55 protein-coding genes and 1 tRNA gene (2 of these 56 cut by a window edge) are annotated in these 57,671 nt (G+C 32.7%); 21 read left to right on the top strand and 35 right to left on the bottom strand.

Annotated elements, in window-relative coordinates; translation table 11 throughout:
- On the bottom strand, positions 1 to 1,099 hold the 5' portion of the coding sequence (locus A8975_RS11175; RefSeq protein WP_134200552.1) for an alpha/beta fold hydrolase. 1,265 nt of this gene lie to the left of the window's left edge; 1,099 of the gene's 2,364 nt are visible here — the first part of the coding sequence; the start codon lies at positions 1,097 to 1,099; the stop codon falls past the left edge of the window.
- A gap of 245 nt (positions 1,100 to 1,344) precedes the next feature.
- Between A8975_RS11175 and A8975_RS11180 the strand changes: the two genes are divergently transcribed.
- Positions 1,345 to 1,740, top strand: coding sequence for a hypothetical protein (locus A8975_RS11180; RefSeq protein ID WP_129760847.1), 396 nt, complete (start codon positions 1,345 to 1,347; stop codon positions 1,738 to 1,740).
- 35 nt (positions 1,741 to 1,775) lie between these two features.
- On the opposite strand, the gene A8975_RS11185 is transcribed toward A8975_RS11180, so the two are convergent.
- From A8975_RS11185 to A8975_RS11195, 3 genes are all read right to left on the bottom strand, one after another.
- On the bottom strand, positions 1,776 to 2,225 hold the full coding sequence (locus A8975_RS11185) for a hypothetical protein (RefSeq protein ID WP_131508693.1): 450 nt from the start codon (positions 2,223 to 2,225) through the stop codon (positions 1,776 to 1,778).
- 89 nt (positions 2,226 to 2,314) lie between these two features.
- Positions 2,315 to 2,683, bottom strand: coding sequence for a hypothetical protein (locus A8975_RS11190; RefSeq protein ID WP_134200554.1), 369 nt, complete (start codon positions 2,681 to 2,683; stop codon positions 2,315 to 2,317).
- Between the two features lie 51 nt (positions 2,684 to 2,734).
- Positions 2,735 to 3,736 (bottom strand): NAD(P)H-dependent glycerol-3-phosphate dehydrogenase, encoded by a 1,002-nt coding sequence (locus A8975_RS11195; protein WP_134200555.1) that lies wholly within the window; start codon positions 3,734 to 3,736, stop codon positions 2,735 to 2,737.
- Between the two features lie 133 nt (positions 3,737 to 3,869).
- On the opposite strand from A8975_RS11195, the gene A8975_RS11200 reads away from it, so the two are divergent.
- Positions 3,870 to 4,820 (top strand): nicotinic acid mononucleotide adenyltransferase, encoded by a 951-nt coding sequence (locus A8975_RS11200; protein WP_131508697.1) that lies wholly within the window; start codon positions 3,870 to 3,872, stop codon positions 4,818 to 4,820.
- A 212-nt stretch (positions 4,821 to 5,032) separates the two neighbouring features.
- On the top strand, positions 5,033 to 5,530 hold the full coding sequence (lysM, locus tag A8975_RS11205) for a peptidoglycan-binding protein LysM (RefSeq protein ID WP_129760852.1): 498 nt from the start codon (positions 5,033 to 5,035) through the stop codon (positions 5,528 to 5,530).
- A gap of 68 nt (positions 5,531 to 5,598) precedes the next feature.
- Here lysM and A8975_RS11210 read toward each other — a convergent pair whose 3' ends face one another.
- Together A8975_RS11210 and mfd are read right to left on the bottom strand one after the other, a co-directional pair.
- On the bottom strand, positions 5,599 to 6,909 hold the full coding sequence (locus A8975_RS11210; protein WP_134200557.1) for a TlpA family protein disulfide reductase: 1,311 nt from the start codon (positions 6,907 to 6,909) through the stop codon (positions 5,599 to 5,601).
- 32 nt (positions 6,910 to 6,941) lie between these two features.
- Positions 6,942 to 10,316, bottom strand: a complete 3,375-nt coding sequence (mfd, locus tag A8975_RS11215) for a transcription-repair coupling factor (protein ID WP_134200559.1) — start codon at positions 10,314 to 10,316, stop codon at positions 6,942 to 6,944.
- 194 nt (positions 10,317 to 10,510) lie between these two features.
- On the opposite strand from mfd, the gene A8975_RS11220 reads away from it, so the two are divergent.
- Positions 10,511 to 10,942, top strand: a complete 432-nt coding sequence (locus A8975_RS11220) for a TerB family tellurite resistance protein (protein ID WP_129760855.1) — start codon at positions 10,511 to 10,513, stop codon at positions 10,940 to 10,942.
- A 56-nt stretch (positions 10,943 to 10,998) separates the two neighbouring features.
- Here the strand turns inward: A8975_RS11220 and fbp are convergent, their stop codons facing one another.
- The gene (fbp, locus tag A8975_RS11225) at positions 10,999 to 12,009 is read right to left on the bottom strand and encodes a class 1 fructose-bisphosphatase (protein WP_134200561.1); all 1,011 of its coding nucleotides are present in this window, start codon (positions 12,007 to 12,009) and stop codon (positions 10,999 to 11,001) included.
- 122 nt (positions 12,010 to 12,131) lie between these two features.
- Here fbp and A8975_RS11230 point away from each other — a divergent pair, with 122 nt between their 5' ends.
- From A8975_RS11230 to arsB, 8 genes are all read left to right on the top strand, one after another.
- Positions 12,132 to 12,611 carry a GNAT family N-acetyltransferase gene (locus tag A8975_RS11230; protein ID WP_134200563.1) on the top strand — a complete coding sequence of 160 codons (480 nt, stop codon included), beginning with the start codon at positions 12,132 to 12,134 and terminating at the stop codon, positions 12,609 to 12,611.
- Between the two features lies 1 nt (position 12,612).
- A complete protein-coding gene (locus tag A8975_RS11235; RefSeq protein WP_134200565.1) occupies positions 12,613 to 13,863 on the top strand; it encodes an aspartate kinase in 1,251 nt (416 codons plus the stop codon).
- 22 nt (positions 13,864 to 13,885) lie between these two features.
- Positions 13,886 to 15,718: a GNAT family N-acyltransferase gene (locus A8975_RS11240; RefSeq protein ID WP_129760859.1), complete on the top strand. Its 1,833-nt coding sequence runs from the start codon at positions 13,886 to 13,888 to the stop codon at positions 15,716 to 15,718.
- Positions 15,705 to 16,724: a carboxypeptidase-like regulatory domain-containing protein gene (locus A8975_RS11245; protein WP_134200567.1), complete on the top strand. Its 1,020-nt coding sequence runs from the start codon at positions 15,705 to 15,707 to the stop codon at positions 16,722 to 16,724. The genes A8975_RS11240 and A8975_RS11245 overlap by 14 nt, the downstream gene beginning before the upstream one ends.
- A gap of 64 nt (positions 16,725 to 16,788) precedes the next feature.
- Positions 16,789 to 17,121 carry an ArsR/SmtB family transcription factor gene (locus A8975_RS11250; protein WP_129760861.1) on the top strand — a complete coding sequence of 111 codons (333 nt, stop codon included), beginning with the start codon at positions 16,789 to 16,791 and terminating at the stop codon, positions 17,119 to 17,121.
- 48 nt (positions 17,122 to 17,169) lie between these two features.
- Positions 17,170 to 17,637, top strand: coding sequence for a DUF6428 family protein (locus A8975_RS11255; protein ID WP_134200569.1), 468 nt, complete (start codon positions 17,170 to 17,172; stop codon positions 17,635 to 17,637).
- A gap of 216 nt (positions 17,638 to 17,853) precedes the next feature.
- Entirely contained in the window at positions 17,854 to 18,465 is a 612-nt protein-coding gene (locus A8975_RS11260; RefSeq protein ID WP_129760863.1) for a protein-tyrosine-phosphatase, read from the top strand.
- Between the two features lie 2 nt (positions 18,466 to 18,467).
- Complete coding sequence (gene arsB / locus A8975_RS11265; protein ID WP_134200571.1) at positions 18,468 to 19,502, top strand: ACR3 family arsenite efflux transporter; 1,035 nt, start codon at positions 18,468 to 18,470, stop codon at positions 19,500 to 19,502.
- Between the two features lie 52 nt (positions 19,503 to 19,554).
- On the opposite strand, the gene A8975_RS11270 is transcribed toward arsB, so the two are convergent.
- The 15 genes from A8975_RS11270 to A8975_RS11340 form a co-directional block, all read right to left on the bottom strand.
- Positions 19,555 to 20,019 carry a TM2 domain-containing protein gene (locus A8975_RS11270; protein ID WP_129760865.1) on the bottom strand — a complete coding sequence of 155 codons (465 nt, stop codon included), beginning with the start codon at positions 20,017 to 20,019 and terminating at the stop codon, positions 19,555 to 19,557.
- Positions 20,020 to 20,074: 55 nt separating this feature from the next.
- The gene (locus A8975_RS11275; protein ID WP_134200573.1) at positions 20,075 to 20,461 is read right to left on the bottom strand and encodes a VOC family protein; all 387 of its coding nucleotides are present in this window, start codon (positions 20,459 to 20,461) and stop codon (positions 20,075 to 20,077) included.
- A gap of 1 nt (position 20,462) precedes the next feature.
- Positions 20,463 to 20,921, bottom strand: a complete 459-nt coding sequence (locus A8975_RS11280; RefSeq protein WP_134200575.1) for a DUF1801 domain-containing protein — start codon at positions 20,919 to 20,921, stop codon at positions 20,463 to 20,465.
- A 6-nt stretch (positions 20,922 to 20,927) separates the two neighbouring features.
- Positions 20,928 to 21,437, bottom strand: a complete 510-nt coding sequence (locus tag A8975_RS11285) for a DUF4199 domain-containing protein (protein ID WP_131508722.1) — start codon at positions 21,435 to 21,437, stop codon at positions 20,928 to 20,930.
- A gap of 34 nt (positions 21,438 to 21,471) precedes the next feature.
- Complete coding sequence (locus tag A8975_RS11290) at positions 21,472 to 21,843, bottom strand: VOC family protein (RefSeq protein ID WP_134200577.1); 372 nt, start codon at positions 21,841 to 21,843, stop codon at positions 21,472 to 21,474.
- 110 nt (positions 21,844 to 21,953) lie between these two features.
- A complete protein-coding gene (locus A8975_RS14760) occupies positions 21,954 to 22,364 on the bottom strand; it encodes a response regulator transcription factor (protein ID WP_134200579.1) in 411 nt (136 codons plus the stop codon).
- A 9-nt stretch (positions 22,365 to 22,373) separates the two neighbouring features.
- Positions 22,374 to 23,309, bottom strand: a complete 936-nt coding sequence (locus A8975_RS11300) for a 2-hydroxyacid dehydrogenase (RefSeq protein WP_134200582.1) — start codon at positions 23,307 to 23,309, stop codon at positions 22,374 to 22,376.
- 3 nt (positions 23,310 to 23,312) lie between these two features.
- Positions 23,313 to 24,683 (bottom strand): magnesium transporter, encoded by a 1,371-nt coding sequence (mgtE, locus tag A8975_RS11305; protein ID WP_208325372.1) that lies wholly within the window; start codon positions 24,681 to 24,683, stop codon positions 23,313 to 23,315.
- A 42-nt stretch (positions 24,684 to 24,725) separates the two neighbouring features.
- A complete protein-coding gene (rsmA, locus tag A8975_RS11310; RefSeq protein ID WP_134200584.1) occupies positions 24,726 to 25,505 on the bottom strand; it encodes a 16S rRNA (adenine(1518)-N(6)/adenine(1519)-N(6))-dimethyltransferase RsmA in 780 nt (259 codons plus the stop codon).
- Between the two features lie 5 nt (positions 25,506 to 25,510).
- Complete coding sequence (locus A8975_RS11315) at positions 25,511 to 25,834, bottom strand: DUF4286 family protein (RefSeq protein WP_134200586.1); 324 nt, start codon at positions 25,832 to 25,834, stop codon at positions 25,511 to 25,513.
- A gap of 51 nt (positions 25,835 to 25,885) precedes the next feature.
- On the bottom strand, positions 25,886 to 26,395 hold the full coding sequence (locus tag A8975_RS11320; protein WP_134200588.1) for a GNAT family N-acetyltransferase: 510 nt from the start codon (positions 26,393 to 26,395) through the stop codon (positions 25,886 to 25,888).
- Between the two features lie 5 nt (positions 26,396 to 26,400).
- On the bottom strand, positions 26,401 to 28,176 hold the full coding sequence (locus A8975_RS11325) for a tetratricopeptide repeat protein (protein ID WP_134200590.1): 1,776 nt from the start codon (positions 28,174 to 28,176) through the stop codon (positions 26,401 to 26,403).
- Between the two features lie 433 nt (positions 28,177 to 28,609).
- Positions 28,610 to 29,878: a serine--tRNA ligase gene (gene serS, locus A8975_RS11330; protein ID WP_134200592.1), complete on the bottom strand. Its 1,269-nt coding sequence runs from the start codon at positions 29,876 to 29,878 to the stop codon at positions 28,610 to 28,612.
- 45 nt (positions 29,879 to 29,923) lie between these two features.
- A complete protein-coding gene (locus A8975_RS11335; RefSeq protein WP_134200594.1) occupies positions 29,924 to 31,237 on the bottom strand; it encodes an HTTM domain-containing protein in 1,314 nt (437 codons plus the stop codon).
- Positions 31,238 to 32,158 (bottom strand): bifunctional riboflavin kinase/FAD synthetase, encoded by a 921-nt coding sequence (locus tag A8975_RS11340; protein ID WP_134200596.1) that lies wholly within the window; start codon positions 32,156 to 32,158, stop codon positions 31,238 to 31,240.
- Positions 32,159 to 32,360: 202 nt separating this feature from the next.
- Between A8975_RS11340 and A8975_RS11345 the strand changes: the two genes are divergently transcribed.
- Both A8975_RS11345 and A8975_RS11350 read left to right on the top strand, forming a co-directional pair.
- Complete coding sequence (locus A8975_RS11345; RefSeq protein WP_161566755.1) at positions 32,361 to 34,403, top strand: T9SS type A sorting domain-containing protein; 2,043 nt, start codon at positions 32,361 to 32,363, stop codon at positions 34,401 to 34,403.
- 86 nt (positions 34,404 to 34,489) lie between these two features.
- Positions 34,490 to 37,843 carry a reprolysin-like metallopeptidase gene (locus A8975_RS11350; RefSeq protein WP_134200598.1) on the top strand — a complete coding sequence of 1,118 codons (3,354 nt, stop codon included), beginning with the start codon at positions 34,490 to 34,492 and terminating at the stop codon, positions 37,841 to 37,843.
- Positions 37,844 to 37,892: 49 nt separating this feature from the next.
- On the opposite strand, the gene pth is transcribed toward A8975_RS11350, so the two are convergent.
- The 3 genes from pth to A8975_RS11365 form a co-directional block, all read right to left on the bottom strand.
- Positions 37,893 to 38,525, bottom strand: coding sequence for an aminoacyl-tRNA hydrolase (gene pth, locus A8975_RS11355; RefSeq protein WP_131508746.1), 633 nt, complete (start codon positions 38,523 to 38,525; stop codon positions 37,893 to 37,895).
- 77 nt (positions 38,526 to 38,602) lie between these two features.
- Entirely contained in the window at positions 38,603 to 39,238 is a 636-nt protein-coding gene (locus A8975_RS11360; protein WP_131508748.1) for a 50S ribosomal protein L25/general stress protein Ctc, read from the bottom strand.
- Between the two features lie 90 nt (positions 39,239 to 39,328).
- Entirely contained in the window at positions 39,329 to 40,270 is a 942-nt protein-coding gene (locus tag A8975_RS11365; RefSeq protein ID WP_129760882.1) for a ribose-phosphate pyrophosphokinase, read from the bottom strand.
- A 145-nt stretch (positions 40,271 to 40,415) separates the two neighbouring features.
- Between A8975_RS11365 and A8975_RS11370 the strand changes: the two genes are divergently transcribed.
- Positions 40,416 to 40,497, top strand: a tRNA-Leu gene (locus tag A8975_RS11370).
- A 395-nt stretch (positions 40,498 to 40,892) separates the two neighbouring features.
- Here the strand turns inward: A8975_RS11370 and A8975_RS11375 are convergent.
- Positions 40,893 to 41,345, bottom strand: coding sequence for a LexA family protein (locus tag A8975_RS11375; protein ID WP_134200601.1), 453 nt, complete (start codon positions 41,343 to 41,345; stop codon positions 40,893 to 40,895).
- Positions 41,336 to 42,598 (bottom strand): Y-family DNA polymerase, encoded by a 1,263-nt coding sequence (locus A8975_RS11380; protein ID WP_134200603.1) that lies wholly within the window; start codon positions 42,596 to 42,598, stop codon positions 41,336 to 41,338. The genes A8975_RS11375 and A8975_RS11380 overlap by 10 nt, the downstream gene beginning before the upstream one ends.
- A gap of 121 nt (positions 42,599 to 42,719) precedes the next feature.
- On the opposite strand from A8975_RS11380, the gene A8975_RS11385 reads away from it, so the two are divergent.
- From A8975_RS11385 to A8975_RS11395, 3 genes are all read left to right on the top strand, one after another.
- Positions 42,720 to 43,310: a HupE/UreJ family protein gene (locus A8975_RS11385; RefSeq protein WP_129760885.1), complete on the top strand. Its 591-nt coding sequence runs from the start codon at positions 42,720 to 42,722 to the stop codon at positions 43,308 to 43,310.
- Between the two features lie 110 nt (positions 43,311 to 43,420).
- Positions 43,421 to 43,852: a deoxycytidylate deaminase gene (locus tag A8975_RS11390; RefSeq protein WP_129760886.1), complete on the top strand. Its 432-nt coding sequence runs from the start codon at positions 43,421 to 43,423 to the stop codon at positions 43,850 to 43,852.
- On the top strand, positions 43,852 to 45,450 hold the full coding sequence (locus A8975_RS11395) for a S41 family peptidase (RefSeq protein ID WP_134200605.1): 1,599 nt from the start codon (positions 43,852 to 43,854) through the stop codon (positions 45,448 to 45,450). Before A8975_RS11390 ends, A8975_RS11395 begins: the two co-directional genes overlap by 1 nt.
- On the opposite strand, the gene A8975_RS11400 is transcribed toward A8975_RS11395, so the two are convergent.
- The 3 genes from A8975_RS11400 to A8975_RS11410 are packed head-to-tail and all read right to left on the bottom strand — an operon-like array spanning position 45,447 to position 46,852.
- Positions 45,447 to 46,049, bottom strand: coding sequence for an NAD(P)/FAD-dependent oxidoreductase (locus tag A8975_RS11400; protein ID WP_134200607.1), 603 nt, complete (start codon positions 46,047 to 46,049; stop codon positions 45,447 to 45,449). The genes A8975_RS11395 and A8975_RS11400 overlap by 4 nt on opposite strands.
- Positions 46,049 to 46,252 carry a hypothetical protein gene (locus A8975_RS11405; protein ID WP_131508760.1) on the bottom strand — a complete coding sequence of 68 codons (204 nt, stop codon included), beginning with the start codon at positions 46,250 to 46,252 and terminating at the stop codon, positions 46,049 to 46,051. The genes A8975_RS11400 and A8975_RS11405 overlap by 1 nt, the downstream gene beginning before the upstream one ends.
- Before the next feature lie 12 nt (positions 46,253 to 46,264).
- Positions 46,265 to 46,852 (bottom strand): MarC family protein, encoded by a 588-nt coding sequence (locus A8975_RS11410; protein ID WP_134200609.1) that lies wholly within the window; start codon positions 46,850 to 46,852, stop codon positions 46,265 to 46,267.
- 115 nt (positions 46,853 to 46,967) lie between these two features.
- On the opposite strand from A8975_RS11410, the gene A8975_RS11415 reads away from it, so the two are divergent.
- Positions 46,968 to 47,537 carry a DUF3109 family protein gene (locus A8975_RS11415; RefSeq protein WP_134200739.1) on the top strand — a complete coding sequence of 190 codons (570 nt, stop codon included), beginning with the start codon at positions 46,968 to 46,970 and terminating at the stop codon, positions 47,535 to 47,537.
- Between the two features lie 2 nt (positions 47,538 to 47,539).
- Here A8975_RS11415 and A8975_RS11420 read toward each other — a convergent pair whose 3' ends face one another.
- The gene (locus A8975_RS11420) at positions 47,540 to 49,528 is read right to left on the bottom strand and encodes a tetratricopeptide repeat protein (RefSeq protein WP_134200611.1); all 1,989 of its coding nucleotides are present in this window, start codon (positions 49,526 to 49,528) and stop codon (positions 47,540 to 47,542) included.
- 1 nt (position 49,529) lies between these two features.
- Positions 49,530 to 50,264, bottom strand: a complete 735-nt coding sequence (locus tag A8975_RS11425) for a LytR/AlgR family response regulator transcription factor (protein ID WP_131508762.1) — start codon at positions 50,262 to 50,264, stop codon at positions 49,530 to 49,532.
- A gap of 495 nt (positions 50,265 to 50,759) precedes the next feature.
- Between A8975_RS11425 and A8975_RS11430 the strand changes: the two genes are divergently transcribed.
- Complete coding sequence (locus tag A8975_RS11430) at positions 50,760 to 51,251, top strand: RDD family protein (protein WP_134200613.1); 492 nt, start codon at positions 50,760 to 50,762, stop codon at positions 51,249 to 51,251.
- A gap of 4 nt (positions 51,252 to 51,255) precedes the next feature.
- Here A8975_RS11430 and A8975_RS11435 read toward each other — a convergent pair whose 3' ends face one another.
- Positions 51,256 to 53,556: an inorganic phosphate transporter gene (locus A8975_RS11435; RefSeq protein WP_134200615.1), complete on the bottom strand. Its 2,301-nt coding sequence runs from the start codon at positions 53,554 to 53,556 to the stop codon at positions 51,256 to 51,258.
- Positions 53,557 to 53,856: 300 nt separating this feature from the next.
- On the opposite strand from A8975_RS11435, the gene A8975_RS11440 reads away from it, so the two are divergent.
- Positions 53,857 to 54,207, top strand: coding sequence for a toxin-antitoxin system YwqK family antitoxin (locus A8975_RS11440; protein ID WP_131508765.1), 351 nt, complete (start codon positions 53,857 to 53,859; stop codon positions 54,205 to 54,207).
- A gap of 75 nt (positions 54,208 to 54,282) precedes the next feature.
- On the opposite strand, the gene A8975_RS11445 is transcribed toward A8975_RS11440, so the two are convergent.
- Entirely contained in the window at positions 54,283 to 57,120 is a 2,838-nt protein-coding gene (locus tag A8975_RS11445) for a TonB-dependent receptor (RefSeq protein ID WP_131508766.1), read from the bottom strand.
- 93 nt (positions 57,121 to 57,213) lie between these two features.
- Positions 57,214 to 57,671 carry the 3' portion of a hypothetical protein gene (locus A8975_RS11450; RefSeq protein WP_131508767.1) on the bottom strand. The gene runs 814 nt beyond the window's last position, so only the last 458 of its 1,272 coding nucleotides appear in the window; its start codon lies beyond the right edge, outside the window; it ends in the stop codon at positions 57,214 to 57,216.

Here is a 57,671-nt window from a genome sequence, read left to right on the forward strand (position 1 = left end):
TTCCGTTGCTAAGGTCTACTAGCATAATCCAACGGTCTTTATAATCTTGCGAAGTAATGTTTACTACAGCTTTCCCATCTTGCGAAAATACAGGAGAATCTACATAAACAGGTCTTGGGTTTTCGTATTCAGGATTGTAATCTTCAGTAGTTTCGGCATAGTCTTTTAAAAATGCAGGTTTGTTTTTAATGCCTTCAATAGTTTCGGTTTTTAGTTGGTGTGTTTCTCCTGTTTTTAAGTTTAAAACCCAAGCTTCGGTAGTGTATTGAGGTCCGCCAACTTTTGCGCGAGCGTTAAGATCTGTAGTGTAACCACTATCAGTAACATAATCAGGTACTATAGTGTTTTTATCGTTTGCAGGACTGTAAAGCCTGTAAATAGCATAGTCTAAATTTGGAGAAAGGTCAATATCAAAAAGGCTTTTATCACCTATGTAAACTGCTTCAGGACGATTAAACTGTCTTTGCTCTCTACGGTAACTGCTGGCATCACTTTCGTTTTTACGTTTTTGCAGAATGTCAAAATGCGCCAATTGGTCATCGTAAAGCCATTGGTCTTGCGCGTTGCGTTTACTTTCAGGACGCTCGTTTCCGCTTTTAAAATTAGTAAGTTGGGTAATGCTTCCATCTGCAATTGTCCATTGGAAAAGATTATTGTCTTGTTGGTAAACAATGTGTTTTTGGTCTCCCGAAAACATTGGGTTAGACTCTCTGTTTATAGTATTGGTAATTTGTCGTTTACTAAAATTTGACATGTTAAGTAAAAAGAGGTCTCCTCCTTTTTCGTAAACGCTCCATTTACCATCTTTTGAGAGCGCTCCAGCATTACTGCGTTGTTTTTCGTCTTCAAAAGAAAGTGCTTCTATTTTTTGGGTGTTGATATTTACTTTATAGTTAGAACGAATGGTGTCGTTATTAGGATTCCAACTGAAATAAATGTCTTTGCTATTGTCTGACCAACTAATATTTGTTGGTAAATAACCTACAAAGTCTTCGCCTTGCATAATCTGGTCAATAGTAAGAGGAGAATTGTTGTTGGTTTGTGCTGTAGAAAAGGAAGAAACAAATAGAATAATTAGGGCAGAGAAAACGTGTTTCATTGTATTTTTTTAAAGTAATTTATCTATTCACATTTTAGACTTAATTCGTCAATTCGAGTAAATTTCAGGATTGAAATGAGTGAAATTTGTATCGAGAATAAGAAATAGTTCTCGATACTATTTTTCGTTTCTCAAAATCACTCGAACTGACAACCTTGTCTTTTTTTAATAAAAAATGCACAATAGATAGTATTGTGTTAATTTTGCGTCTAATTTAAAGGTTTTCTGTAGAAGCAAGAAATAAGATGAAAAAAGATATTGAAATCCCAGAGGTGGAAGGTGTTTATATAGCAGTAGTAAACGAGTTTAATGATGTTTACAAAACCCAAGACTGGAATGCATATATTATTAATGATAAAGACCAAGACCTAGATGTGGTTTTAATTGTTACTAATGGATATTCTGACCAAAAAATAACATCTACATTTAGAAAAAAGATAGATAAGCTACCTGCAAAAAGCTATGCTAAAATTGAATTGTTACAAGAGGAACTTTTTGCACTTAACAATCAGTTTAAAGTTACTTTTTTTGAAGGCAATACTATGTTTGAAAAAACCTATGTGTTTAGAAAAAACACTATTAATGAACGTGCCTTACAAGCTATTCCGTTAATGAAAGTAAAAGGGGTTTTAAAAAAATAAGCCTCGTTTTAAACAAGGCTTATTTTTAAAGGTAATTATGCAGCTTTAATATGCTGATTAATGGTGTTTACCCATGTATTGGAAAATTGAATTTCTCCATCTAGCATAAAACCATCTTCATTATCAAAAACGGTTAGTTTTTGATGTTCTTTATTAGAGAGATTAAAACAAATATCAATAGTACTTATTGATTGGGTTTTGCTTTTTTCTTCATTAATATAACAATAGTTAGCTTGTTTTAAGTCTACAATTGTTGTTTCGTTGTTTTTAACAAATAATACCTTTCGGTTTGTTTTATCAATACCAATGGTATTTGTATTTAAAGTTTCAAATTCATCAATTTGAATGTTGTGTTCTAACGCAATAGTTTTAAATGTTGCTATTGTTTGCTTTTGCTTCTTTTTTCTAGAAAAGTATATAAACGCATAAGGCATACAACATAATAGAGCTATTGCAACTCCTATTATAGTGCTGTTTGTATTCATTGTTATTTTAAAATAAGTGTGTAATAAATTACTGCTGCTTAGCTTTAAAAGCTCGCAGTGTTTAAATTTTTAAATGCAGTAAAATGTGTTTACCAATGCGTATGGAAAGGGAAAATAATATCAATAGCTCTAAAGGGAACTATGGTTTTATTATGGTGTTTAAACTGAACAGTACTTGTTAAGGCATAGTGTAAACTAAACGCCTTGTTTTGAATATATGTAGAGTTTTTAAACCCTAAAGGTGAAGGTCCAGTTCTTGAGTCTGAAAGAAAAACAACATTGGTTTCAATGCTGCTTGCTAAAAGTGCAGGTTTTGAAGGTGAAGTAACTGTTTCTTTTTCAGCTTTAGAAAAAAGCAATACCGAATCGGTTATAGTTTTTTCAGGGACAGCAGTCGATGAAAAACTATAACTAAATAAGGAGCAAGCTAATAAAAGAAAAGATACTAACTTTTTCATGGCACAAATGTAACTTAAAGAATTGAGGTGTAAAGATTAAATACGTTAATATTAATCTAATTTTTCAGTAAGTTTTTTAAATACTTTTTTAGGGTTTTTACCTTCATATAGTATTTCGTAAACCGAGTTTACAATAGGTAAACGTGTTTTCTTTTTATTTTTTTCGTTCAATAAATGTGCACTTTTTGTGGCATAGTAACCTTCGGCAACCATGTTCATTTCCATTTGAGCCGATTTTACAGTGTAGCCTTTACCAATCATGTTACCAAACATTCGGTTTCTAGAAAATGTAGAATATCCTGTAACCAACAAGTCTCCTAAATAGGCAGAGTTGTTGATGTTGCGTTTCATTTTGTGCATTTTTTTAATAAAACGCTTCATTTCTCTTATGGCATTACTCATCAATACACTTTGGAAATTATCACCATAACCTAAACCATGTGCAATACCAGCAGCAATAGCGTAAATGTTTTTAAGCATTACAGCATATTCGGTACCAATAACGTCATCGCTAATTTTGGTTTGTATGTAATCGCTAGAGAGTTTATCGGCAATGTCCTGTGCTTTTTTACTATCAGCACAAGAAATGGTTAGGTACGATAATCGTTCTAAAGCGACTTCTTCTGCATGACAAGGACCAGCAATTACAGCAATGTTTTCAAAAGGAATATGGTAAATATCATGAAAATGTTCACCTACCAATAAACCAGATTCAGGAATAATACCTTTTACAGCCGAAACAATGGTTTTTTTAGTAATATCTACAGTGAGTTTCTCTAATTCAGAATGCATAAAAGCCGAAGGCACTACAAAAATAAGTACATCAGCATAATTAGCCATTTCATTAATGTCGTTGCTTAGCTTTAATTGGTTTATATCAAACTCAACCGAACTTAAATAACTTGGGTTGTGTTCTTCTTTAAGCAAATGCTCTTTTATGTAAACACTACGCATGTACCATCCAACTTCATCAAGGTTTTCGCATAACATTTTTACAATAGCAGTGGCCCAACTTCCTGAACCAAAAACAGCATATTTTAAAGGGTTGTTCATATAATTATTTTCAAATTCTATATTCAAAAATACACAAAATATAAGTCTTTAAGGTTAACATTGTATAAAGCACAACTAATTTTTGGCACGCGTTTTGAAACCTTAAAATTATTAACCCTAAAATTGTTGGATTATGAAGACTATAAAATTATTCTTAACACTTGCTTTTACAGCAACTTTATTGACGTCTTGTTACAGAGAAGAAGTTATTGTTGATAACTATAATAACACACCAACAATTTCATTACATCAATTATTGAGCTCGTATGAATTGTGGTATGTAGATATTAACCAAACTATAGGTTATGGCGAAACACCATTTTTACAAATAGCATTTACAGTTTCGTTTAGAAATGGAGTAATGTATGCTAACAACAACCTAGTTGGTTTTGGTAACCAAGGTAACGGTTTTGGAATTCCAGTAGCAGATTATGATGCTTATAACATGATATTGGATGTGTACCACGATATTGATGGTTACGAAACTTTTGATGTGTACCAAATAGATAATAATACCATTGAGCTTTACAATCCGTTTAATGATACTTCATATTTTTTACATGGTTACCAACGTAGCACGTTTGATTATGACTATGTGTTTTATGACAATATCCACTATTTTCTTCAAGAGTATGAAGCTTGGGAAAAGACCTATACAAGTCAACAAGGAATGCTAAATGAGTTTGATAATGAAAATTATCTTCAGTTTTTAGCTGGTGGAAATGATTCAGAGTTTAGAAGTTCTCAAGACGTAAATGTCTCAAACCCAAACAATATTTATTGGGATTATACAGGTGTTTATGGAGTAGGAGACATCTCAAATAACATGTATCTAAAAACATTAACATTAGATTATGATTATTTTGACAATGAATACTTTGAATTAAGCGTTTTAAATGATGCAACTATAGAGCTGTACCATCCATCTTCTGGAACAATTTATGAATTTACAGGTAATGGATATATACAATTTATGAGAGAAGCAAATGCAGAAGGAAGAATGGTTAAACAAACCAATGAAGCGAAAAAACGTAAACAAAAAACAGATAAAAAAGAGAACCCAAGAGAAAATACAAGGAGCTAAATTTTGGTTGGTTATTTAGTTTCCATAGCGCTCAACTAGATAGTTCTAGTTGAGCGTTTTCTTTTGGATTTTTATGTGACTTTAAGGTGATATTGTGTGTCATATATATGAAGATTTGTTTACATTTTAATTACTAACATTAATTGGATTTAAAACATATTTTTTTAAACTTTACAAGAAACAATAACTATTAACACTTAAACATTATAATTATGGGTTTATTTTCATTCATTAAAAATGCTGGAGCAAAAGTTTTTGGCATAGGAAAAACAGATGCAGAAGAAGCTGCTGAAGCGGCAGAGGCAGCAGCTGAGGCAAAACTAAAAGCAGAAACTGCAGCAGCAGGCAAGCTAGAAGAAACAATTTCTGATTTGCAATTAAAAGTAGAGAATTTAAAAGTACATATTAACGACGATTTAGCTACCATTTCAGGTATGGCTTATGACCAAGCAACAAAAGAAAAAGTAGTATTAGTTGTAGGTAATACTGAAGGTATTGCAACTGTTGATGACCAAATGACTGTTGAGCATGTAGAGCCAGAAGCTCAGTTTCATACAGTTGTAAGTGGAGACACTTTAGGTAAAATTGCTAAAAAATTCTATGGAAATGCTATGAAGTATCCTGTGATTTTTGAAGCTAATAAACCAATGCTTAAAGATCCTGATTTAATTTACCCAGGACAAGTATTGCGTATTCCGCATTTAGACTAAGCATAATACTCATACATAAAAAAAGCCAACGCAATTACGTTGGCTTTTTTATACAGTATATTAAAGTATTATTTCAAAAGCGTTGTTAGTGCTTCAACGTCATAAGGCTTTGCCGTAATGGTTTTGTTTTTATCCAAGACAAAATACGAAGGTGTTGACCCAACACCATAGGCATTAGAAATTGGGTTGTCCCATTTTCCTAAACCAAGCACATGGATAAAATCAGGATAATTAGCAATTTGTTTTTGCCAGTTCGTATTCTCATCTTCTAAACCAACAGCAATGACTTTGTAATCAGGTTTTGAAGCCATTAATTGTTTTAACTTAGGAAGTTCCTCCAAGCAATGACCACAAGTGCTACTCCAAAAAACAACAATGTAATGCTCTGCATTATTTAAATCGTGTAATGAAGTGGTTGTAGTTGTTCCATTTTTAGAAATAGCGATATCAAAATCATGTGCTTTTTTCCCTATTGAATTGTTTTTGTAAACACTAATGTATTCAGCGAGTTGGTCATTGTGAGTTGCTTTTGCCAAATCAAAAAGGTACTTGTCAGTAATTGCATTGGCAACATCGTCATTTTGTAAGGTTGAAAAACGATGCCAAATCAGCTCTAATAACGATATTTTTACAGTAGCATCAACACCATTCATATACGACATTAAAGTGTCAATATCTTTTAAATGAGTTTCGTTACTAGTACTTGCCGACATACCAAAAACATAAGCCAAAACTCTATCAGTTAAAAAATCTGAACTTTGCAACAACACACTTTTAAAATCTACATGTTTTAAATAAGATGCTTTAAGGTTTGCAGAGTAAGTAGAGATGTCTTCATACTCTGTTGGTACGTAAGGCCTATTGGCAACAATAAATACATTTGCCATTGTCCCTTTTGAGGCATCTTCAAAAGCAGTTTGAGTATCTTTTAAGGTTTTAAAAATATCTTTAAACGCTTTTTTGTCGGTACTTTCTTGAGTGTAAAAATTGCTAATTGTCATGTTCACCAATTCCATACTTTTGGTATAAGACGACCACAATTTATTTTCGTTTGAAGCTGTAAACTCTAAGCCTTTGTCATCACTATAGGTAAATGAAATATCTTCTTTTCCGTTGTAGATAAAGTCAAAATTATTTTCTTCAGGTGGTAAAGCATACACTATTTTATAGATTCCTGGACCAGTAGTAGAATCAAAAGAAATACTGAAATCACCTTTTTCATCAAGTTCAGCTCTATCTATATAGTTTGAACCTGTTGGTGTAGAATGGTATAAAAAGGCATAAGTATAATCTGTTACTGGTTGAAAGTTTCCTTCAATTTTATGTTGTGAAACCATTAAAAAAGGACATAAAACTGCAAGTATAAATAGTTTTTTCATGTGTTTTTAGTTTTCAAAATAAGTACCAATTATCAAGCCAAAATAGGCTTTAAAGCAGCTAAAGCTTGATGAACTGATTTTATATTATCAAATGTAAGCAATAATCGTAAACCATTTCTGGTTTGCTTTTCTTTCATCTTACAGGCTTTTGGGTGTGTTTGTGCAAATTGTAACACTTTGGTAAATCCGTTACTTTGATAAAAACCACTTTGTTGATCGTTAATAAAATAACCTACAAGTTTACCGTGTTTCATCACCACTTTTTCTAAACCAATTTTTGTCGCAATCCATTTTATACGAACACTGTTTATTAAATCGATAACTTGGGTTGGTAACTCACCAAAACGGTCTATAATTTCTGATTCAAATTTATCTAACTCAGCTTCGGTTTTAATATCGTTTAACTTGGTATACAGGTTTAAACGTTCGGCAATGTTATTGACATAATCATCAGGGAACAAGAGTTCAAAATCACTATCAATAGTAATGTCTTTTACATAGTCTCGTTCTTTACCTTCGTCTTTGTATAAATCTTTAAACTCGTTTTCTTTTAATTCATCAATAGCTTCGTTTAATATTTTTTGATAGGTATCAAAACCTATATCATTTATAAAACCACTTTGTTCGCCACCTAATAAATCTCCAGCGCCTCTAATTTCGAGGTCTTTCATGGCAATATTAAATCCACTACCTAATTCGGTAAACTGCTCTAAGGCAGTAATACGTTTTCTTGCATCATTAGTCATAGCCGAATATTCTGGAGTAATAAAATAGCAAAATGCTTTTTTGTTGCTTCTTCCTACACGACCACGCATTTGGTGTAAATCACTCAACCCAAAGTTATTTGCATTGTTTATAAAAATGGTGTTAGCGTTTGGTACATCTAATCCACTTTCAACAATGGTTGTACTTACAAGAACATCAAAATCGCCATTCATAAACCCTAACATAAGTTGCTCTAGTTTTTTACCATCCATTTGTCCATGACCAATACCAATTTTAGCATCAGGTACTAAACGCTGAATCATGCCAGCCACTTCTTTAATGTTTTCAATACGATTATGAATGAAGAAAATTTGACCACCACGTTGTATTTCATAAGTTACAGCATCTCTTATGGTTTCTTCGTTAAACCTGATTACGTGACTTTCAATAGGATATCTGTTTGGTGGAGGAGTTGTAATAACCGATAAATCCCTTGCAGCCATTAAACTAAACTGAAGCGTTCTAGGTATAGGTGTTGCTGTGAGTGTGAGCACATCAACATTATCTTTAATGGTTTTTAATTTTTCTTTTACTGCAACACCAAATTTTTGTTCTTCATCAACAATAAGCAATCCTAAATCCTTAAAGCTTACATTTTTATTAACCAATTGATGTGTGCCAATAATGATATCTACACCTCCTTTTGATAGGTTTTCTAAGGTTTCACGTTTTTCCTTTGCAGTTCTAAAACGGTTGAGGTAATCAACAGTTACAGGAAAATCTTTTAAACGCTCTTTAAACGTTCTATAATGCTGATAAGCCAAAATAGTTGTAGGCACTAAAACTGCTACTTGCTTACCGTTGTCTACAGCTTTAAAAGCAGCTCTTATGGCAACTTCGGTTTTACCAAAGCCTACATCACCACAAACCAATCTGTCCATTGGACGCTCGCTTTCCATATCTGCTTTTATATCAGCAGTTGCAGTACTTTGGTCTGGTGTGTCTTCATAAATAAAAGATGCTTCTAGCTCGTGTTGCATATAGCTATCAGGATTGTATTGATAGCCTTTTTCTAGCTTTCGCTTAGCGTACAGGTTTATAAGGTTAAAAGCAATTTCCTTGACTTTAGACTTGGTCTTTTGTTTAAGAGTTTTCCATGCTTTGCTTCCTAGTTTGTAAACTTTTGGAGGTTTCCCGTCTTTACCATTAAACTTGGTAATTTTATGTAGCGAATGAATGCTTAAATACAGCACATCACGTTCGCCATAAATAAGTTTGATGGCTTCTTGTTTTTTTCCTTCGACATCAATTTTTTGTAACCCTCCAAATTTCCCAATACCATGATCAATATGGGTTACATAGTCGCCAATGTCTAAATTGGTCAGTTCTTTTAAGGTAATAGCTTGCTTTTTAGCATAACCATTTTTAAGATGAAACTTATGATAGCGTTCAAAAATTTGATGGTCTGTATAGCAAGTTATTTTAGCAACATGGTCAACAAAACCTTGAAATAAAGACAACACAATGGTTTGATAGTGTACTTCTTGTTCTATACTTCGACTGCGCTCAGCACTAGCATCTTCAAAAATATCGTGAAAACGTTTGGCTTGCTGTTCACTTACGCATGCAATATAGTTGGTGTAACCTTTATTATGATTTGAGTTTAAATCATCAATTAACAGATTAAATTGCTTATTGAATGATGGCTGAGGTGACGTGTTAAACGTAATAGTACTATTACTTTCAGACGCATTACTAAAGAAAGCTTCTGAGCCAAATTCTACTAAAGTAAACTCTAATAATTGTTTTTTAAGCAATGCCGAATTGCAAAACAGCTCTTCAGGTTCAGCATGTTTAATGTCTTTTGAAAGGTTTTGGAAAGCGTCTTCGGCTTTACTAAAAAAGTCATCAATTCTTGAAAACAGAAGGTTAGTGTTTTTAGCAAACACTACTGTTTTTTGAGCAATGTATTTAAAAAAACTTTGTCTAGTTTCTTCTAAAAATTTATTGGCAACATTGGGTATAATGTTGATTTTTTTAACTTGTTCGGTTGAAAGTTGAGTTTCTACATCAAAGGTTCTAATGCTGTCTACTTCATCACCAAAAAACTCAATACGATAAGGCTCGTCGTGCGAAAATGAAAACACATCTACAATTCCACCACGTACCGAAAATTCTCCAGGTTCGGTTACAAAATCAACACGTTTAAATTTATATTCAAAAAGAACTTCGTTTACAAAATCGATAGATAAATTATCATTAACCTTAATTTTTAAGGTGTTTTTTTCTAGCTCTCTTCGGGTAACTACTTTTTCAAATAAAGCATCAGGATAGGTCACAATAACTGCAGGTTTTTTTTGCGAGTTAATGCGGTTTAAAACTTCTGCACGTAAAAGCACATTAGCATTATCGGTTTCTTCAATTTGATAAGGTCTTCTATAGCTTCCTGGATAAAACAAAACGTCTTTATCATTGAGCATCAATTCTAAATCGTTAAGGTAAAAGGCAGCTTCTTCCTTATCATTAAAAACCAGTAAAAAGGGTTTGTCTGCTTGTTTAAAAACTTCTGTAATTACAAAAGATAAAGAGGAACCAATAAGTCCTTTAAGGTGTGTTTTACTTTGGGATTGGGCAATAGCAATCTGCAGATTTTGCGTTTGCAAAGTCTGTGCATAGGTTTGCGAGAGGATGGATTTACTCAAGACAATGTATTTTGTGGTGCAAATATAAAATTTTGTGACTTAGTTTATGTTTAAAAACTATTAATAAATAGTATATTTACTCTAAGTGTATTTTATTTAAAATTAAGGAAGAAGTCAACCTTTTTATTAGTCTTTTATGATTAAAAAAAGAAAAATAATATGTAGGTTTGCACGACTTTAAAAAACAAGAATATATGTCAATTTCAGATTTATTTGATAGTGGTTTTAGAAAACGTAATGAAGACCATTTTGCAGCCATAGTAAGAGTTGCAATGAGTGACGGAATTATCACTGATGGAGAACGTGCTTTTTTAGATAGATTAGCTAGAAATTTAGATATTAGTGATAGCGATTATAAGCAAATATTAAAAGACTATAAAACGCATCCTATTAACCCTCCAACATCTTACGATAGACGTTTAGAGCGTTTGTACGATTTGGCACGTATGGTATGGGTTGACCATATGGAAACAGAAGATCAGGTTATTATGCTTGAAAAACTTTGTGTTGGTCTTGGATTTAGAGCAGACAACGCTAAGTATGTTACTGATAAAGCGTTAAGCTTAGTACATGAAGGTGTTGATATTGATACTTTTATGGATGAAATTAAAACAATGAATAGATAATATTCAGTAGTTATAAAAAAAGAAAAGCGAACAATTTTGTTCGCTTTTTTTATGTTTTAATTTTCAGGATTCCTCATAAATTCTTCGGCTTTTTCAACCATGTTTTTACTACCACATATAAATGGTACACGTTGGTGGAGTTCAGTTGGTTCAATGTCCATAATTCTATTAAAACCATCACTTGCTTTCCCGTTAGCTTGTTCAGCTAAAAAAGCCATTGGGTTACATTCATAGAGTAAGCGTAGTTTTCCGTTTGAGTTTTTAGAACTTTTAGGATACATGTAAATACCACCTTTAATCATGTTTCTATGAAAATCAGAAACTAAAGAACCAATATATCTACTAGTGTAAGGTCTGTCGCCTTCTTCCATTTGGCAGTATTTGATGTAGTTTTTAATCCCTTGAGGGAAGTGAATGTAATTTCCTTCGTTTACAGAGTAAATTCTACCATCAAGTGGAAATTGCATGTTTGGATGCGATAAATAAAATGTACCAATTGCTGGGTTTAAAGTAAAGCCATTAACGCCATCACCTGTAGTGTAAACCAACATGGTTGAGGTACCATAAACCACATATCCAGCTGCAACTTGCTGACTTCCTTTTTGAAGAAAATCGTCAATGGTTACAGGAGTTCCAACAGGAGTAATACGTCTGTAAACCGAAAAAATAGTACCTACAGAAACATTAACATCAATATTTGAAGAACCATCAAGAGGATCGATTAAAACCACATACTTGTTTTGGTTGTTTTCATCCTGACTGTTTATAGATACATAGTCATCTTCCTCTTCACTGGCAATACCACAAACAATATTTCTATTGGTTAAGGTTTGGATAAATTTTTCATTGGCATACACATCTAGTTTTTGTTGATCTTCACCTTGAATATTTGTTTCGCCAGCAGCTCCAATAATATCAACCAAACCAGCTTTGTTTACTTCATGATTTACAACTTTAGCAGCTAATCTTACGGAGTTAATTAATCTTGAAAGTTCTCCTGAAGAGTATTTAAATGAAGCTTGGTTTTCAATAATAAACTCTCCTAAAGTTTGATTTTTTTGAGACATGAAGTGTGTGTTGATTGTTTGTACAAATATCTTATTTTTTACGATAACTACAACGTTTTCGTGTAAGTTTATATAATATAATCCTTAAGTTTAGGTTATCTTTGAGTATCAAAAATTAGGTTATGGAATTTACTATTCGATCTGCAAATAAAACTGATATGCCTCAAGTACTTGAGCTCATAAACGAATTAGCGGTTTATGAAAAAGAACCTGATGCTGTTGAAATAACGGTTAACGATCTTGAAAATCATGGTTTTGGCAATCATCCTTCGTTTCATTGTTTTGTAGCTGAAGCAGAAAAGGATATTGCTGGTATAGCATTGGTTTACACTCGATTTTCAACTTGGAAAGGTAAAGTGTTGCACCTTGAAGATTTAATAGTAAAACAAGATAAAAGAGGTTGTGGCTTAGGAGGAGCGTTGTTGGATGAAGTGGTTAAATATGGTCAAAAGTTAAATGTAAAACGTGTGAGTTGGGAAGTACTAGATTGGAATGAGCCTGCAATTGATTTTTATGAAAAAAAAGGAGCGAATGTAATGAGAGATTGGGACGTAGTACATCTAGATGAACAAGCCATTAAAAATTATATTTCAAAACTATAGCATGCAGGTATTTAAGTTTGGAGGAGCATCAGTAAAAGATGCTGAAGGTGTTAAAAACCTAGTAGAAGTATTACAAAATGTAGGTTATAAAAATACGCTAGTAGTTATATCAGCAATGGGAAAAACCACTAATGCTTTAGAAGTGGTTATTGGCAATTACTTTAATAATCCTAGTGAGTTACAAAGTTCTATTCAAGATGTTCGAAAAATTCACAATGCTATACTTTTAGATTTGTTTGATAATGAACAGCATGTGGTTTTTAAAAAAGTAGCAAACCTATTTGATGAATTATCATTGTTTTTTGACAGAAATAAATCTCCAGATTACAACTTTGTGTACGACCAAACTATAGGTTATGGCGAGTTGGTTTCTACCACAATTGTAAGCGAATACTTAAATACTTCAGGGATTAAAAACACTTGGTTAGATGTTCGCGACTACATAAAAACGGATAACTATTATAGAAGAGCTAATGTTGATTGGGAAGCGACTCAAACCAATATTACAAAACAGTTTCAAAACAATGTCTTAAACATTACACAAGGATTTTTAGGAAGCGATGCCAACAATTTTACGACCACTTTAGGTCGAGAAGGAAGCGATTACACAGCAGCTATTTTTGCCTATTGTTTAAATGCCCAAAGTGTTACCATCTGGAAAGACGTATTAGGAGTTTTAAATGCTGATCCTCGTTATTTTGAAAATGCACAGCTACTCAATACCATTTCCTATAAAGAAGCTATTGAGCTAGCGTTTTATGGAGCTTCAGTAATTCACCCAAAAACCTTACAACCATTACAGCGAAAGGAAATTCCTTTACATGTAAAGTCGTTTTTAAATCCAAATAACAACGGAACCACAGTATGCAAAACCAGTGGTATTGAGCCTAATATTCCGTGTTTTATTGTTAAAAAAGGACAAGTGCTCATTTCGTTATCGTCATTAGATTTTTCTTATATCGTAGAAGAAAATATCAGTGATATATTCAATTTATTGCATCAGTACAAAATGAAAGTAGATGTCATACAAAACTCTGCTATTAGTTTTTCGGTATGTGTAGATGATGGCTATCGCAACCTAGAAAACTTATTGCAGCATTTAAAAGCAAAATTTAAAGTTAATTGTACCGAAAACGTATCTTTATACACCATCAGGCATTATAATGAGGTTGCAATTAACCAATTGGAGCAAGATAAAGAGGTGTTATTAAAGCAATTAACACAAGAAACCGTTCAAATAGTTACTAAATAAACATTTTATTACATTTGTAAGTATGACCAAGCAACCAAAATCTGGATTAGTAACAGCTAAAGAAGTCGCTAAAGCCATACAAATGGATAAGTATGGATTTATAGGAACATTTGTAGGTTGGTTGCTAATGAAGACCTTAAAGATTTCCACGCTCAATAAAATTTACAACCGTAATAAGCACCTTGAAAAACTTGAGTTTTTAGACGGTATTTTAGAAGAGTTTCAAATTAAGTTTGAAATTCCTGAAGAAGACTTAAAACGACTGCCTAAAGATGGAGCTTATATAACGGTTTCTAACCATCCGCTAGGTGGTATTGATGGTATTTTGTTGCTAAAATTAATGCTAGAACAACGTGAGGATTTTAAAATTATAGCCAATTTTTTATTACACAGAATTGAGCCTTTAAAACCTTACATTATGCCTGTAAATCCGTTTGAGGATAGAAAAGATGCCAAGTCTAGTATTACAGGATTTAAAAATGCTATTATGCATTTAAAGGATGGACATCCACTTGGTGTATTTCCTGCTGGAGAAGTATCTACTTACAGAGACGGAAAGTTGGTTGTAGATAGACCTTGGGAAGAAGCAGCAATGAAGTTGATTCAAAAAGCTGAAGTGCCAATTGTACCTATATATTTTCACGCAAAAAACAGTCAGTTGTTTTACAAACTGTCTAAAATAAGCGACACCTTTAGAACCGCTAAGTTACCTTCTGAATTGTTAACCCAAAAGCGAAGAACAATTAAAGTAAGGATTGGTCGTCCTATAACATTAAGCGATCAAAAAGAGCATAAAACACTCGAAGAGTTTTCTGAATTTATACGAAGAAAAACCTATATGCTTTCTAATTCCTTTGATGAAAAAGGAAATTTATTAAGCAACATATCTTCAACGTTAAAAGTGCCAAAACCACCAAAACGTATTGTAACTCCTATTGCTTCGGACGTGATGATAAAAGAGGTGGAAACCTTAAGAGATAACGATTTAAGATTGCTACAAAGTAAAAACTACGAAGTGTTTTTGGCTCAAGCTAAAGATATCCCAAATATACTTAGAGAGATAGGTCGTTTGCGAGAAATTACTTTTAGGGAAGTAGGAGAAGGTACTAATGAAGCTATTGATTTAGATACTTTTGACACTTATTACCACCACATGTTCTTATGGGACGATGAGGCAAAAGTCATTGCTGGAGCGTATCGTATGGGATTAGGCTCTAAAATTTATGAAAGCTATGGTATAGACGGATTTTACCTTCAGGATTTATTTAGATTTGAACCTGAACTTTATAAAATGATGAGCGAATCTATTGAAATGGGAAGAGCGTTCATTATTAAAGAATATCAACAAAAGCCAATGCCTCTCTTTTTACTTTGGAAAGGTATTGTACACACTACGTTAAGGCATCCTGAACATAAGTATTTAATAGGAGGTGTTAGTATTAGTAATCAGTTTTCAAACTTCTCAAAGTCGTTAATGATTGAGTTTATGAAATCGCATTATTACGATCCATATTTAGCGCAATACGTTCACCCTAAAAAAGAGTTTAAGGTAAAACTTAAAGATGCTGATAAGGATTTTGTGTTTGATGAAACCGAAGCCGATTTAAATAAATTTGATAAAATTATTGACGAGGTTGAACCAGGAGCACTTAGGCTACCAGTACTACTTAAAAAGTATATTAAACAAAATGCAAGGTTAATTGCTTTTAATGTGGATCCGTTGTTTAATAACTCGGTTGATGGCTTGATGTACATAAAAATTGCCGATTTACCTGAAAGCACAGTAAAACCTGTAATGGAAGAATTTCAGGCTGAATTAGAGCGTAAACTCACTGAAAACAATGGCGAAGCTTAAACACATTGTCTTAACAGGACTTTTGTTTTTAAGCTATTTTGCTGTTTGTTCTCAAACCATAAGCGGACTTGTTTTAGACCAAGCTACAAACCAACCTATAGAAAGTGCAGCTATATATTTTGACAACACTACAATTGGCACTTCTACTAATGATAAAGGTGAATTTAGTATTGAGTATCAAGAAGGAGTTACCTCGCCTTTAGTTATTTCTTTTTTAGGTTATAAGCGAATGATTATAACCAATTATCAAGTTGGTAAGTTTTACAAAGTGTTGCTTCAAGAAGATATTGATGCTTTAGATGAGGTTGTGATTACTACAGATGATGGAATGCCAAAAGAACTAAAACTACAACAGTTTAGACAGCAATTTTTAGGGTTTTCTGATAATGCCAAATCGTGCACAATACTTAATGAAGAAGACCTTATTTTAAGATATAATAAGAAAACTCAAACCTTAAGCGCAAGTTCTAAAAAACCTATTTTAATTAAGAATGAAAAATTACAATATTTGGTGTCTTTTGAAATTAAGGATTTTGATATAAGTTATCATCATATCAACATTAAGCGAGACCGTTTTTTCATCAATTCAGTAATTTATACTGGGACATCTTTTTATAAAGAGTTGGAAGAATCCAATTCTAAAAAAACTACTAAATCTAGGAATAAAGCTTATAAAGGTTCTGTACTTCACTTTATGAGAGCGCTTTCTAAAAAACAACTTGAAGAAGAAGGTTATCAAATTTTTAGTGGTGGATTTAAAGTCAACCCTTATCGATACATCAATGTAAAACAAATAGATAGCAGTAAAGCTGTAGAAGTTAAATTATTGAATAAACTAAGCATTTTGTATGATAACGAACAGTCTGCAATGGAGTCGAGGGTTGACGAGTTTATTATAGACCAATATGGTAATCACTCTCCAATACATCAAGTGCTTTTTGGAGGTCATATGGGTAACCAACGTATTGGAGACTCTTTACCTTTCGATTTTATGTTATCTGAATAATTTTAATGCAAAAATTTGCTCACAAAAGACATTTATCGTAATATTGCAATGAATAAATAAAACGATGGGTTTAACAAAGTCAGAAATATTTACAGATAAGCAGAACCAAATAGCACAATTAGCTAAGGCTTTTGGGCATCCTGCTCGTGTAGCTATTTTAGAATACCTATTTAAAACCAATAGCTGTGTTTGTGGTGACTTGGTAAACGAAATAGGTTTAGCGCAACCTACCATTTCTCAACATTTAAAAGAACTAAAACAATTAGGTTTAATTAAAGGAACAATTGAAGGCACAAGTGTGTGTTACTGTATTGATACTAATAATTGGAGCCAAATGAAGCAATTACTTGCAGAGTTCTTAGATCAAGATATGGATGATGCATCTAATTGCTGCTAAAAAAATTTATTTCAATTAATCGCAATATCGCAATAAAACAATATTAAAATGAAACTTTCAGAATTAAAAACAAATTTAAAACCATTACAGCAGATTGCATTTCAACTGCCAAATGGTAGTTTAGTACCAAGCCATTTTCATGTGACTGAAGTAGGGCAAATTGATAAAAAATTTATCGATTGTGGAGGCACATTACGTAACGAGAGCGTTATAAGTTTACAGCTTTGGAGTGCAAATGATTATAATCACAGGCTGCGTCCAGAAAAGTTAATCCATATTATAGAACTTTCTGAAGCTAAACTAGGTTTGGAAGATTTAGACATTGAAGTAGAATACCAAGGAGAGTCTATTCAAAAATATGGATTACAGTTTGATGGTACCCACTTTTTATTAACCACAAAACAAACCGATTGTTTAGCAAAAGACAATTGTGGAATTCCTGTAAAAAAACCAAAACTAAAACTAGCCGATTTAAGTAACGAACCATGTTGCTCACCAGATGGTAATTGTTGCTAATACAATAATAATTTTACCTGTTGTGCCTTTTGAGAATTTTTTCAGGAAAATTGTCAGTTCGAGTGAAATTCTAAAAGAATTTTGTATCGAGAACAAGTTTTTAGAAGCTTAAATTCTATTCTCGATACGATTTTTATCACTTTGTTTCAAAAAATCACTCGAATTGACAAATTTATTCTCAAAATGCACAATGATTTAACTTTTTAAAATTTAGTTATGTTTGAAAAACTAACCTCAGTAATTGAAAGTTTAACTACAAATTCAATTTCAGAAGACCGAAAAGAAACACTGCAACCACTTGTAGCGTTTATTCAAAGTAAAATTGATAATGGACAACCTGTTAATATTAATTTTATTTGCACCCATAATTCCCGAAGAAGTCATTTAGCACAAATTTGGTCGCAAGCTATAGCTCAACATTTCGGTTTTCATACAGTAACCTGCTATTCAGGAGGAACAGAAGTTACTGCATTGTTTCCTATGGTAGTAAACGTATTAGAGCAATCAGGTTTTGAAATTCAAAAATTATCTGAAGCAGAAAATCCTGTATATGCCATTAAATATGCTGAAAATGCGCAACCTATTATTGGCTTTTCTAAGCGTATGGATAATACTTTTAACCCAACTTCGGGTTTTGCCGCAATAATGACTTGCTCGCAAGCCGATGAAGGTTGTCCTTTTGTACCAGGAGCTGAGAAACGTATTCCTATTACTTTTGAAGATCCTAAAGCTTTTGATGGTACTCCAGAACAAGAAGCAAAATATAAAGAGCGTAGTTTGCAAATAGCAGCAGAGCTATTTTATGTGTTTTCTAATGTAAATCAATAATTATGAGTGCAAAAAAATCACTTAGCTTTTTAGACAAAAACTTAACCCTTTGGATTTTCTTAGCCATGGCATTAGGTGTTGCTTTAGGATACTTTGTGCCAACAATTCCTGAGCGTATAAATACTATGAGTAGTGGAGCTACTAACATTCCCATAGCTATTGGGTTGATTGTAATGATGTATCCTCCATTAGCAAAAGTTAACTATGCACTGTTACCAAAGGTGTTTAAAAATGTGAAGATTCTATCCATTTCTTTGGTGCTCAATTGGATTATTGGTCCTGTGTTAATGTTTGCCTTAGCCATTATCTTTTTACAAGACTATCCTGAATATATGGTTGGGTTAATACTAATTGGGTTAGCACGTTGTATTGCTATGGTTTTAGTTTGGAATGACCTTGCAGAAGGTAGTAGCGAGTATGGAGCAGGATTAGTAGCCTTAAACAGTATTTTTCAGGTGTTTGCCTATAGTTTTTATGCTTGGATATTTATAACTGTATTACCACCATATTTTGGATTTGAAGGAGCTATTGTAGACATATCAATAGCTACAATTGCTGAAAGTGTAGCTATTTATCTTGGTTTGCCTTTTGTTTTAGGAATATTAAGCAGAGTAATTTTAGTAAAGCTCAAAGGAGAAGATTGGTATAACAATACATTTATCCCTAAAATTTCACCATTAACTTTAATCGCATTATTATTTACAATTATAGTCATGTTTTCTTTAAAAGGAGAATTGATTGTTGAAATTCCAATGGATGTTGTTATTATAGCTATTCCGTTGCTATTGTATTTTACCATAATGTTCATTATTGGCTTTTTTGTAACAAAAGCTATGGGAGCAGATTATAATAAAACCACAGCTGTGGCTTTTACAGCAGCAGGTAATAATTTTGAATTAGCAATTGCTGTTGCTATTGCAGTGTTTGGGCTAAATTCAGGTCAAGCATTTGCAGGTGTTATAGGTCCATTAGTTGAAGTTCCTGCATTAATACTATTAGTTAAAGTAGCCTTTTGGCTCAGAAAAAAATATTTTTAGAATAAAAAAGCCGCAAACATTGTTTGCGGCTTTTTGTTTTTTTAAGGTATGATTAAAACCAAGGTTTTTTACCCACTTGGTATGTGTTGTAGAATTCTTCGTCAGATTTTGTAAGGTAAATAATACCTTCAATTAAACCTATAATTCCAGGAATCCAAACGATTAAAATACCAATACCTACACAAGATAGTATTGCTCCTAATAGCCAAACACCTAAAAGGATTCCTCCTTCTTTGTTGTAACCTAGAATAAATTTATGAACACCTAAGCCTCCAAAAATGATACCTAAAATACCAGCTAGTAGTTTTTTGTTATCTCCTGATGCTTTACCAAAAGCTTCTTTGGCTCCATCAGAAAATTCTTTTGCAGTTTCTTTTGCTTCGCTAGCAAATTCTTTTGCTTTTTCTTTAGCGTCATCAGCAATATCTTCTGCTTTGTCTGCTGCTTTTTTTGCACCATCTTTTGCGTCGTCTAACATATCGTTAAGGTCGTCGCTTAAATTTTTTTCATCTGACATTTGTAAATTTGTTTATATGGTTAGAAGTCTAAAGGTAACAAAAAAATATAATGGTTTACAAAAAAGCTTTATCAATAGGTTCCCAAAGTTCAATTTTGTTGCCATCGTTATCCATAATCCAACCAAATTTTCCGTAGCTGTATTCTTCCATTTCTCCAATAATGGTAACACCTTCGTCTTTTAATGTTTTTAGTAATTCTTCAAGATTTTCTACGCGATAATTAAACATAAAATCTTTTTTTGAAGGCTGATAATACGCTGTGTCTTCAGTAAACGGACTCCATTGTGTTGAGCAATCGTTACCTTCTTTATCTTTCCACCAAAAGGTGCAGCCATAATCATCGGTGTTAAACCCTAAATGCTTTTTGTACCAGTCTTTTGTTGCTTTTGGATCTTTTGTTTTAAAGAATAATCCGCCAATGCCTGTAACGCGTTTTTTCATTTTATTTCTTTTTAAGGTTGGTTTCGTATATGTCTATCCATTGATCTGGAGTTAGTTTTGTGCAGAGTTCAGCAATTAATTCCATTGGAATATCATTAATACGCTTAAAACGAACGCAACTTTTTCCCATGTCTAGCTTGTACTTACTGTATTTTGGGTATTCGTTTACAAACCAATCGTGTATTTCTGGTACAGCATAAATACCACTATGGTAAAGATTTATTGAATTTTTTTGTGAAGCAAAACTCATGAATGGTAATGGTTCTTCTGGTGTGCAATGATAACCATCAGGATATTTGCTATGTGGCACATAATAGCCTATCATACCATATTGAATACCTTCTTCAAAACCTTTTGGTAAGTTGGTCTTAATGGTTTTGCGTAATGTTTTTAAAACATCTTGACGTTCTTCAGGAACTTGACTTATATAATCTTCGGGAGATGATGCTTTGTATTGCATAATGATTTATTTTTTTCGTTGTAAAATTAAAGCAGATATTAAAGATAGTACAAACCCAATTAACACAACGGTTACAAACATTAAGGCAGCCATAAATCCAGAGCCACCATAATCTTGCATTTGTTGTGTGAGTTCAGCTTTTTTAGCTTCTAGTTCTTCACCAGAGTAAGTGCTTTCATAAGTTTTTAAAGTGACTTCTAAATATTCTGAAGCAAAATCAGGATTAATTACGGTTGTATAAATGTAATCTACCATAGCAATTCCAAGTCCAGTTAAAGCTGAAATTAATAAGCCAATGACCAAAGCTTTTCCAAAACTTACAGCACCATTATTTACTTTATCGCGATAGTGTTTTATCCCAAAAAATATAAATGATAATGATGCAATCATTGACGCATAACCAATAACTTCTTGAGCCGAATAGCTTAAGTTTTTACCAAAGGTTAATGCTAAAAAGAATAAAACAGCGGCAGTTATAAGTCCGTAGCCTCCATATTTTAATACAGTTTTTTTCATGTTGTTAGTTAGTTTTAAGAGTTAAAAAAGGGTTTTAAATATGTTGATCAATTAATATGGTATTACCATCAGGATCGGTTACAACCAAACTTGCAGGTCCTGAAGTTGTTTCGTCTGCTTCACTTTGCAACGCTAAGTTTTTACTTTTTAAATGCTGCTGAATTTGCCTAACATCAGTAAACGTATCTAATGTTTTTGCGTTTTCGTCCCAACCAGGATTAAAGGTAAGTATGTTGTTTTCAAACATACCTTGAAACAAGCCTACTAAAGCCTTCCCATTTTTCATGATGAGGTAGTTTTTTTCTAAATCACCAGCAAAAACGGTGAATCCTAAATTTTCATAAAATGCTTTTGAAACAGTAATGTCTTTTACGCTTAAACTAATTGAAAATGCGCCTAATTCCATAATTGTGTGGTATTGATTAATTATTGAGATACAAAACTATGAGAAGCCTTTAAAAATAGACTCATACTAAAGTACCAAACCGTTAGTACTTCGGTCTAAAATACATAATTTTATAGTATTTGAAGTTCTTTTGCAACTTGAAGTGCTTGCGTGCGTCTTTTGGCATTTAGTTTTAACAATAAGTTAGACACATGCGTTTTTATAGTGCTTTCTGATAGGAATAATGTCTCGGCAATTTCTTTGTTTGATAATCCTTGAGCAATATGTTGAAGTACTTCATATTCTCGTGATGTAATATCTAATTCTTTTATTTTATTGTAATCAATTTCGGTCGTATCAACAGTTTCTTTTTGAAGGCTTTTTTTGTTGAGGTAAATACCAACAATTAGGAAAACAATCGCAATAGCAGCAATTATAATTTCTATGTTTACATTTCCAGATATGATAGCGTATTTGCTAACCTGAAAAAGTAGTAACAAGGCAAAAATTAAACCAGCAAAAACAGCTATTGTTTTTTTCATAGTTGAAAGTTAACAAAATCTAGCTTTAATTTTATCAACGATGGTTTGCGCTAGTTTTTCTTTGCTTTCAACTGTCCAACCAGCTACATGAGGTGTTAGTAATACATTTTCGGCTTGAATGATGTATTGAAATGCCTCTGGCATATCAGAAGAAAATAGGCTTTCAAAAGAGGCTTTTTCATATTCTAAAACGTCTAATCCTGCACCTAAAATTTTACCACTTTTTAAAGCTGAAACCAAATCGGTAGTGACAACACTTTTTCCGCGAGCTGTATTAATGAGCCAAAATGGTTTTTGAAACCCGTTAATAAAATCAGCATTAACCATATTGAGCGTTAGTGGTGTCTGTGGTGTGTGTAAACTTAAAATATCTGCGTTTTCTTGTAAAGTTTCAAGAGATACTTGTTTGCAGTTGTCGTCGCCAACATTAGGTTTTATATCATAGCAAAGAACTTCAACATCAAAACCACGAAGTTTTTTAGCAAAGGCTTTTCCCATGTTGCCATAACCAATAAGTCCAACAGTTTTGCCATCTAGCTCAATACCTCTATTGGCTTCACGTAACCATTGACCATGTCGTACTTCGTTATCAGCTTTATTGAGCTTGTTGAATAAGGAAAGCAACATTCCTAAAGCGTGTTCGCCAACAGCATTGCGGTTGCCTTCTGGTGCTGAAATTAAATAAATGCCTTTACTTTCGGCATAATCACAATCTATGTTTTCTAAACCAGCACCAACACGACCTATAAACTTTAAGTTTGTGGCAGCATCAAGAAACTGCTTGTCTATAGTAAAACGACTTCTTATTACAATACCATCATACTCATGAATTTTTGCTTCAACATCAGTTTTTGATGCCGTGTAATCTTCATGATTTGTAAATCCTAATGTATTAAGTTGATTAATGAGAAGCTCGTGATTGGTATCTAGATGTAGGACTTTCATAAGTTAAATCCCTAAAATAAGTTTAGCTATGGTAAAGTAAATTAAGATTCCAAAAATATCATTACTGGTAGTGATAAAAGGTCCAGTTGCAATAGCAGGATCAATACCACGTTTGTCAAGGAATAATGGTACAAAAGTTCCTATTAAACCAGCTACTATGATTACTACAACTAACGAAATTGAAATAGCAAAAGCAGTTGCGGCATCTTGTTGGGTTGCCCAAACAAAAAGAAACAAGAAAATAGCCAAAATAACTCCATTAAGAGCTGCTAAAAGCATTTCTTTCATTAAACGACTGTTAATACTTCCCTTTATATCATCATTTGCTAAACCTTGTACAATAATTGCACTAGATTGTACACCTACATTACCAGCCATTGCTGCAATAAGTGGTGTGAAAAAGAATAGGATTGCATATTTTGAAAACGCTTCGTGAAAACCTTCCATAATTAAAAAGGCTCCAACACCACCAACAAGTCCTAAAAATAACCAAGGTATACGTGCTCTGGTAAGCTTCCAAACGCTATCATCAGAGTCTACATCTTGAGAGATACCTGCTGCCAACTGGTAATCTTTATCGGCTTCTTCTTTTAAAACGTCAACAATATCATCAATAGTAATTCTACCTAAAAGTGTTTGATTGTCATCTACAACAGGAATGGCTTCCAAATCGTATTTTGCCATAACTCTTGCCACATCTTCAACATCGTCTTGCACATGAACCCAATCCACACTGCTGTTAGAGATATCGGCTATTTTTTGATCACTTTTAGCAACAATTAAATCTTTAAGTGAAAGTCTGCCAATAAGCTTGTCTTGTTTGTTTACAACGTATATTGAGTGTACTCTTGTAACCTCTTTGGCTTGTCCACGAATGCGACGTAAGCATCCAGCAACAGTCCAGGTTTCATACACTTTTACAAGCTCTTTTGCCATGAGTCCACCAGCTGTATCTTCGTCATAAGCCAAAAGTTCTTCAATTTCGGCTTTATGCTCTTGGTCTTCAATTTGAGAGATTACCTCGGCTTGACGTTCTTCAGGAAGTTCGGCAATAATATCTGCTGCATCATCAGTATCCAACTCTTCAATTTCGTCGGCAATTTCTTTGGCAGAAAGATTACGGAGTATTTTTTCTCGATTGTCTTCATCGAGCTCCATTAACACATCTGAAGTGGTTTCAGAATCAAGAAGTTTTATAACATAAGTCGCATCTTCAAGATCTAGTTCGTCTAAAACTTCGGCAATATCAGCATAGTGAAACTCACTAAAAAGCGTGTTGAGTTCCTTATCGTTTTTCTCTTCGATAAGAACTTCTACTTGCTCGATGAGTTCATCTGTTAGTTCAAATTGTATGTGCTCTTTTTCCTCTTGCATAAAATTTCTTGTCGTTGCACACTGTTGAAGTGACAAATTGTGTTATTCTTGAGTGTCGTTTTCAATTAATTGCGCGAGAGTTATAAATTCTTCAACGCTTAACTGCTCAGGACGTTTGCCAAATATAACATTTGCTTTTAAATTATCTGACAAATTGAATGTTTTTAAACTGTTACGAAGTGTTTTTCGGCGTTGTTGAAATCCTTGTTTTACGACCTTGAAAAATAAAGTTTCGTCACATGGCAAGGTGTAGTTTTCTTTTCTTGTTAATAAAAGCACACCAGAATCTACTTTTGGTGGTGGATTAAACACCGAAGGTGGAACTGTAAATAAATACTCTGCATCGTAAAATGCTTGGGTTAATACAGATAAAATACCATATACTTTACTGCCTTCTTTAGAGCAAATACGTTGCGCAACTTCTTTTTGAAACATCCCTGAAAATTCAGGAATTTGGTCGCGCATTTCTAAAGTTTTGAATACAATTTGTGATGAAATATTATATGGGTAATTACCTATGATAGCAAAAGGCTGCTCGCCAAAAACTTGTGTGATATCGTACTTTAAAAAGTCTTGTTCTATAACTCTATCAGCAAGATTTAGGTAATTGGCTTTAAGGTATTCAACCGATTCGGTATCAATTTCAATAACGTGGGTTGTGATGTCTTTTTTGAGCAAATATTTAGTGAGTACACCCATTCCTGGACCAATCTCCAAAACGTGTTTATAGTCTTTAAGCGATAAGCTATCAGCAATTTTTTCAGCAATAGATTCGTCGGTTAAAAAATGTTGTCCTAAATGTTTTTTTGCTTTTACAGACATTGTTGTTAGTTAAAAGTTACTGAAAATTCATCAACTATTTCTAGTTCGGTTCTAAAGGCTAGCATTTTGTCAGCAAAACGTTTTAGTCCGTCTTGACGTAAAGCATCAGCATGATTGTTGTAATAATCTTCTAAATCGGTTCTTGATTTTGCACGATACTGAATGGAGTAGGTTGTGCCTCCCATTTCTTCTTCAATAAGTACTTTGGTTAACTTAGCTTCAGTGAAATGACCTGTTGCCAAAACCAATGCAATGTGGTTTTTTATCCAATTGAGCCACTCTTCATGTATGCTTTCGTCAATATTAACGGTTACGTTGTATATTATCATGGTTGTTATTTTAATGGATTCCGAACTGGTTACGGAAAGACAAAACTTGTATTATAGTGTTTTTGCAAATAACAGGAGTTCTTCATCATCTTCAAAAGGTTTTACTCTTTTTTCATAAGATAAGCCTAATTTTTCTAATAGTTTAATTGAATTTGTATTAGTAGGCAATGTGATTGCTGTTATTTTTTTTAGTTTGAATTGGTCTTTGGCAAGTTTTATAATTTCAGAAGACGCTTCAAACCCATAACCTTTACCTTCATAATTAGGAAGTAGCGAAAAACCAATATCTACATATTCTAACTCATCGCGTTTTACCAAACCACAAGTGCCAATTGATTTTAGATTTTCATCTTTTAGTTGAATTTTATAAAACCCAAATCCATGAGTATCATAACTTTTTAGGGTTCGTTCTTTTAAATAGTCTTCAGCTTGAGCAACAGTTCTCACATTTCGGTCACCAATATATTTCAACCAATGAGGGGAATTCATGAGTTCTAAAATAAAAGGAGCATCTTCTAAAGTGATTTTAGAAAGCTGAAGACGGTTGGTTTCAACAAGCATAAAATTTAGTTTATAGTATCACCACGTAGCATCCTGAAGTTTTTCCTGGCTTCAACAAAATAAATACTGTCTTGATGATTGAATATGATTTTTTCGTAAAGTGCTTTAGCTTCTTCGGGTTCGCCTAAAATATTATTGTAAAGTTCAGCTAAAAAATAGTAAGCATCGTCAATTAAAATACTGTCACTAAAGTCTGTTATAATTTTTTGATAGTTAACCGTTGCTTTTTCATACTGTTTCTTTTTTTCGAAAAGTTGTGCTTGCATTAACAAAGCTTGACCTTCAATACTTTCACCTTCATGCTCTGTAAGAATCTTGTCTAAAAGTGTAATGGCTTCATCAGTTTTATTTTGAAATGCCATAAGGTCTGCTTTTGCATAAAGCTTTAACGCTACGTGTAAAGAATCTTCATATTTATTGTCAGAAATAAGTAGTTTTAAATCTAAAGCATCATTAGCAATAAGCTGCGATGTTGATGATTTTAAAATTTTAAGCTGCGATTCAGCCCAATCAAAATCACCTTTATAATAACTAGTTTTGGCAACTTTAAAACGTGCATCTTGCGAAATGGTACTGTTTTTTAAATTGGCTTGTATTTGAGAATAGTAAATAAGCGCTTCATTAAATTTTTCTTGATACACCAAAACATCACCAAGTTTTAGCTTTACAGTAGCTTTTTGAAATTCAGAAACATTAAGGTTTAAAGTTTCTTTTAAAAACTTGCTAGCATCTTCAGGTTTGTGTAAGTGAAACGCCAAAAAATCGCCATAAGCAATTTGTAAAGAAAGGGTTTGCTCATACCTACCATATTGATTAAAAAGCGCTAGATACTTATCGTTTATCGCATTAAAATCTTTTTTAGTAGCATTTATGGTTTCTATCTCCAATAAAAATTGATGTGCTCTTAAAAGACTAGAAATATCTTGTGAATTTTCTAATACAAAATTGAATATTTCGGTTGCTATGCTGTATTGTTTTTCATCTAGAGTTGTAAGTGCAAGTTCAATAATTCGGTCTAGACTTTCAGGGTTTCTTCTATAAAGGGCTTTCTCTTGAGTAAAGGATTTGTTATACTCTTTTTCTTGAACAAACAGCCAGCTCAGTAACTCATACCAATACACATCAGGATTGGTTTGCAACTTTTTAAGTAATAACCGTTTTAAGAAAATGTTGTTTTCGTTTTCGCTGTTTTCTGAGACAAAATCGCTAAAAGCGCGCTTTGAGTTATTTAAAAAGCTAGGGTTGGTTTCTATATAATCTATATAGTTAGAAAACATTTGCTCCACATTACCTTGCTCACCATAAATTCGTGCCAGTTGAATGTTATAGTTTTGTTTAGGATTAAGTTCAGCACCTTTTTTATAGGCAGAAATGGCATAATCTAAAAGGGAATGATTTTCAAATTGTCTAGCAATACTACTTGTATAAATAGGTTTTTCATCGATTTTTAAAAGCGCATCGTTATAATGTTTTTTTGCAATTTCTATACTGTCTTGTAGTTGATAGTTGTAACCCAGTTCTACCATAAGGGTTGGAAAAGTACTTTTCTCTAAACGTTGGAGCAATAGGTTTTGAACTTCGGTATAGCGCTCTAGCTGTTGTAATGTTTCAACTATTTTGTAAAGGTAAGTTGTGCTTGGTTTTTCAGTATATAATTTTTGGTATTCAATAAGGGCTTTTTCAAATTCACCACGTTTAAAATAATCACTTGCCAACTGCTCACTTTGGGCAAGCATTAAAGTGCTAAACAGTATTAGGGCAAAAGTTAATATCCTCTTCATAAAGCTATTTTAAATAAACAACCTAAATACAGGTTTTGGTGCGCTTATTTCGATTATTTAGTAAATATAACAAATGCTAGCTTTGGATATTGTAAATGTTTTGATAAAAAAAATGCCTAAACGCAAGTTTAGGCATTACCAACCAAAATAAATGTGCTATTAACCATTATTTTAAAAAAATGATTCAGTTATTCTGCTCTGGCATTTTTTATTGTTAACCAAAGGTATATTCTAAAAGAAAATTTTACTGACCATAACGACCAGTGAAACCAGTATTATAATGCGTTTGATATTTTTCATAAGTAGGTTAGCTTTTAATACTTTACTAACATCAAAAAATTTTATGAAAAAACAAAAGAAAACGCTAAAAATTCGTTAAACAACGTCTTTTTTTAGCGTTTTATCGAAATTTGTAGAAAAAATACTACAGATTTTAGATTTTATCAAATCCAGTATAAGGAACTAGAACATCAGGGATTTTTATACCATCTTCAGTTTGGTAATTTTCTAAAATTCCTGCAAGCACTCTTGGTAGAGCCAATGAGCTTCCATTTAGGGTATGTGCTAATTCATTTTTACCTTCAGAATTTTTAAAACGTAATTTTAAGCGGTTTGCTTGAAAGGTTTCAAAATTAGATACTGAAGAAATCTCTAACCAACGGTCTTGAGCAGTTGAGAATACTTCAAAATCGTAGGTTAATGCTGATGTAAATCCTAAGTCACCACCACATAAACGTAAAATTCTGTAAGGTAATTTCAGTTCTTTTAAAATGGTTTTTACATGCTCTACCATTTCGTCTAGAGCTGTATAAGAACGCTCAGGATGTTCAACACGTAGAATTTCAACTTTATCAAATTGATGTAGTCGATTTAACCCTCTAACGTGTGCGCCATAACTTCCTGCTTCACGACGAAAGCAAGGTGTGTAGCCTGTAATACCTATTGGTAAATCGCTTTCGTTAAGTAAGGTATCTCTAAATAAATTGGTTCCAGGAACTTCAGCAGTTGGAATTAAATATAAGTTGTCACCAGTAACGTGGTACATTTGCCCTTCTTTATCTGGCAATTGTCCTGTTCCAAAACCAGACGCTTCATTAACTAAATGTGGTAACTGGAACTCCGTATAACCTGCTTCGGTATTTTTATCTAAAAAGTAAGCGATAAGTGCACGTTGTAATCTTGCACCTTTACCTTTATACACAGGAAATCCTGCTCCAGTAATTTTATTACCCAATTCAAAATCGATAATATCATACTTTTTGGCTAATTCCCAATGTGGTAGTGCGCCATCAATTAACTTAGGAATATCACCTTCTCTATACACTTCTTCGTTATCCTCATCGGTATTTCCTTTAGGAACGCTTTGGTGAGGTACGTTTGGAAGTTGGTATAAAAGCGCGTTTAGTGCATCAGCTTTATCATTAAGCTCTTGCTCTAATTGTTTAGTGTCTTCTTTAAGTTGAGTTGTTTTTTCTTTTAAAGCATTGGCTTCTTGTGCTTTTCCAGCTTTAAACAAGTTCCCTATTTCTTTGGAGATACTATTAGATTCAGCTTTTAAGTTATCTAAAGTTGCTTGAAGATTTCTTCGGTCTTCATCTAAAGTAATAACATCGTTTATAGATTGTTCAGCATCAATATTACGTTTTGCTAAACGCTCAATAACCAACTCTTTGTTTTCTCTAATAAAAGGGACTTGTAACATGGTGTGAAAAATTTAAGCGACAAATTTAATGAATTGCCAAAACATTTAATCGAGTTTTGAAGGTAAAATCCACGAGCTGTGTTTAAAAACATCCCATTTTACATTGGCAAGGTCAATATTAGGATCTATAAGCTGTTGTCTTGGTCTTCCATTTACGCTTATGCTACAGTTTACAAAGACTTGCACGTCAAATCCTTTTTTTGCAAAATCTTGTTTTAAATGTTGTGCAAATTGCCAGATGACATCTGGTTTGGTGGTTGCACCTCGTTGTTGTTTTCTGGTTAAATAGTCGTTTAATTTAACAGGTAATACATTGTTAGTGTTTTTGTCAATGACTTTATAAGTGCAAAACCCACTTTTTGAGCGTAGCATCATTCGCCATGACAGTCTGTGACCTTCTTCGGTCCAAAGCACATTATCTTGAATAAAATGATGACGAATAGGTAATAGTACTTGAATGATAAAATACACTGAAAATAATCCTACATAAAATTGATTTCCTTTAGGGATGATAACTTCAGCTTCATTATAAAACGGTTTCTTTTTAAAGAATATATTTTGAATGGTTTTAGGCTCAAAAAAGAACAAAATAAAGGCTAAAGACAAATATGGAAATATACCTACATGGAAAATAAATGAATTGAACAGATGAAAGAAAATAGAAATGATAAACGCAAATTTCCTTGTTCTTTTCCATAGCAATAACGGAATGATAAGTCCGTCAAACAAAATGCCTCCATAAGCCAGCATATAGTGTAACCACTTGTATTGTAAAATATCACCAACTAAAACAAAATGTTGTTTGGCTTTCATCATGAGTTCAATAGTAGTGGTGTTTAACCAATCAGGATATATCTTGGCAATTGAGGCGTATGTGTATACAATAAAGAGCTGAATAACAAATACATATTTGCACCACTGTGGCATTGAGCCTCTTTTTAATTTCGGGTTTTGTTTGGCATCAACCGAAAGGTAAGTGTGCGCAGGTTGAAACACCATTATGGCACTCAATAACATTAATAAGTAGTAGTGATTGTTATAAGACGATTTTTGCATAAAGTAAGTGGCAGACCACATGATGGTAAATGCAAACATGCTCCATCTGTATTTATAACCTATCATTACAAAAAGGCCAAATATTCCCATAATTGCATAATAGAGATACATCCAGTTTCCTGGTAAAGGCTGTAACCATTCAAACCCTATAAATGTAAAAGTAAATTCAGGTTCAATAAGCGTTCGTTTTACCCAACCAGTAAAGATGGCTCCAACACTTTCTAAGAAAATAAGTAGTCCAAAAATAATTCGGAATACAATTAATGCACTGTTGTCAATATGTTTAAATAAAAACCTGTTCATCTAATTAAATAAAGTCAATGCTTTTTCTTTGTCTTTGTTGAGTTGTTCTTTAAGTGATTCAACCGAATCAAATTTTTGCTCGTCTCTAAGTCTGTCAATTAATTCCACTTGTATTGAAGTGTCATAAATATCTTCATTAAAATTGAAAAAGTGTACTTCAATAGATTGCGTTTTTCCATTAACAGTAGGATTGGTTCCAATATTCATCATCCCATAAACTGTAGTGTTGTTAATATTAGATTGCACTACATAAGCACCATTTTTTGGGATGAGTTTATAATCTTCAGGTATTTTAACATTAGCAGTAGGAAATCCTATTTTACTACCAATTTGTTTTCCTTTTACAACGTTACCTGATAAAAAGTAATTGTAACCTAAATACGTATTTGCGGTTTTAACATCACCATTATTTAAGGCATTTCTAATTTTAGTTGAACTAATAGCAACATCTTCAATGTCTTTAACAGAAATTTCTTCTACTTCAAAATCAAATTGAGCACCATAACCTTTTAGGTCTTCAATGTTTGCGCTTCTATTTCTTCCAAACCTATGGTCGTAACCAATGATAACGTGTTTAACGTTTAATTCATCAACTAAAATATGCTTTACATAATCGTTAGCTGATAGTCTAGAAAAATCTTGAGTAAACTTTTTTATAATAAGATTATCAATACCAATTTGAGACAAAATAGTTTTGCGCTCATCAATAGTATTCAACAATTTAATATCAGCATGAGTTTGCAATACCATTCTAGGATGCGGAAAGAATGTTAGCAATGAAGATTCTAGGTTTTTTTCTTTTGCAACAGTTATTAACCTATTAATTATTTTTTGATGTCCTAAATGGACACCATCAAAAGTACCAATAGTAAGTACTGATGGCGCTTTAGAATAGGAAGTTAGGGAATTATATATTTTCAAAAGATTTTTTTGTAAAAATAGCTAATAAGCATTGAAATAAAAAGGAAGGCTTAAAAGGTAATAACTTCACAAATATTAGAGTTTATTTATGTTAAAAAATCACATTTTGTTAAAGAAAACTTAATATAACAATTGATTTTGATTAAATTTGGAGGATGTTTATAGATATTATCCTTTTTTAATTAATACAATTTATATGAAAATGAACTTTACTATTAAATCCCTTTTTGCAATGCTTATGCTAATATGCGTTGCTAATAGCTACTCTCAACAAAGGACTTGTGGAGTGGATGAGTATATGGAAGAAATGCTCAAAAACCCTGAGTTAGCTAAAAAATATGAAGAAAATCAAAAGAAATTTCAAGCAGAGCTTGCTAGAAGAGCTAATGGAGACTATAGTGCTAGAGGAGCTTCAATAGTTATACCTGTAGCTGTTCACTTTCCAACAGGAAATGAGGCAGATAGAGACTGTCTTGTTGCATTGGCTCAAAGTCAGGTAGATGTTTTAAATGCTGACTATACAGCAATGAATGCTGACATTTCTAATTGGACTGCAGCAAGTCCGTTTTATCCAGGATTACAACCTGGAGTGGCAAATATTTCTTTTTGTTTAGCAGTTTCCGATCACCCTGTTGGAGTTGACCCAGAATTACTTGAAGGAGAGCCAGCTGTTACTATTGGTTATAACTTTGCAAATGGTTCTGGATTTCCAGAGTTAGACTCTAATTGGGCTGGATATATGAATTTTCTGATCAAACCATTAGATGGTACAACTCTTGGGTATTCACCATTAGGAGGTAGTATTGAAAATGGAGGAGCTGTTGTAATGAATCTTAGTACTTTTGGAACTGGATCTGGTTGTCCTGGTTCTGGAATTGTACCTGGAGCACCTTTTAATCTTGGTAGAACAGTGACGCATGAGTTAGGGCATTTTTATAATCTAAATCATACATTTGCGGACTTTACATGTACAGGTGATGATGGGCTTGCCGATACGCCAAATATTGACACAGAATCTTATAACTGTCCACCAGCTGGATCAGTGAATGCTTGTACACCAGGTCAATATTCATTAACGATGAATTATATGGATTATGTTAACGATGCTTGTATGTATATGTTTACACCAGATCAAATGAATGTTGTTGATGCATATGTTTCAAGTGTTTTAGCATCTCAAATAAAACCAGGAGTTTGTGAGCCAGCTACACCAGGTTTTAATTTAGCAACAACAGATAATGAAATATTCAGTTGTCCAAATACAGACACAGAAGCTGTATTTACGTTTAATTATTCAACAATTTTAGATTTTAATGAGACTACAACTTTTTCTGCTTCTGGCGTTCCTGCTGGAGCAAGTGTAGCCTTTAGTCCAACGTCATTAAATAGTAATGGAAGTTTTACTATGACTATTGGTAACTTAGGAATGACTGCTCAAGGAGATTATACAATAACTGTTACGGGAACTTCTAGTTCAGTAACTAAGAGTTTTGACGTTGTTTTAAATAATAATTGTACAGAAATACAGTGTAATACATATGAGTCAGCTCCAAACTTGAATTTAACAATAACAGATGGTGCTGGTGGTTCGGCTGGTCAACCAATTTTAGAGCATGTAATTAATATTCCTGATTCAGGATTAATAGAAAGTATGACAGTGAATGTTAATGTTTCTCATACTTATGTTTCTGATGTAAGAGCTGTTTTACTTCACCCTAATCAAACAGATTTTATCTATCTATGGAATTTAAACTGTGGTAATAACGATGACTTTGATGTGACTTTTGACGATGAAGCTAGTGCTATTACTTGTGGTTCTCCTACTGTAGGAACTTTTCAGCCTGCTCAAGCATTAAGTGCTTTTTCTGGGTTAGAATCTCAAGGAGATTGGACATTGATTATGTTAGACTATTTTGCAGGAGATGAGGGCACATTAAATAATTGGTCAATTGAAATTTGTTCAGAACAACAACTTAGCGTAGATGAGTTTTCAGCTAATGAGTTCTCAATTTTCCCTAATCCAAACAATGGTGAGTTTACTATCAAATTAAACTCAAACTCAGGAAACAACATCGCTGTTGATGTTTTTGATATTAGAGGAAGAAAAATATTTAACAACTCTTATTCTAGAAATAATTCAGATTTCTCTCAATCTATTAAGCTTAATAGTGTAGAGGCAGGTATGTACTTAGTAACCGTAAGTGATGGAGCTAAGAAAATAACTAAAAAGATTATTGTAGAATAATAATTTTTAAAATTTATAAAAAGAGAGACACTAACGTCTCTCTTTTTGTTTAATACCTTTACGTAAATAAAAATTTTTTCAATATTATGAGAATTAAATTACTTTCCATCAAAGCCCTTTTCTTCTTATTGTTACCATTAATGTTGTCTGCTCAAAATAACGAGTGGCAGCGATTAAAAGAAGTTAGAAAAGTAGAAGACGTCAGTCTCGAAAATTTAGACAAAGATAATTTTAGCATTTTTCAGCTAGATATAGAATCTTTAAAATCAAAACTTGTTGATGCACCATTAAGAAGTGAATACAGTGGGACATCAAACACAGTGGTTTATTTTCCTGATGTTTTAGGTAATTTGCAACAATTTAGAATTGTTGAAACAGCAATCTTTTCTTCACAAGATAATGCTGGTCTTCATAAAAATATAAAAACTTATTTGGGTTCTAGGCTTGATAATTCAGGAACTCGAATTCGTTTTAGTGTTACACCTTTAGGCTTTAATGCAATGGTTTCTGAACCAGGAAAGGAAACTTACTTTATTCAACCAGTAACTAAGGTTTCTAACGGACAATACCTTGTATATAACAGAAGTGCAAGAAATGAAACAACTGTTAATAATGCATTTGAATGTTTAACAGAAGACCTTCATTTATCTTCTAGAGAGACTATGAATACATTGTTAGCAAGAGATGCTAATGACCAGTTATTAAGAACTTTTAGAATAGCTGTTTCAGTTACTCAAGAGTATACTAGCTTTTGGGATGATGGAAATGACGCCAATGGTATTGATAGAGAAGATGCATTAGCTCAAATGGTATCAACTTTAAATAGAACTAATGAAGTGTTTGAAGTAGATATGGCTATTACATTTCTATTGGTTGATACTGTAGATGATCCTGCATTAGATCTTATTTATTCACCTACTTTCCCTGACCCTTATGGTAGTGACTTAAATGGAGGTTTACAAACAAATTTAACAGCAACAGTTGGTGAGTCTGATTATGATATAGGTCACTTATTAGATTATGGTGGAAATAATGGTAATGCAGGTTGTATTGGCTGTGTTTGTGAAAGTGGAAAAGGTAGTGGGTTTTCTTCGCATTCGTTTTTAGATAATGGTGGAGGTCCATACATGTCTGATTTTTTTGACATTGACTATGTACCACATGAAATTGGTCATCAAATGGGAGCTAACCATACTTTTTCTTATGGATCTGAAGGTACAGGAGTAAATGCCGAACCAGGAAGTGGTACAACAATTATGGGTTACGCTGGTATAACAGGAGCTAATGATGTTCAGGATCATAGCGACCCTTACTTCCATTATTTTTCAATTAATCAAATTTTGACTAATGTTTCGTCTGCTCCAAATAATTGTGCAGTAACAACAAACATTACTAATAATCCACCTGTAGCTAATGCAGGAACTAATTATACAATTCCTCAAGGAACAGCATTTATTTTAAAAGGAAGTGCTACTGACCCTGATGGAGGAGATATATTAACCTATACTTGGGAGCAAATTGATAATGGTGTAACCACATCAAGCAATTTTGGACCTACTAAAACTACTGGAGCACTTTGGAGATCAAGACCTCCTAGTACATCTCCTAATCGTTATATGCCAATTCTTCAAAGAGTTTTAGACGGAGAACTTACCGAGAGCAACCCTGTTGAATCTATAGATAATACAACTTGGGAAACTGTTTCTACTGTAGGAAGAAACTTAAACTTTGCTTTAACTGTTAGAGACCGACAAGAAACTGGAGGAGTTGGGCAGACACCTCAAACAAGTTACGATACCATGACAGTTACAGTTGATGGAAGTTCAGGGCCTTTTACAGTTACATCTCAAGATTCAAATGTTACTTGGGATGCTGGTTCAACTCAAACTGTTACCTGGAATGTTGCAGGAACTGATGCAGGTTCTGTAAATACACCAACAGTAAATATTTTATTATCTGTTGATGGTGGGCAAACGTTTCCTTATACTTTAGCTTCTGATGTGCCAAATGATGGATCACATGATATTACTGTTCCTTTAACAGGAGGAGATACTTCAACTGCAAGAGTAATTGTTGAAGGAAACAATAATATATTTTATGCAGTAAACTCATCAGAGTTTAGTATTCAGGAGTCAGAGTTTGTTATAACGGTTGATGAGGTTTCGTTAGATGTTTGCCAACCGAATGATGCAGTATATTCTTTTACTTACAATACATTTTTAGGGTTTAGTGATACAACAAACTTTAGTGTTACAGGGCTACCTGCTGGTGCAAGTGCAACGATAAACCCAACTTCAGCTATTGCTGACGGAACCACAGGTACAATTACTATTAGTGGTACAGGGTCTCTTGCAACAGGAAATTATCCTTTTACACTTGAAGGAGTTTCAGGAGCTATAACTCAAACTGTAAATTTAGAAATGAATGTCTATAGTGCTACAGTAGCGCCTGCAATACTTACATCACCTTCTGATGGTGCAACAGGTGTAAGTTTAGAAGCAGATTTGATGTGGAATGGAAGTGACAATGCACAAGAATATTTTGTTGAGGTTTCTACCGAAGCAAATTTTGCATCAATAACTGAAAGTGCTACAGTACAAGGCACATCTTATACAGTAAGTAATCTGTCAACTAACACACTGTATTATTGGAGAGTTACAGCATCTAATTTATGTGGAACAGCAAATTCATCGGCTGTGTTTAGTTTTACAACTGCTAATATTGAATGTAACTTTTATAGTGCAACCGATTTACCTATAGATATTCTTGAAACAGGTAATGGAACGGATAATTACACATCAATCATTAACGTAGCAAACGACGCTCCAATTACTGATGTTAACGTAACCATCAATATTCAACACGACTGGAATAATGATTTAGATATATTTTTAATAAGCCCATCAGGAACAACTGTTGAACTTTCAACAGATAATGGTGCAGATGGAGATAATGATTATGTTGATACAGTTTTTGATCAAGAAGCATCTACACCAATAACAAGTGGAACATCACCATTTACTGGAACGTTTATTCCAGAGGGAGATTTATCTACACTTTATGGTGAAATGTCTGGAGGAGATTGGACCTTATCAGTAGATGATGATTTTGGTCTTTTTGATGGAGGTCAAATTACTGAGTTTACTCTAGAGCTTTGTACAGAAGGCTCGTTATCAATTGATGAGTTTACTACAAGTGAATTTACAATTTTCCCTAATCCTAATCAAGGAGAGTTTACAGTGAAGTTAAATTCAAATTCAGGAAGAGATATTACAATTGGTGTTTATGATGTTAGAGGTAGAAGAATTTTTAATAACTCTTATGTTAACGCTTCTGATTTTACACAAACTATTAGGTTAAATAGTGTAGAAGCAGGTATGTATTTAGTTACCGTAAGTGATGGTGTAAATAAAACCACTAAAAAGATTATTGTAGAGTAGTCGTTTTTTAGTTTGAAATAAAAAAAAGAGGAGCTGTAAGCTCCTCTTTTTATTTTCCGTTAAAAGTATTCATAGTATTGTTTACACCTGCTGTAGCAAATGATTTTATAATCTCAACCGATTTTTCTAAGCGTTCTTTTAGTTGAGTCGATTCTTCTTCTGTCCATTCTCCTAAAACATAATCTACTTGCTTGCCTTTGCTAAAACTATCGCTTATTCCAAATCTAAACCTGTTGTATTTGGTGGTTTGTAATTTGTTTTGAGTGTCCTTTAATCCGTTATGGCCACCATCACTACCTTTTGTTTTAAGACGTAGTGTTCCAAAAGGAAGGTTTAAATCATCAGTAATAACTAATAAATTTTCAAGAGGAATTTTTTCCTTGGTCATCCAGTATAGTATGGCTTTTCCGCTTAAATTCATGTAGGTATTAGGCTTTAATAATAGTAACTGTCTGCCCTTAATTTTATAAGTGCATAAATCACCTAACTTTTGAGTTTCAAAAGTAAGCGACTCGTTTTCCGCTAAAAAATCTAAAATCTTAAACCCAATGTTATGGCGTGTGTTTTCATACTCGCTACCAATATTTCCTAATCCAACTATTAAAAATTTCTTCATTACTTGTTCTTCTTCGTTAAAGGAAGTTTGTTTTTTCTTAAATATGTTAAACAGAAATTTACACATTTTTATCAATTTCTGTAAAAGTAAAAAAGCATCCTGAGTTATCAGAATGCTTTTTATAATTTAAACTATTAAGTTTTTTAAGCTTCAGCAGGAGCTTCTCCTTCTGCTGCTGGTGCTTCAGCTCCTTCTTCTAGTTCATCTTCGTCTTCATCATCAGTCATAACTGATGCTCTTGCACGTTTAACTTGACAAACAACAGTGTTGTCTGGGTGCATGATTGTAAAGTCGTCACTAGCTAATGCGGTTACATATAATTTACCACCAATCTTTAAAGGTGTAATATCAGCCTCTAAAAAGTCTGGTAAGTTTGCTGGTAAAGCTTTTACTTTTAACTTACGATTGTTCTTTCTAAGAACACCGCCATTTAATACACCTCTAGAAGTTCCTATAATGTGAACAGGAATTTCCATAGTAATTGGTTTGTCTGGGAATAACTGGTAAAAATCTATGTGTAAGATTTTATCTGTTACTGGGTGAAACTGGATGTCTTGTAACACAGCATCGAAAGTGTCACCATTGTCTAAAGCAATCACAACTGTATGCGCGTTAGGCGTATAAACCAGTTTTGAGAATGCTAATTCATCTGCAGAGAAATGCACTGGTTTATCTCCTCCGTATAATACGCAAGGAACCTGACCAGCATTACGTAAGGCTTTTGTTGCTTTTTTGCCCACGCTTTCTCTTTGAGATCCGTTGATTGTAATTGATTTCATAATTGTTTATTTATTATTACTTATTTGTGTTATGGAAACTTCGTTGATTAAAAATCAACTTGTTTTCATTATTTATATAATTATTAAAAATTACATTACAAATTTTGAACTAATTGATTTGTTGTAATGTACATTTTGCATTACATCAGCAAAAAGTTCAGCACAGCTTAAAATTCTAACTTTTTCACAAGCTTGTTTAGAAGGGATTGAATCGGTAACAATTAATTCTTCTAACTTAGAATTTTCTATTTTTTCATAAGCACTTCCAGATAGAATAGGGTGTGTACAAATAGCTCTTACACTTTTTGCGCCTCTTTCCATCATCAAGTCAGCTGCTTTTGTTAGCGTTCCTGCTGTATCTACCATATCGTCTACAAGAACAACATTTTTACCAGTAACGTCTCCAATTAATTCCATATGTGAAATAACATTGGCCTTAGCACGTTGCTTGTAACAGATAACCACATCACTTTCTAAAGCTTTAGAATAAGCATAAGCTCTTTTTGAACCTCCCATATCAGGAGATGCAATGGTTAGGTTATCTAGGTTTAAGCTTTTTAGATATGGTAAAAATATTGTAGATGCAAATAAATGGTCTACAGGTTTTTCAAAGAATCCTTGAATTTGATCAGCATGCAAGTCCATGGTAATAATACGTGTTGCACCAGCAGCTTCTAACATTTTTGCTACTAATTTTGCAGCAATAGGAACTCTAGGTTTGTCTTTTCTGTCTTGTCTTGCCCAACCAAAGTAAGGTAAAACAGCAGTAATGTGTCTTGCAGATGCGCGTTTTGCTGCATCTATCATTAACAACATTTCCATTAAATTTTCTGGACCAGGATGTGTAGATCCAATAATGAAAATTCGGGTTCCTCTTATTGATTCTTCGTATGATGGTTGAAACTCACCATCGCTGTAAGTTGATGTAATAACATTACCTAATTTCACTCCAAAATTAGCTGCAATTTTCTCAGCAAGTTCTTTACTTTGAGTACATCCAAAAATCTTTGCTTCTGTGCTTACATTTGGCATTTGTAAAATATTGTTTTGTAACGTATTAAATCGCCTTTGTTAAATGAGGTGCAAATTTAGGAATTTATTTGAACTGAAAAAGCATAAAACCCACTATTTTTGATTGTTGGTATAGAATTATTTTATAATTTTGCAATCCAAATTTGCTCAAGTGGCGGAATTGGTAGACGCGCTGGATTCAAAATCCAGTTTCTTCGGAAGTGTGGGTTCGATTCCCACCTTGAGTACAGATAAAAACCTCAACTATTTAATAGCGAATAGATTGAGGTTTTTTCGTTTTAGAGTTTAGTAAATATTTTTTGATTGAATTAAAGTAAAGGCTTAATAATAAATGAATATATCAACCCTAGAATAATACTAACAATTGCTAAGATGAAGCAGTAAATAAACACTCCAAACAAAAAATTATGATATTTACCCTTGTCTGGCTCATCGTCAAACCATGGTTTCCAAAGGTTTAATAAAACGCCTAATCCAACAAGTATTAGATAATAGTAATTCTCCAATTTTTATTAAATTTTTAGTTGCATAAAACTATCAAATATATCTCAGGATATTTCTCCTTAAGTACAGATGAAATCTGTAATACAATTGAAATTAAATTGTTTACGGTTTTTTGTTTTTAAATAGTCTTCTTAATCACATGCGTCACGATACCCCAAATTTGAAAATCGTTATCATTGGTTACTAATAATGGCTCGTAAGCAGGGTTTTCTGGTTGAAGGTAAACCCCTTCTTTAGTCACTCTCAAACGTTTTACAGTAAATTCGCCATCAATAAAACATACTGCAATTTTATTGTGTTGCGGTTCTAAACTTTTGTCTACAACCAGTAAATCGCCATCATCCAATCCTGCACCAATCATGGATTGACCACTTACTCTAGCATAAAATGTAGCTTCTTTGTTTTTAACTAAAGTCTTGTCTAAACTTATTTTAAATTCTTTAAAATCATCAGCAGGTGATGGAAATCCAGCAGAAATACCTGTTTGCGCAAGCACAACTTCTAAATCGTGAGAATCATCAGGAGAGTAGAACTCTAATGCGTTTTTTGGTGTTAAGAATTTTAATGACATTTTACAGTAAGTATTTCGTTAATATTTGTGGTGTATCTTGGAGATAATCGTTCTTGACGCATTTTCCAGGTGCGTTTTAAATCTTGATTACCTATTTTTATTTTGTAGGTTTCATATTTTTGGTTTAATACATCAATAGAGTGCATTAATGAAGAATGTTTTGGGTTTTCATGAATAAATAAATCTAGTTGATGATTGTCAGTTGGTACCAAGCCAGTAACAATAACACCAGCGCGCTTGTACTTAATTCCAGATTTATAAATTTCAGAAACTGCTTTTACAGCACATTGGCTAATAGTTAACGAGGAATCAGTTGGGTAGGGTAATGCAACCATTCTGCTCGCTTTATGTTGTGGTAGTTCTTTTTTATGTCTGTCGCTACTCAGTAATACTATTATTGCATGACAACGCGATTTTTGTTTTCGGAGTTTTTCAGCACAACTAGTAGCAAATGTAGAAATACGCTCTTTTATGTTTTCTAGGTCTGAATAGGTGTATTCAAAACTTCGGGTTGTAGCAATAGAGCGTTTAGGTTCTCTGTATTCTAAAGGTATTTTAGAGATGCCTTCTAAATCTTTTTTTAATCGCCATTCAGTAATTGAAAAATTAGATTTAACCCATTCATCTGAAAGTTGAGTGAAATCAAAAGCGGTATGACATTGCTTTGCTTTTAATCGTTTTTGTAGCCTGTAACCTATTCCCCAAACATCTTCAATCTTTAGCCATTTTAAGGCTTTAATGCGTTTTTCTTCAGAGTCAATAACATAAACGCCTTTGGTTTGCTTAGGAAATTTTCGTGCTATTTTATTGGCTACTTTAGAAAGTGCTTTTGTAGGTGCAATACCAACACAGGTAGGAATTCCTGTCCATTTTAATATGCGTAGCCTAATGTCATTTCCGTAGGAATTAAAGTCATAGTTTTTAAACCCTTTAAATTGTAAAAAGGCTTCGTCTATACTATATACTTCTACATCTGGAGTAAATTGTTCTAATATCTTCATAACACGACTACTCATGTCGCCATACAATGGATAGTTTGAAGAAAACACATGAATATTGTTTGCTTTAAAAAATGCATCATATTTAAACGCAGGAGCTCCCATGGGTAAACCCAATGCTTTGGCTTCATCACTACGCGATATTACACAGCCATCATTGTTTGATAATATTGCAACAGGCTTATGATTTAATTGAGGTTGGAATACGCGTTCGCAAGAGGCATAAAAATTATTACAATCTACAAGTGCAAACATGTGTATAAAATTAATGCAAATGGCTTTATAATTATAATTTTTTGTGGGTCAGTTATGTTAAAATTTGTTTTGCAGATACGTTATTAATTGTAACTTTGAATTAACCCAAATGCAATAAACGATGCTTGACGATTTTCTGTCCAACTTACAACATGGAATTTACCATATCCTAAACGTAAATGCCTACGAACACATTGTTTTTTTAATTGTGTTAGCAGTACCTTATTTGTTTAAGGACTGGAAACGTATATTACTTTTAATAACAGTTTTTACTTTAGGTCATACCGTTTCTTTGCTGTTAGCTACTTACAATGTAATTAGCGTTAACAGTAGTTTAGTTGGTTTTTTAATACCACTTATAATACTTGTTGTAGCACTTTATAATGTATTTACAGCAGGTAAAAAAGCGCATAACGAAAAGGTTGGTATACTATTTTTGTCAACGTTATTTTTTGGTTTAATACATGGCTTAGGTTATGTAGGCACTTTTGAGTCTCTTATAAAAGCATCAGATAATAAATTACTTTCGGCATTAGAGATTTCGTTAGGTATAGAAGTAGGGCAAATTATAGTTGCTTTTATTGTTGTGTTTTTAGGATTCTTATGTCAAACCATTTTTAGGTTTTCTAAACGCGACTGGGTTATGGTTGTTTCTGCTATAGTTGTTGGGTTACTTATACCAATGCTTATTCGAAGTAATATATTTTCGTAGAAATTATATTTTTTTTGATAAAATTTTAACGCATAATTATTATAAATTAAACTGCGAAGCACTTATATTCGTTAAATGTTTGATTTTAAACGCACAATTCAAATTAATTAATGCCAAAAGAAAAACAATTAAGATACGATAAAGCTTATCTTAGAATAGCAAAAGAATGGGGAAAACTGTCACATTGCAAGCGTAAACAAGTAGGCGCTTTAATAGTAAAGGACAGAATGATAATTTCTGATGGTTATAATGGTACACCAACTGGTTTTGAAAATTACTGTGAGGATGATGAAGGCTACACAAAATGGTATGTATTACATGCCGAAGCTAATGCTATTTTAAAAGTAGCAGCATCAACACAGTCTTGCAAAGGAGCAACACTTTACATTACGTTGTCACCATGCAAAGAGTGTAGTAAACTTATTCATCAAGCAGGTATTGTTAGAGTAGTGTATAGTGCTGCATATAAAGATGATTCAGGTTTAAAGTTTTTAGAAAAAGCAGGAATTGAATTACAATTAATAGAAGATGTAAAGGCATAATGTCATTTCAAAAAAAATACATACCACTTATTATAGGTGTTGCTGTTGCAGCAGGTGTTTTTATTGGAGGTAAATTAAACTTTACAGATACTTCAGATAGATTATTTACATCAAACAGTAAAAAAGACAAACTCAATAGGTTGATAGATTATATTGATTATGAGTATGTTGACGAGGTAAATACCGATAGTATTGTTGATGTAACTGTAAATGGGATTTTAGACAATCTCGATCCACATTCTACTTATATTCCAAAAAGCGAATTACAACGTGTTACCGAAAACATGAAAGGTGATTTTATTGGCATAGGTGTGAGTTTTTATACTTATAAAGACACTGTTACAGTAATAAGACCAACCGAAGGAGGTCCGAGTGAGAAAGCAGGAATAAAAGGTGGTGACCGAATTATTATGGCTGATGGCGATTCTATTTTTGGAAGAGAATGGAGTAATGAAGCTATTATTGAAAAACTTAAAGGCGAGAAAAACACTAAAGTTCATTTAAAAGTTTTAAGAAAAGGAGAGGACGAACTTCTAGATTTTACTGTAAAACGAACCGATATTCCTATTAAAAGTGTTGATGCTGCTTATATGCTTACCAACAAATTGGGTTATATAAAAATCAATCGTTTTGCAGAGTCCACTTACAAAGAATTTAAAAAAGCATTAGATAAACTACAAAATCAAGGAGCAACCCAATTGGCATTAGATTTAAGAGATAATCCAGGAGGTTTTCTTGGAGTTGCTGAACAAATTATAGATGAGTTTTTAGAAGACGATAAACTGATTTTATTTACTAAAAACAAATCGGGAAAAATTGAGAAAAGCTACGCTACGCGAAGAGGCGATTTTGAAGAAGGCGAAGTCTATATTCTTATTAATGAAAACTCAGCCTCAGCAAGCGAGATAGTTGCAGGTGCTTTACAAGATAATGACAAAGGAACCATTGTTGGTCGTCGTTCTTATGGAAAAGGACTGGTACAACGCGAAATGGCTTTAGGAGATGGTAGTGCTGTGCGCTTAACGGTTTCAAGGTATTATACACCTACAGGTCGTTCAATACAGCGACCATATCATAATGGTAGTAGTGACGATTACTATAACGATTATTACAAGCGTTTAAGTAGTGGAGAGTTGAGTGAACAAGAAAATATAAAGGTTGCTGATTCTTTAAAATTTACAACACCTAACGGAAAAGTGGTATATGGTGGAGGTGGCATTATTCCTGATATTTTTGTGCCACTAGATACTAGTATTCAAAACGAAACTTTAAACTACATAAGACGTAGAGGTTACATAAGTAATTTTGTGTTTGAAGAATTAGATAGAGATCGAAGTGTCTATGAAAAAGTCACTAGAGACGATTTTATAAAGAATTTTGAAGTAAGTGATGACATTGTTATAAAGTTTCAGGATTATCTAAACCTAAAAGAGCGTACTAAAATCACATTTGTGGCGTATCATGATGCTATGAAGCAACTGATAAAAGCAGACTTAGCAGACCAATTATATGGTGGTAATGCTAGTGAGCAAATTATAAATGAAAAAGACGAAATGATTTTAGAAGTGATTAAGCTTAGTGAAGATGAAAACTTCTAAACCTTATCATGTACATGGCTTTGTTTACCATTATTCCATAACGTAAGAATATCAGTCGCTACTTGTGCGCCACTACCTGATGCTATGGCGAATTGACTTCTCCAACCAGCTAATGTGCCAGCAACATACAAACCTTCTTCTACTAAATGATCATCGTTTTTAAGCCAAATACGGTCTTTTTCTATAGCAGCTCTTGGGTGAGGTTCTACATAGCTTTCCAATCCTTTAATAGATAAAAGATTGGTGTAGCCAACAGCTACAACCACAGTTTTGGATTGGTAACTACCTTTATTGGTAGTAACAGTAAAATAGTTGTCAGTTTTAGAAATCTCTAAAACTTTTTCGTTGTCTATCTGTTCAACATGAGGATAACGAGATGCTAAATGCATTTTACCATTTTCTAGAATAGCTTCTCCTGTAGTGCCTTCGGCTAAACCAAGTACATTATAAAATAAAGCGTTTTGTAAATGAGACGCTTTTTGATGCACAATAATACCTATTTTTTTGTCTTCAGCGTAGGGCTTTAATTTAGCAGAACCTAACACTAATGCACAAGACATACCTGCTGCTCCACCTCCAATAATTAAAGTGTCAAACATTATTTATTCTCTTTAGTTTTTTTCTCAATTAATTTTGAGGTTCTCAATATTTGTAACAAAACAATTGCGCAAAGTGAGGTTAAAATAGTGATAAGAGCAATAACACTTTGTCCTTCAAAAGGAGCATTAACATCTACTTGAGTGATATTAAAAATTATTAATGCAATAGCAATAACAGTTACTATTATGGTGAAAATTTTCATTTAATATAAGTTTTAAACAACTTCAAACAGCGCTTTAATGTTGTGAGCAAAGAGTTTTACAGCGATTGCTAATAATATAACACCAAACACCTTACGGATAATATTAATTCCGTTTTGGCCAATTAAACGCTCAATTTTAGAAGAGGTTTTTAATACTATAAATATAATAATTACATTTAGTACTACAGCAATTATAATATTTTCAATTCTATATTCAGCACGTAAAGAAAGCAGTGTGGTTAAACTTCCTGGTCCTGCAATTAGCGGAAACGCCAAAGGGAACACCGAAGCTGTCATAGCAGTGTTTTCATCTTCTTTGTATAAAGTGATACCCAAAATCATTTCTAAGGCAATAAAAAATAAAATAAAGGCACCAGCTACTGCAAATGAGTTAACACCAACGCCAATTAATGATAGAATTGTTTTTCCTAAAAACAAAAACATAATCATTATAATACCAGCAATTATTGAAGCCTTTTCACTTTGAATATGACCTACTTTTTTACGTAAGTCGATAATGATAGGAATATTACCAATAATATCTATTACAGCAAATAATACCATAAAAGCCGTAAATATTTCTTTAACATCGAATTGCATCAGAATAGGGTTTTAAATTTTTTGCAAATTTCGGTAATTATAAATGAAATATGCTATTAAATAACAGTAAAGTTTATTTGCTTTTTTTATGCTGAATATAACCTATATTTGCTGCATGTTTCAGTTAGGAAAAACCATAGTTTCAGAAGATATTATAGAAAATGACTTTGTTTGTAACCTTTCGGCATGCAAAGGTGCATGTTGTATTGATGGTGATGCAGGAGCTCCATTGGAGGAAGATGAGACAAAAATTTTAGAAGATATTTATCCTAAAGTAAAGCCTTTTTTAAGAAAAGAAGGGATTGCGTCAATAGAAGAACAAGGTACTTTTATTACCACAGAAGATGGTGAGTTTGAAACGCCTTTAATTGATGGCGCTGATTGTGCTTATGTTATTTTTGATAAAAAAGGAACTGCACTTTGTGCTATTGAAGAAGCTTACAACCAAGGAGAAATCAACTGGAAAAAACCAGTGTCTTGTCATTTATATCCTATTAGAGTTAAAGACTACAGCGAGTTTTCAGCAGTTAATTATAATAGATGGCACATTTGTGATGATGCGTGCACGTTGGGAAAAGAACTTCAGGTTCCTATTTATAAATTCGTAAAAGAAGCACTAATACGAAAGTTTGGAGAAGATTGGTATATGGAGCTCGAAAAAGTAGCTCAAAAACAAAACAGATAACTTTAAGCAGTTCTTAAAGCTTGAGTTTGTATAGGGATATCAATAATTACTTTTGTACCAACAGGTTTTTGTTGGTTGTCATAAAGATCATCAATCTTTAATTTGTACTGACTGGTATATCCTTTTGAAAAGTTTGATAATCGTGCTTTTGTTATAGCAATACCTACCGATTTCCGTTTTAATAGTTTACTCTTATTAATTTTTTCAGATTCTTTTCTACCTATTCCATTATCAGAAATAGTAACAGTAACATAATCATTAGAAGATTTTGTAACATGAAGGTCAATTTTTTTATTGTCCTTTTTGGTGGATAACCCATGCCAAAGTGCATTTTCTAAAAAAGGTTGAAAAATCATTGAAGGCACTTTTACACTTGCGGTATTTATCGTGTCGTCAATATGAATTTTAAAATTGATTTCGTTAGAAAAACGAATGTTTTCAATATTCATGTAAAGCCTCATAGTGTCCAACTCGTCTTCTAAAGAAATTTCCTTTTCAGTTGAAGCAATGAGTATTTTTCTAATAAGCTTTGAGAATTTGTTTAGGTAGTAAACAGCGTTTTCTTTTTCGTTGTTTATAATATAGAGCTTTATTGAGTTTAGGGAATTAAAGATAAAATGAGGGTTCATTTGACTCCTTAACATGTCTTGCTCTAAGGTTAAAATTTGTTTTTCTTGCTCTAGTTGTCGTTGTCTGTTAAGTGTAATTATAACTCCAGCAACAAGTATTAGGCCTACTAGTGTGTACCAAAATATTTTTTTGTTTTTCTCAAGCTTGGATTTTACCATTTCATTTTCGCTAGCAAGCGCACGAATTTGATTATTTTTTATTTCGTTTTCATACTGAACAATAATATCATTAACATACTGTAGGTTTCTTTCGTTTGAGATGGTTTCTTCAAGCTCTATAGAGGTTTTGTAATGCTGCATAGCAGTTTTATAGTCTCCTTTTTTGGTGTATAAATCAGATAAATGTTCATTGGCTTCAACTACTGCAGATTTTAATCCGTAAGTTTCTCCAACTTTTAATGCTTTTTTTAAGTTGTCTTCAGCTTCAGTGTCTAAATTTAACTCTATTTGAGCCCAACCTAAGTTGGTGTAAGACGAAGCAATATAAAATTGGTCTCCAACCTGAAGTGCTTTTTCCAGAGCATCTTCAAGTATGGTTTTAGCATCGTTATATTTACCTTGTTTGATGTAGATTTTCCCTATACTATTAAAGCAAATTACGCGTCCTATTTCGGAGTCTATTTCGTTATTATACTGTAATGAAGTTTGGTAATCTTTTAAAGCGTCTTCTAAGTTGCCCTTGGCTTCTTTAGCATAGCCAATGTTTTGGTAGTTAATGGCTAGTCCTAACTTATTATTAGCTTCGGTTTCAAAAACTAGAGATTTACTAAACTGAGCAATTGCCAAGTCGTATTGCTTTAACGCTAAATAAATATTACCCATACTATTTTGCGATACAGCAATACTGTGTTTCATTTCTTGTGTTGGGTTTTTGAATGAGTTTGCAATATCCAACGCTTTTTTATGATAATCTAAAGCGGGTTTTACTAAGTCCATCCTACGATACACAACACCTAGCATGTTTAGATTAATAACTTCTAGCTCTTGATTTTTTGCTTCTACAGCAATTTCTTTTGATTTTAAATGAGTTTCTATTGCTTTATCATATAGCGAGACATTTCGGTATATAGTTCCTAGTGCATTTAGTCCATAGCTTTCACCTTCAAGATATTCAAGTTTTTTAGACTTAGAGACTAGCTCTTTCATATTAATGCTGTCGTACTTGGTTCTATAAAATATAGAGTCTAAAACAGTGTAAGAGTTAGGTTTTGTGTCTAAAACATTTTCAAGTAAGACTTTAAAGTCTGTGCTTTTATTGTTTTGGGCGCTTATACTTAAAATACCTATGCAATTAACGCATAGTAACAAGAAAATGACTAGAGCTTTTTTACTGTAAGTTGTATTTGCCAATAAATTGTGCATGCTATAATTTTTCTAAAAAATCAGATTTACGTTGTCTGGCTACAGGTATTTTGTGGTTAGATTGCATAACAACATAGCCTTCATTTTTTATAAATTCTTTTATCTTATTAAGGTTAATAATAAAAGAGTTGTGTATTCTAAAAAAGTAATGTTCTGGTAAAATTTCGTTGACTTCTTTTAATTTTTTTGTAGCTACAATTTTTTGTCCATCGGCTAAAAAGATAGTGCTATAATTTCCATCAGATTCAACAAATAAAATATCATCAAGAGTAACGAATATGAGTTTTCCATCGGTATTAATGGTAATCTTTTTTTGGTCAAATTTAGCATTAAAGTTTATGAGAGCCTTTTCAATTTTTGATGAATTTAAAAGTCTGGAATTAAACTTTTTGATTTTTTTTATTGTGTCTTGAAGATCATCAGAGTCTATAGGTTTTAAAAGATAGTCTATAGCTTCATGTTTTAAAGCTTTAATGGCATATTCATTATATGCTGTAGTGATTACAACAGCAAAATCCTTGTGTTGTAACTTGTCTAAAAATTGAAACCCATCCATTGCTGGCATTTGAATGTCTAAAAACAAACAATCAGGAGTATTGTATTCTAAGTATTCTAGGGCAACTTCAGGGTCAGAGAACGTTTTTGTAATTTCTATCTCATTACTAAAATTAGTTAATTCCCAAGATAAACTTTGAATAGCTTTTGGCTCATCGTCAACTATTACAGCTTTTATCATAATATCAAATATAACAATATATTATCTGCAACTTTAAATATATGTGTGGTTTGACAGTGTTTTTGTGTAATATGTTAAATATTAACGTTAAATAATGCGTTTTTGACAAAATAAATCAAATTCCTACTTACCAACTATACAATTTTCATAACCATTTATACAAACCTAATTTACAAACCAATTTTATTTATAGATATTTGATGTAACAAATTTTATAGAAACCTAACCATAATATAAAGTGATCGTGGGGATTCACTTATCTGATTAAATGCTATTAATCAACAAATAAAAGTCAGGTTTATTCCTGACTTTTATATTTTCCACAGGGTTTAAGGTGACTATCCTTTTAATTTAAATAAAAAGTTTTAGTTAGTTTAGTTAATTATTGGGGAAAAAGAGAGCTTGTCTAGGCTCTCTTTTTTGTTTTGTAAGTTTTCTCGTATTATTTTTGGTTAAACCACAACATGTATAGCTCAACAAAAACAAATCATACCTATGGAAATTACTGAAGACTTACTAGCAAGCAAAGGCAAGCGTTTTGTTAACCATCTTATAGATTTAGTGCCACAATACGCAGTTATATATGGGCTGTCTTATGGGTTTTACTATTTAGGGGAGTTCACAGGAAATTATGCATTGAGTGATTGGTTTAATGGAATGTCTACAGTAATGGACTACGTTTTTACTTATTTACTATTACTTATCTATTACACCTTAATGGAAGGGTATACTGAAAGAACATTAGGTAAATATGTAACAAGAACAAAAGTCATTAAAATTGACGCTGAGCCTATAACGTTAAAAGATGCTTTTATAAGAAGCCTGTGCAGATTAATTCCTTTTGATATGTTATCCTTTTTGGGAACAAATGGTAAAGGATGGCACGATTCTATCTCAAAAACTTATGTTGTTGACATTGATAAATTTGAATCTAAAAAGCAAAGCGAGATTAACCTTGAAGCTATTGGTAATACTCTAATCGAGTAAACTACTACTCTTCTTCAGACGATTTAGATTTGTTTTTGTCTACAGCTATAGTTGCAGGTACAACGGTATCGTCATAAGCCTGATAATACTCTTCTAGTAAATTCATAGTAGCTGTAAGCAAATCTTTAGTTTCTAATAGAATGCTGAAATAAAGTGTCGTGTTTTTAGGACTCGATTCTTCAGTTCGAGTACGCTCCACTTGCTTTTGAATTTTTTGGGTGAGCGTATCAAAAATCACTTTTTTATTGTTAAGCACTTTGCCAATTTCTTCAAAAGTTTCGGAGTCAAATGAAGTTTTTGTATCATCAAATAAACGTTGAATTAGGTCATCAACCTCTTTAAGTTCCTTTATTTGACTAAACTTAAGCTTTTTGTGATTGTTGTTAATGTGTTTGTGGCTTACCTTAGAAATGTATTCTAAAGATTGCGCCATATCTTGCAAGTAGCTTAAAATATTGATGTAGAAATTACTCGCATTAACACTTGGGTCTTCAAGATTTTTAATAAAATAGAAGATGTTATCTCTTAAATCTTCAATCTCAGAAGATAGTTTTTCAATATTCTTTTTATTCTTTTTAAGTGCGTTTAAGTTTTGAGTAGCTAATCCATTAATTGCACCAGAATATATTTTATTTCCTCTTTTAATAACGTTTGAAATGTTACCAGCACTTTCAACGATAACGCCTTGTAGCGAGCTGCTTTCAGCTTTGTTTAAACTATCAGTTTCTTTAATTGATAAAGATTTTTTTCTGTGATTTAAATAGTTTTTTACAAGAAGAATTATGGCAATAGTTAATAATGCAGATAACGCATAACCTTTTCCGTAAAATAATATTACAGCCATAATAGCAGCAGCAGTAAAAGCGCACAAAGCAGTTAAGAACCAACCACCAATAACATTTAAAACTCCAGCAACTCTGTAAACAGCACTTTCACTTCCCCAAGCTCTATCAGCTAATGATGTACCCATTGCAACCATAAATGTTACATAAGTAGTTGATAAAGGTAATTTCATAGATGTTGCTATAGAAATAAGTACACTAGCAACCATAAGGTTTACTGATGCTCTTACAAGGTCAAAAGCTGGTGCATCTTCTTTAGATGAGGTATAAGAAAGTACAGGTTTAACAAACTGTTTTTCAATTTTTTCTTTAGCAGAAGCAGAAAGAAGACTATTGAAGCTACTAGATATAGCAATACTTCCTCTAACGATACTACGCGATAAAAAGTTTGGTTCAAAACGCTCTTTTACATCATCTTGACGAGATAAATCTACTGATGTTTTTACAACAGCCTTTGCCTTACTAGAAAACCATAAGGTAAGCACCATTACTAATCCAGCAATAAGTAAAAGGTAAGGTTCAGTTTTAACCTTTTCAGCTAAAGAGCCCATGCTAAATTCAGTAGGCAAAATACCACTAGCAGACCATTTATTGAAAGAGTCAAAAGCAGCAATAGGAACACCAATAAAGTTTACAAGGTCGTTACCTGCAAAAGCCATAGCTAACGCAAAAGTTCCTATGATGATAATCATTTTGTAAATATTGGTTTTAAATGCAGAGATAACAACCATTGATATTAAAGACCAAGCAATAAGGTTGATGCCTAAAAAAGCAAGAGTGTTTTCTTGTACTAAGTCTAAAAAGTTACCACTCATAAATGTTGCACTTTTTAAACCTTTTATTATTATGAAATAAAGTATTGAAGTTACTGCAAATCCACTAAATACAGCTCCATACCAACTTGGTTTAGATTCGAATTTAAACGACAATAAAATTCTTGATATAAACTGGATTAGTGCACCAACACTAAATGCTATAACTACTGATAGTAGAATACCTAATATAATTTCAATAGCTTTCTCGTTATTGATATATGTCCCAAGATCTAGAATGCTTTGAGTGTCATCAGCATTTATTTTAAGTAAAGCCACACAAACCGAAGCTCCTAATAATTCAAATACAATAGATACAGTAGTTGAAGTAGGTAACCCAAGTGTATTAAAGAAATCTAGCAAAAGAATATCTGTAATCATTACAGCCATAAAAATGACCATGATTTCATCAAACATAAATTGCCCAGGATTAAAGATACCCTTTCTTGCAACTTCCATCATTCCGCTAGATGATAACGCTCCAAGAGCAACACCAAGACTAGCGACTATCATTATAGTTTTAAACGTAATTGCTTTAGAACCTATAGCAGAGTTTAAAAAGTTAACAGCATCATTACTAACACCAACTACAAGGTCAGCTATTGCTAAAAAAGCTAAAGCGACCAACATGTAGATATAAATATTTTCCATTAAGAAAGAGTCAAAATTTAATTAGCAAATTTCTTGTTTTAAATTGAACGAAATGTTACCAAAATGTTATGTTCTTTTTAACTAACATATATTATAGAAGTAGGTTAGCTATTGTTTTTATTATGAAATGTGAACTTTCAATGTTAAATTTTTATTTTTTTAAAAAATTAAACAATTGTAAATCAGCTAATTATAATTTCAATGTTAATTTAATGTTACGTAAGTGTTACCAAAATGTTTTAAAATTGTAAATATATCTTTATATTTGTTACATAATCATTAATTAAAACCCAAAGTAACATGAAAAATATAGTATTAGTTGTATTGATGTTGGTGTCTAGTTTAAGTTTTGCTCAGGTAGATGCTAAGGTAGAAAAAAAAGGAGATTTAACTATGGTTACTTATTATCATGATAATGGTAATGTTGAACAAGAAGGAACTTTTAATGCTAAGGGTGAATTGCATGGTGTTTGGACAAGTTACGATTTAAAAGGTAATAAAGTTGCTGTTGGTAATTATAACAATGGTCAAAAATCTGGTAAATGGTTTTTTTGGGTAGATGATACACTAAAAGAAGTAGACTACAAAGATTCTAAAATTGCTAGTGTACAAGAGTGGAAACAATCTACTGATGTAGCTATAAGAAATTAAGTTTATCCTTATTAAATTAAAGCAAAAAGGCACTCTGAAAAGAGTGCCCTTTTTTATTTTATAAAACTAATTTGATTAAAATTTAAAGCTATAACCTAAAGAAAATTCAATTCCTGGATCTCTTAATGAGAATATTTGATCATCTGCTCTAAAAGATTCTGATAAGCTTTCTTTCTTATCGTTTAATAGGTTGCTTATTTTTAATTCTATAGAAGAGTTTTTGGTCTCTCCAAAAGCTTTGTTTAATGTAAAGTTTAAACTGTTAAAAGGCTGTGTGTAAACATCAGGAACAATTCCTGTTCCAACAACCTCAAGTGTTTTACCTTGTACATTATAAAATAATCCCGTTTGTAAACCAATGTCTTCGTTGTTATAGTCTAAACCAATATTTAATAAAAATGGTGATTGTCCTTGTAGGTCACGCTCTCTATCTATTGATTCTCCTTCTCTTGCAGCAAGTACTCTACGGTTGTATTCTTGCTGAGACATTTCAAGTTTTGAACTTATTACAGATACGTTAGCATTGAATTTAAGGTCATTTAAACTTTCTAAAATAAAGCCTAATCGTTGTCTAAATTCAAACTCACCACCTATTACAGTAGCATTACCTAAATTAGCAGGTGTTAATTGGTTTGCTGCTGATTCGAAAAATGTAATTTCGATAGGGTCTTTAAAGTCTTTATAAAAACCACTTATTGCAAACATTTGACCTGAATCTCCATAACGCTCATATCTTAAATCAAAGTTGTTGATGTAAGAAGGAACCAAGTCTAAATCACCAATAAACAGTCTGTTAGTAATTGGGTCATAGATTTGTGAGTTTGATTGTTCCTTAAATGATGGTCTAGCTGTAGTACGATAGTAAGAAGCTCTTAAATTTACATTGTCATTTAAAGAATAAATTAAGTTTGCTGATGGGAAAAAGTCAAACTTATCTTGAACTTCTTCTCTTTCATAAACAATGTCTTCTTGAGTATCTGCACCAGTATAATAAGCTTTAAAATACTCAGTTCTTAAACCTAAAACGGTTTTGAATTTCTCAGTAATGTTAAACTCATTAGAAATGTAAGTTGAAGCAATGTTATGTTCACCTTCATAAGCGTTATCTGGATTAAACGTATCACCAAAGGTAATATGAGTTCCGCTATCAGAGTCAGGTGTCCAAATGTTTTGTGTAGCTAATAAGTTATCTACATTTCCGTTTTCAATAAATGAATCGTCTCCAGTTATTTGAAAAGTGAATGCATCAATACTAAAATCTCTAAACTTATATACATAGCTACCACCAAACTTTAATTGCGCAGGACTATTAAAAAGGTTGTATTTTTTCTTTAAGTCAATTTTACCAACCCAGTTTTCTTCTTGAAGCCATCTCCAAATTCTTATTGGGTATGTAGCAGTACTAGGACTAATAACAAATGTGTTATTGTCTGAAGGTCTCAATGGTGTAATACGATGATCTTTGTCGTACACTTTAGAAAAGGTAGGAGAAAGTTTCCAATCTAAATTCCATGCATTTTCGTCATTGCTAAATCTATGACTACCACTAAGCAAAAAGTTAGTTACAGAACGCTCAGTATAAGTAAGTGCATTTTTATAGATAGGAGCTTGAGCTCCACCAGTTCCATCTTCAGAGATCTCTTGGTTATATACACCTGCAGTTGATTCACCATTTTGAATATGTAGTGCATTAAATTTGTACTTTGACTTTTTAGTCTTAAGAGATACACCGGCAAGTCCATTTAAAATAATATTGTTAATACCTTCAGATCCTCTTGAGCTTAATGTGCTGTTAAGTTGGTATTCAGATGGGTCACCATTTTGTCTTATCCAAGCTCCATCTATTCTTTCTTCATAAAATGTTGTTTCATTTTTGTAAGAAAAAGAGGTTTGGTAACCTAGTTTCATATCATTACCTAAATCATACTGATCACCAAGTGTAAAACCTAAGTCAAAATTCATTCCGCTATTTTCTTGCTTAGCGGCTAATTCTTTATTGAATTTATCTGTTAAAGAAGTCAATAACAATCTGTTTTCAAAAGTACCAGGTATAGGTTGGTATCTGTTTATTGGAAGATTTCTTGTGCCATCGTCATAACCAAAAAAATCAGTATCACTACCAGTATATGTCAAGTATTTGTCATTAAAGTGCATATCAGGATTGTATCCCATACCTAGAGAAATTGAAGACTCAAATTTATTTGGGAAATCTTTTGTGATAATATCAACTACACCACCTGTAAAATCAGCAGGATACTCAGCAGAAGCAGACTTTAAAACTATTACATTATCAAGTATACTTGTTGGGAATAAATCCATTTGAATTGTGTTTCTGTCTGGATCTAAACCAGGAATATCAACACCATTTAAAATAGATTTGGTATAACGGTCTCCAAGACCTCTAACATACACATATTTTCCACCTTGAATAGAAACACCAGGTACACTTTTTACTGCCGTAGCTACTGAACTTGCTCCACTACTTTTAATGGATTGAGCAGAAAGACCATCTAATAAAGTCACAGACTTTTTTTGCATGTTCAATACTGCATTTTCAGTATTTCTTTTTACTGTTGTGGTTACTACAACGGTTTCAAGTGAGTTTGTACTTAAGGTAACATCAATTACAGTAATTTCGTTAGACTTGATAACAATTTCACTTATTTCTTGAGTGTCATAACCAACAAAAGAAAATATTAAAGTATAAGTTCCAGGTTCTAATTCTAATTCATATTTTCCATCAAAGTCTGAAGTTGTACCAGTAGTAGTGCCTTTTACAAGTATGTTTGCAAAAGCCATTGGTTCAACAAACTCACCATCCATTACTGTTCCGGCAACTTTACCCTTTTGAGCATAAGAAAAAGAAACTGCAAGAAAGAAAAAGAAAATAAATGTAGATATATTTTTTTTCATAATAAATATTCTATAAACAATTGTCCACCCTATTTTAGTGGACAATTGTTTTTTTTAAGGGAGTTAAAACGTTGTCTAGATTAATGTCTAGATTTATTGCAAAGCACCAGAAGCGCTAGCATAAGTCCAGTCAAAGTCTGATAAATCAGCTCCAACTGTTTGAGATCCTAGAGTTACAGCAGTAGCTTCAGATCCAAAACCTGTTACTGTTACAGTTTCAGCTTTATTTACAAAGATGTCTTCTACGTTAGCAACACCTGTAGGTAAAACAATTTCCCAGTTGCTAAAAGTTACTAAACCATCGTTGTAATTAGTTGCAACACCATCGTTGTCTAATTCAACATCTGACTCAGCTTTAAATCCGTAAGCAAGAATATTGTTTGTAGCTCCCATTGCATTACTTCTATAGTCAGCATACTCACCATCAGCAGTTACAGTGTTACCAATAATAGTTGCGTTTTGTAAAGTAAAAGAACCTGTTAAAGAACCTTCAGGACCATCAATTTCAAATGCGTGGTCAGAAGCTTCCCCTAATACTACAACAGCGTTAT

The organism is Meridianimaribacter flavus, from assembly GCF_004366715.1.
Lineage (GTDB): Bacteria > Bacteroidota > Bacteroidia > Flavobacteriales > Flavobacteriaceae > Gaetbulibacter_B > Gaetbulibacter_B jejuensis.

What these genes read in the sequence shown, in the direction of transcription:
- A8975_RS11180 (WP_129760847.1), top strand. Translation starts at nt 1,345, where the DNA reads ATGAAAAAAGATATTGAAATCCCAGAGGTGGAAGGTGTTTATATAGCA.
- A8975_RS11185 (WP_131508693.1), bottom strand. Translation starts at nt 2,225, where the DNA reads ATGAATACAAACAGCACTATAATAGGAGTTGCAATAGCTCTATTATGT.
- A8975_RS11190 (WP_134200554.1), bottom strand. Translation starts at nt 2,683, where the DNA reads ATGAAAAAGTTAGTATCTTTTCTTTTATTAGCTTGCTCCTTATTTAGT.
- A8975_RS11195 (WP_134200555.1), bottom strand. Translation starts at nt 3,736, where the DNA reads ATGAACAACCCTTTAAAATATGCTGTTTTTGGTTCAGGAAGTTGGGCC.
- A8975_RS11200 (WP_131508697.1), top strand. Translation starts at nt 3,870, where the DNA reads ATGAAGACTATAAAATTATTCTTAACACTTGCTTTTACAGCAACTTTA.
- lysM (WP_129760852.1), top strand. Translation starts at nt 5,033, where the DNA reads ATGGGTTTATTTTCATTCATTAAAAATGCTGGAGCAAAAGTTTTTGGC.
- A8975_RS11210 (WP_134200557.1), bottom strand. Translation starts at nt 6,909, where the DNA reads ATGAAAAAACTATTTATACTTGCAGTTTTATGTCCTTTTTTAATGGTT.
- A8975_RS11220 (WP_129760855.1), top strand. Translation starts at nt 10,511, where the DNA reads ATGTCAATTTCAGATTTATTTGATAGTGGTTTTAGAAAACGTAATGAA.
- fbp (WP_134200561.1), bottom strand. Translation starts at nt 12,009, where the DNA reads ATGTCTCAAAAAAATCAAACTTTAGGAGAGTTTATTATTGAAAACCAA.
- A8975_RS11230 (WP_134200563.1), top strand. Translation starts at nt 12,132, where the DNA reads ATGGAATTTACTATTCGATCTGCAAATAAAACTGATATGCCTCAAGTA.
- A8975_RS11235 (WP_134200565.1), top strand. Translation starts at nt 12,613, where the DNA reads ATGCAGGTATTTAAGTTTGGAGGAGCATCAGTAAAAGATGCTGAAGGT.
- A8975_RS11240 (WP_129760859.1), top strand. Translation starts at nt 13,886, where the DNA reads ATGACCAAGCAACCAAAATCTGGATTAGTAACAGCTAAAGAAGTCGCT.
- A8975_RS11245 (WP_134200567.1), top strand. Translation starts at nt 15,705, where the DNA reads ATGGCGAAGCTTAAACACATTGTCTTAACAGGACTTTTGTTTTTAAGC.
- A8975_RS11250 (WP_129760861.1), top strand. Translation starts at nt 16,789, where the DNA reads ATGGGTTTAACAAAGTCAGAAATATTTACAGATAAGCAGAACCAAATA.
- A8975_RS11255 (WP_134200569.1), top strand. Translation starts at nt 17,170, where the DNA reads ATGAAACTTTCAGAATTAAAAACAAATTTAAAACCATTACAGCAGATT.
- A8975_RS11260 (WP_129760863.1), top strand. Translation starts at nt 17,854, where the DNA reads ATGTTTGAAAAACTAACCTCAGTAATTGAAAGTTTAACTACAAATTCA.
- arsB (WP_134200571.1), top strand. Translation starts at nt 18,468, where the DNA reads ATGAGTGCAAAAAAATCACTTAGCTTTTTAGACAAAAACTTAACCCTT.
- A8975_RS11270 (WP_129760865.1), bottom strand. Translation starts at nt 20,019, where the DNA reads ATGTCAGATGAAAAAAATTTAAGCGACGACCTTAACGATATGTTAGAC.
- A8975_RS11275 (WP_134200573.1), bottom strand. Translation starts at nt 20,461, where the DNA reads ATGAAAAAACGCGTTACAGGCATTGGCGGATTATTCTTTAAAACAAAA.
- A8975_RS11280 (WP_134200575.1), bottom strand. Translation starts at nt 20,921, where the DNA reads ATGCAATACAAAGCATCATCTCCCGAAGATTATATAAGTCAAGTTCCT.
- A8975_RS11285 (WP_131508722.1), bottom strand. Translation starts at nt 21,437, where the DNA reads ATGAAAAAAACTGTATTAAAATATGGAGGCTACGGACTTATAACTGCC.
- A8975_RS11290 (WP_134200577.1), bottom strand. Translation starts at nt 21,843, where the DNA reads ATGGAATTAGGCGCATTTTCAATTAGTTTAAGCGTAAAAGACATTACT.
- A8975_RS14760 (WP_134200579.1), bottom strand. Translation starts at nt 22,364, where the DNA reads ATGAAAAAAACAATAGCTGTTTTTGCTGGTTTAATTTTTGCCTTGTTA.
- A8975_RS11300 (WP_134200582.1), bottom strand. Translation starts at nt 23,309, where the DNA reads ATGAAAGTCCTACATCTAGATACCAATCACGAGCTTCTCATTAATCAA.
- mgtE (WP_208325372.1), bottom strand. Translation starts at nt 24,683, where the DNA reads ATGCAAGAGGAAAAAGAGCACATACAATTTGAACTAACAGATGAACTC.
- rsmA (WP_134200584.1), bottom strand. Translation starts at nt 25,505, where the DNA reads ATGTCTGTAAAAGCAAAAAAACATTTAGGACAACATTTTTTAACCGAC.
- A8975_RS11315 (WP_134200586.1), bottom strand. Translation starts at nt 25,834, where the DNA reads ATGATAATATACAACGTAACCGTTAATATTGACGAAAGCATACATGAA.
- A8975_RS11320 (WP_134200588.1), bottom strand. Translation starts at nt 26,395, where the DNA reads ATGCTTGTTGAAACCAACCGTCTTCAGCTTTCTAAAATCACTTTAGAA.
- A8975_RS11325 (WP_134200590.1), bottom strand. Translation starts at nt 28,176, where the DNA reads ATGAAGAGGATATTAACTTTTGCCCTAATACTGTTTAGCACTTTAATG.
- serS (WP_134200592.1), bottom strand. Translation starts at nt 29,878, where the DNA reads ATGTTACAAGTCCCTTTTATTAGAGAAAACAAAGAGTTGGTTATTGAG.
- A8975_RS11335 (WP_134200594.1), bottom strand. Translation starts at nt 31,237, where the DNA reads ATGAACAGGTTTTTATTTAAACATATTGACAACAGTGCATTAATTGTA.
- A8975_RS11345 (WP_161566755.1), top strand. Translation starts at nt 32,361, where the DNA reads ATGAACTTTACTATTAAATCCCTTTTTGCAATGCTTATGCTAATATGC.
- A8975_RS11350 (WP_134200598.1), top strand. Translation starts at nt 34,490, where the DNA reads ATGAGAATTAAATTACTTTCCATCAAAGCCCTTTTCTTCTTATTGTTA.
- pth (WP_131508746.1), bottom strand. Translation starts at nt 38,525, where the DNA reads ATGTGTAAATTTCTGTTTAACATATTTAAGAAAAAACAAACTTCCTTT.
- A8975_RS11360 (WP_131508748.1), bottom strand. Translation starts at nt 39,238, where the DNA reads ATGAAATCAATTACAATCAACGGATCTCAAAGAGAAAGCGTGGGCAAA.
- A8975_RS11365 (WP_129760882.1), bottom strand. Translation starts at nt 40,270, where the DNA reads ATGCCAAATGTAAGCACAGAAGCAAAGATTTTTGGATGTACTCAAAGT.
- A8975_RS11375 (WP_134200601.1), bottom strand. Translation starts at nt 41,345, where the DNA reads ATGTCATTAAAATTCTTAACACCAAAAAACGCATTAGAGTTCTACTCT.
- A8975_RS11380 (WP_134200603.1), bottom strand. Translation starts at nt 42,598, where the DNA reads ATGTTTGCACTTGTAGATTGTAATAATTTTTATGCCTCTTGCGAACGC.
- A8975_RS11385 (WP_129760885.1), top strand. Translation starts at nt 42,720, where the DNA reads ATGCTTGACGATTTTCTGTCCAACTTACAACATGGAATTTACCATATC.
- A8975_RS11390 (WP_129760886.1), top strand. Translation starts at nt 43,421, where the DNA reads ATGCCAAAAGAAAAACAATTAAGATACGATAAAGCTTATCTTAGAATA.
- A8975_RS11395 (WP_134200605.1), top strand. Translation starts at nt 43,852, where the DNA reads ATGTCATTTCAAAAAAAATACATACCACTTATTATAGGTGTTGCTGTT.
- A8975_RS11400 (WP_134200607.1), bottom strand. Translation starts at nt 46,049, where the DNA reads ATGTTTGACACTTTAATTATTGGAGGTGGAGCAGCAGGTATGTCTTGT.
- A8975_RS11405 (WP_131508760.1), bottom strand. Translation starts at nt 46,252, where the DNA reads ATGAAAATTTTCACCATAATAGTAACTGTTATTGCTATTGCATTAATA.
- A8975_RS11410 (WP_134200609.1), bottom strand. Translation starts at nt 46,852, where the DNA reads ATGCAATTCGATGTTAAAGAAATATTTACGGCTTTTATGGTATTATTT.
- A8975_RS11415 (WP_134200739.1), top strand. Translation starts at nt 46,968, where the DNA reads ATGTTTCAGTTAGGAAAAACCATAGTTTCAGAAGATATTATAGAAAAT.
- A8975_RS11420 (WP_134200611.1), bottom strand. Translation starts at nt 49,528, where the DNA reads ATGCACAATTTATTGGCAAATACAACTTACAGTAAAAAAGCTCTAGTC.
- A8975_RS11425 (WP_131508762.1), bottom strand. Translation starts at nt 50,264, where the DNA reads ATGATAAAAGCTGTAATAGTTGACGATGAGCCAAAAGCTATTCAAAGT.
- A8975_RS11430 (WP_134200613.1), top strand. Translation starts at nt 50,760, where the DNA reads ATGGAAATTACTGAAGACTTACTAGCAAGCAAAGGCAAGCGTTTTGTT.
- A8975_RS11435 (WP_134200615.1), bottom strand. Translation starts at nt 53,556, where the DNA reads ATGGAAAATATTTATATCTACATGTTGGTCGCTTTAGCTTTTTTAGCA.
- A8975_RS11440 (WP_131508765.1), top strand. Translation starts at nt 53,857, where the DNA reads ATGAAAAATATAGTATTAGTTGTATTGATGTTGGTGTCTAGTTTAAGT.
- A8975_RS11445 (WP_131508766.1), bottom strand. Translation starts at nt 57,120, where the DNA reads ATGAAAAAAAATATATCTACATTTATTTTCTTTTTCTTTCTTGCAGTT.